The following is a 57671-nucleotide window of genomic DNA, read 5'->3' as shown; positions in this document are numbered from 1 at the left end:
ACGACAGCGATACCGCCAGAGAGCTCTAATGTGGTCTCGAATGACTCGGCTAAACGCTGTTGAAGATCAGGACGAACCTTGAATCTGTCTACCACAACTTCAATGGTGTGCTTCTTATGAAGTTCAAGTGCTGGTGGATCGGATAGATCACAGGTTTCACCATCAATTCGGGCTCGGATAAAGCCTTGCGCAGCTAAGTTTTCCAGTGTTTTAACATGCTCACCTTTGCGCTCTTTGACAATCGGTGCCATCAACATCATCTTTGAGCCTTGAGGCAGTTCTAAGACCTTATCGACCATTTGACTGATGGTTTGTGCTGCTAGAGGGATGTTGTGGTCTGGACAGCGAGGTTCGCCTACTCGCGCATACAATAATCTGAGGTAATCATAGACTTCGGTAATGGTACCGACGGTTGAGCGAGGGTTATGTGAAGTCGATTTTTGTTCTATTGAGATAGCTGGAGACAGACCTTCAATATGGTCGACATCAGGCTTTTCCATAAGAGATAGAAATTGACGAGCGTAAGCAGACAGAGATTCAACATAACGACGCTGACCTTCTGCGTAGAGTGTGTCAAACGCAAGTGACGACTTTCCTGAACCCGATAATCCGGTGATGACAGTCAGTTTGTCACGTGGAATGGTTAGGTTGACGTCTTTGAGGTTATGCGTACGAGCGCCTCTAATTTCTATTTTATCCATCTCAATAGACCATGTAATTTTAAGTGGCTAAAGTATTACATAGAGTGAGATTTGTGCAAAGTTTTACTGGATAAAAAAACAGTAAACAAAAAGGGCGACTCAAAGAGTCGCCCTTTCTAAAATCAGTAACGTTAGTGATTAACCAGTCGTTATGCTTCTTTCTTGGTCGAGTGTTTACCTAGCTCGATTTGCTGCTGGTCTTTCTTGTATAGGTTTTCGAAGCAGTAGTTTGTTGCTTCGATATAGCCTTCAACACTACCACAGTCAAAACGTTGGCCTTTAAATTTGTAAGCCAATACACAGCCTGCTTTTGCCTGTTTTAGCAATGCATCAGTGATCTGGATTTCGCCGCCTTTACCTGGTTCTGTCTGCTCGATTAATTCAAAGATATCTGGAGTCAGAATATAACGACCAATGATCGCTAGGTTGCTTGGTGCTGTACCTTGCTCTGGCTTCTCTACCATGTCATCAACTCGGAAAAGGTCATCTTTGATCATTTCGCCAGAGATAACACCGTACTTGTGAGTCTCTTCTTCTGGAACTTCTTGTACAGCAACAATAGAACAGCGGAACTGTTTGTATAGCGCAACCATCTGAGCTAGCACGCCTTGTTGCTCGTTCACACAAAGGTCATCAGCAAGTACTACTGCGAACGGTTCATCGCCTACAAGTTCGCGACCCGTTAAAATAGCATGGCCAAGGCCTTTCATCTCACGTTGACGAATGTAGGTGAAGTTTGCCGCTTCAATCGTTTCACGGATATTAACCAATAGGTCTTCTTTATTGGTGCCGCTAATCTGGTGCTCAAGCTCGTAGTTTTTATCAAAGTGATCCATGATCGAGTGCTTACCACGTCCAGTAACGATGCACATTCCATCCATACCAGCTTCGATAGCTTCCTCTACACCGTATTCAATCAGAGGCTTGTTTACTACAGGCATCATTTCTTTAGGCATTGACTTGGTTGCAGGTAAAAAACGTGTACCGTAGCCAGCTGCCGGGAAAAGGCACTTTTTGATCATGATAAGACCCTTTATCTATAATAATTATTGATTCAACCTGAGTGGTTGATATTTCTGAGGGCAACTCTAGCATAAGTTATGTCGAAAATTCAGCAACAATAGCCATGGTTTACTAGAGCTTCCCTCAAAATTATCGTCAGACTAAGAGGTGGGTCGATTATGCAAGCAGGTTCTGGTTTGCCCATGCTATCGCTTGAACTCTATTTTTTACCGCAAGCTTACGGAATATTTGATAGAGGTGAGATTTAACCGTGAACTCACTAATAAACAAGTCATCGGCGATTTGTGTGTTTGAAGACCCGGATTGAAGACAGCGAATCACCTGGATCTCACGAATGGTTAAATCAACATTGGTTGGTGTGGTGTTGGTATTGACCATATTGCGATAATAAAACAACAGTTGATTGGTTACCTTCCTTGGCAGCCAGTTATCGCCATCAATGACTTCTTGAAGACCACGAGCAATCTTGTCCTTTTGTTCAGTGTTGTAAAAGAGTCCTTTTAGTACCCCATAGGTAAGAAGCTCTGAGGTTGGAAGTTGCTGGGGGACATTGAATAAAATGATTTCGTGATTTTTCCACATAACAGTCAGGTTAGGACAAATAATCAGTAGTTGTGGTACCTCTCTGTAATCGACGAGCAAGATCCGGTTACTCCGCTTTCTATCAACTAGCATTAATTCGTCGGGTGTCATTTTGTAGAGAACAATAGATAAATGCTTTTCTATCTCTTTTACATGTAGATAGGTATCGTTTGGGTCGATGCACAGAAAGTGTAAAGTGCGAGCGTATCTTGATTTTCTCATTGAAACGTCCTGTTTGAGTGGGATTAGATTCCACGTTGTCATGCAGGCTTTAGCTTCTCTAGCGCCTTGATAGTGACTTGCGTTGAATATCAATTATCAAAGTAAATGAGTGGTTTGTAAGTGGAGAAAAAAGCAACATCGCTCTGAATATCATGATTTGTTACGTTTTTATTCTTTGTAGTGAGGAGAGAATAGGAATGCGATTTATCACTGCAGAAAAGCATGCTATTCTTGTGCGCTAAAATTTTCTGAGACTATGAATTTAGACGGAGCAAATCATGGCTAGCCGTGGAGTTAACAAAGTTATATTAGTGGGTAACCTAGGTAATGACCCTGAAATTCGTTACATGCCAAATGGCGGCGCAGTAGCGAACATTACCATTGCAACGTCAGAGTCATGGCGTGATAAAGCAACTGGCGAGCAGCGTGAAAAAACAGAATGGCACCGTGTTGCTCTGTTTGGCAAGCTTGCGGAAGTTGCTGGTGAGTACCTACGTAAAGGTTCTCAAGTTTACATTGAAGGTCAACTTCAAACACGTAAATGGCAAGATCAAAGCGGTCAAGATCGCTACACAACTGAAGTGGTTGTTCAAGGCTTCAATGGTGTAATGCAAATGCTTGGCGGCCGTGCTCAAGGTGGTGCTCCTGCTCAAGGTGGCATGGGTAACAACCAACAGCAAGGTGGTTGGGGTCAGCCACAGCAGCCACAACAACAGCAACAACAATACAGTGCTCCCGCTCAACAGCAGCCAAAAGCACCTCAACAAGCTCCTCAGCAGGCTCAACCTCAATATAATGAGCCGCCAATGGATTTTGATGATGACATCCCATTTTGATCCCTGTTTTTAATATATTATAAAGACAGTATTAAATTGGAAAAAGCCGCGTTCATCGCGGCTTTTTGTTACCTACAATTCTTAACGCTTTATTTACAACGTCAATTTATAGTATAAGTAGCAATACGGTATAATGTGAGTTGAAAAGGATTTCGTTATTCATGAGATATACCCCGACACTAAAATTGAGCACTCGATTGGTCGCATTTGTCACCGTGATAGTGATCAGCGCGATGTTCATTCTTTTTATTGGTGGCACACTTTCCTTTAAGCGTATTGGACAGGAATATTTAGACCATTATTTGGTTGGCATTGTCGACGTTGTAGATAAAGAGATGGAAGACCCTGACGCCGCGTATTCAATGCAGCGTTGGATGCCTAAGATGTTGCAGGCGAGCAATATTGTTGAGATGAAACTCTCGAACAAGACCGGCATCGTTTATCGTTTCAAAGATACCTCCCCACAAATTGATCCCAATCGTCTTTATGAGAAAAGCTTCATTTTAGAGCGTAATGAAGGCTACCGAATCGAATTTAAAGCACTTCCTCCTTATATTGGCTACAACTACTCAATGGAAGCGATGTGGTCAATTACTTTGGCTGTCGCATTGGTTCTGTTCTGTCTTGCTCGCGGTGTTCGTTGGTTGAAAGAACAACTCATGGGTTCTGAAATCTTGGAAGAGCGAGGAAGAATGATCTTGGCCGGTCAGGTTGAAGCTCATGCAAAGGGAGATGAGCGAGAGTGGCCTTATACCGCAAGCGAAGCCTTAGATGTATTGATTGAAGAGCTACAAGATGCTCGTCAAGAACGAAGTCGCTTTGATACCTTTATTCGTACCCATACTTTCCTAGATAAACTCACGGGAACGGCAAACCGAGTTTTATTCGATAATAAGCTGGAATCGGCACTGCATGAAAGTGGTGCTCGAGGCGGTGTGTTACTGATACGTATCGACGAATGGGAGCAAGTTAGTGATGCTAACGATAAGCAAACCACAGACGGCTTTATTATTGAAGTCGGTGAAGTACTGTCGAATATCGTTCAACGCTATCCCGATGTCATTTTTTCTCGCTATTACGAAGCGGACTTTGCTGTATTTATCCCTCATCAGGGCGCAAAAGATATTGCGACCTTGGCTGCTCAGTGTTTAAGGCAGTTAGATAAGCTAACTCCGCCAGAGCCTTTAGAGTCGGATAACTGGTGTCATATTGGTGTGACCATGTATACCGAAGGTGAGCGTCATAGCCAGATCATGGATGAAACGGAAACGGCACTAAAGAGTGCTCAGTTAGAGCGTATTAATAACTGGAGCCGTTACCCGAAAGAGAATAAGAATGAGCTTGATAGAGGCAGTGTTCGTTGGAGAACATTACTTGATAAAGCGCTGCTTCCTGAAAATTTAGTAATCTTTGCTCAGCGGTGTTATCTTATGCCGGAATCTGGTCAAGTTGATGAATTGCATAGAGAAATATTTACTAGAATTCAGGATCCTGACAAAGGTTTATTGAAATCGTCTCGATTTATGCCTGCGGTAGAGCAAGTGGGTTATCAAGCTCAAATGGACCAATCGGTTCTAAAGGTTGTGTTGAAATCGTTGAAAGAATCAACTCAACCTATCAACTATTCAGTGAATCTGAATGTTACCCCGTTTGCTAATAAACAGCACTTTAAGTGGTTTAGGAGTGAGTTGTTACAGCTCTCTGCTCAACACCGCTCTCAGCTTGCGTTTGAGTTTCCAGAAGGGCACTTGATTGCTCATCTTGATTATATGAGACCGGTGGCAAAGATGTTGCGAGGTTTAGGGTGTAAAGTTGTGGTTGGCCAAGCTGGGCGAACCATTGTTAGCACTCACTATATAAAGGATTTGAAGGTTAATTATATTAAGCTTCATCGAAGCCTAATAAAGAAAATCGACCAAAGGCATGAGAACCAACTGTTTGTTCGCAGCTTAATTGGGGCGTGTGGTGATTCTCCAACTCAAGTTATTGCCGTTGGAGTCGAGACAAAACAAGAAAAGAATACCTTGATAGAGTTAGGCATTAACGGCTATCAAGGGAGATATTTCGACGAAGAACAACAAATTATCCCTTTGCCTAATCAAGCAGAAAAAGCCGCGAAAGCGGAATCTGTTGTCAAAGTTGGACGAAGAAATCGATGGCGTAAGAGTAGTAGTTAAGAATGAATTTTAAAGCGATTTTAGACAAAATAAAGCCAACGAATAATAAAGGTAGCTCGCAAGTTGTCTTGCTGGGCAATGACGCCATTTATATTTCATCGACAGAACAAGATCCTCAAGTAGCCAGCATTCCCGTGGTTAATGGGGACTGGGAGAGTGCGCTAAAAAAATCGCTTAGCAGTGAGGCGTTTACCAGTAATAGCGTCCAACTGATTGTCTGTGCTAACTACTACCAAACCTACCAAATTGATAAACCGGACATTCCAGAGAGTGAATGGTCGGTAGCACTGCCTTTTTTACTCAAAGATCTTGTTTCAGAAAGAGTCACGGAAATTACTGCGAGTGCGGTCGCGTTACCAACGTCGAACAAGCTGCAAGTATATGTCCTGCCTAAAAAGCTGTTGGACAAGCTTTTGAATATCACTAATTCGGCTCAGGTTGAATTAATAGGTGTTGCTCCTGAAGATGAAATCTGGGGTTACAGTGCAGGCGAACTGTCTAATTTCATTCTTTTACAACGTAGCGTCAATTCACACTTTAAATTGGGTGCGTTTGTCGAAAATACCGTTTGTTTTCAAAGAACCATCCGCAGTGTTGTGCCACCTTTAACGGGTGTTGCGTCAAGTGCTCTGCAGTTAGATGGCCTCGCTTTAGAGCTTCAACGCTCGATTGATTACCTTTCTTCTCAAATTAAAGGCACCCAGCTTCACCAGCTTAAAATCTGTTGTGACGAAGAAGATGAAGCAGAGTTACAAAGTGCCTTAAACAGTACATTGAGCTCGACAGTTTCACTGTTGGTTGAAGGTGAGCGTGATAATTCAGAGAGTTTGTTGCTTAAACTTGCAGCTGAAAAAGAGACGTTTAAGGTCAATCTTTACCCTGAACACCTTAAGCCTAAAAAAGAATATTTTACGCTGACCAATGTTGTTGCGAGCTGGGGAGTAATTTGTGTTTTGATGCTTGGTGGTTACTTCGCAATGCAGTATCAAGTTTCTAATCTAGATAAAGAGCTAACAGCCCTGCAACAAGACTCGAATCAACTTAACAAGCAAGTTAACCAATTGAATAGTAAGTTAACTCAGCATAAACCGTCTCCAGAGAAAGTCGCGGCGGTTGCGCGTCTCAAACGTGAGACTGAGGCTAAAAAAGAGGCTTTGAAGGCTGTTGGACAATACGACGAATCCCAACAAGTCGGGTATTCTGGCGTCATGAATTCCTTAGCTAAATTAGGCCGAAATGACATTTCTCTTTCGCACATCTACATGACCCACGATACTTTAGATCTTAGTGGCTTGGCTCGTAACGCAAATGTCGTTCCGAACTGGATTGGTCAGTTTAAAAGTGAGCTTAATTTAGTCGGACGCACTTTTGAAAAACTAAAAATTGGCCGTAATGATCAGGATGTGGTGACGTTTGAGCTAAGTACTCGTCGGGAGAGTAAATAATGCAGCAGTGGAACCAGCTGAGCGATAAGTTTCTTGCATTAAGTCAAAGAGAAAAATGGCTACTTTTTGTGTGTGGTTTTGTTGGCCTATCGATGTTGTTGTTCACCTTATTGGTTGAGCCTGCGTATCTCGATCTACAAGCTAAAAATGCCAAGGCGAGCAGCCTGACTCAATCGAATCAAAGGCAGCAAGGTGAGTTACTTGTTCTGCAAGCTCAGTTAAACAAAGACCCAGACAAAGAAATTAATCGAGAGTACAAAAAGCTGCTGGTGGAGAGCCAAGATCTCTCTCTTCAGCTTTCTCAGATTGTTGATGGATTAATCACACCTTCTCAAATGTCGCAGTTACTGGAGAGCGTTCTTAACGCCGGTAATGGACTAAAGCTTGAATCGCTAGAGTCATTAAAACCAGAAGCGATTTCGAACAATAAAGAGACCAGCGAATATTCAGGCTACTTTCTTCACCCTGTAAGAATGGAGCTAACCGGCAGTTACTTTGATATCTCAGGTTACCTTCAAGCACTTGAGTCTCTACCTGTGAGTTACTACTGGCGCACATTTGAATACTCAGTAGAAGAATATCCTAAAGCTCGACTGGTGTTCGAGGTTTACACATTAGGTACTAGACAGGAGTTTATCGGTGGTTAGAACTCTTTTGTTGTCCTTGCTATTTAGTAGCTCTTTTGTGTGGGCTGAGCAAGATCCCACGGCGCCATTAGGCTGGCTTTCACCTCAACAGAAAACGGCGCCTGCTAAGAAAGCACCAACTCGTTATCGCTTGCCTTCTTTAGAAAGCATCGTGTGTAAGGGAGATACGCCTTGCTATGCGATTATGAATGGTCAGATTCTCGGACAAGGGGAAACGATCAGAGGGTACCGAGTTAAGAACATAGATCCAGAATACGTCACTCTGCAGAGAAGCTCTAAGCAGTGGAAATTAGAGATGTTCTCTTTAGATGTTAAGAATAATTAAGGTTAGAGTGAAGACATGCGTAAACTTGTAGTAGCAATCCTAGTGTCATCTTTAGTCGGCTGTTCGATGGGGCATAGAGATCCTGTTGAGATTAAAGAGTCTTTAAACGAATCAATTAATGAAGCCAATAGCAGAGCGCTTCATGAGCTGCCTTCGTCGGTTCAAGATGACCTTATGCCTCAGCTTAATTCTGACTCGATGTCTCCGGGGATGGAAACGGTTAAGCGTTTTCGTATTCAGGCAAAAGGCGTTGAAGCGAGAACTTTCTTTGCCAGCTTAGTGAAAGGTACGGAATATAGTGCGGCTATTCACCCAAGTGTGTCTGGAAACCTTACGCTTAATCTAACGGACGTGACGTTAGATGAGGTACTGGCTGTTGCTCAAGATATGTATGGCTACGATATTGAAAAGCGTGGCAAAGTGATTCAAGTTTATCCTGCCGGTCTTCGCACCGTAACGATCCCTGTCGATTACTTACAAGTTAAGCGTTCTGGTCGCTCACTAACGACGATCACCACCGGCACGATCTCTAACTCAGATTCGAATTCATCGAGCTCTTCAAACTCGAACTCAAACTCGTCAAATTCATCTAACTCTTCTAATTCATCAAACTCGACATCGAATGGTGGTACAGAGATTGAAACGACCTCTGAAAGTGATTTTTGGCCACAGCTTGAAGCGGCGGTTGCTCACTTAATTGGCTCGGGCGATGGGCAAAGCGTTGTCGTGACCCCGCAAGCGAGTGTGATTACAGTGCGTGCTTACCCTGACGAAATTCGTGAGGTTCGAGAGTTCTTAGGTATTTCTCAAAAACGCCTGCAGCGTCAAGTTATCCTAGAAGCCAAAATCATGGAAGTAACCTTGAGTGATGGTTACCAACAAGGTATTAGCTGGTCTAATTTATCTAAGTCGATTGGCAGCGGCGGTGTGGTAATTGATCGACCTGGTGGAACTTTGCCTCCATTAGATGCGATCAGCTCTTTGTTAGGCGGGCAAACCAACGTAACGATCTCAGATGGCAGTTTTGAAGCGGTATTGAGCTTTATGGATACTCAAGGTGACCTGAACGTTCTATCAAGCCCACGAGTCACAGCTGCAAACAACCAGAAAGCGGTTATCAAAGTGGGTACTGACGAATACTACGTGACGGATTTATCTAGCGCGGTAGGCAGTGGTGACAACGCGAACGTCGCACCTGAGGTTGAGTTAACTCCGTTCTTTTCGGGTATCTCCTTAGATGTGACCCCTCAGATAGATGATAAAGGTAGCGTATTCTTACATGTTCACCCAGCCGTTATTGAGGTCGAGGAAGAAGTGAAAGAGCTCAACCTTGGTTCTACAACGGGTGTGGTGCAGCTTCCTTTGGCGAAAAGCTCTATTCGTGAGTCTGACTCAGTGATTCGAGCTCGAGATGGCGATGTGGTTGTTATTGGTGGTTTGATGAAATCCAACACCAGTGATGTGACCTCTAAAGTTCCATTCCTCGGTGATATTCCAGCCTTAGGTCATTTGTTCCGTAATACCAATCAGTTAACGCAAAAAACTGAGCTCGTGATCTTACTTAAGCCAACGATCGTGGGTGTGAATACTTGGCAAAATGAGTTGGAGCGTTCACGTGATCTTCTTCAGCAGTGGTTCCCTGATGAAGAGTAATTGCTTACTTTCTCAATATAGAGTGGCAGTGTCTCACTAAGCTAGGTCGTCGTATGTATCAAGCTCACTTTGGTTTTGAACAACTGCCATTTACCTTAACGCCGAATACCGATTTCTTCTATGGTTTAGCGCCTCATTTCGAAGCGATTCAGACGGTAATCTCGGCGTTGGAAATGGGCGAGGGCGTGATTAAGGTGACCGGAGAGGTAGGCACTGGAAAAACCATGGTTTGCCGAATGTTGGTCAATCACCTACATGACTGTACAGCTCTGATCTACTTACCAAACCCTGTGTTATCAGGGGCAGACTTGCGCCAGGCGGTTGCAACAGAGCTTGGTTTAGCTGTCGATAATGAAGCAACCTTGGTTGATAACATTCAGCATAAGCTCATTGAATTGCACAATTCTGGTTTAAGAGTGGTGGCTATTCTTGATGAAGCTCAGGCTCTATCGGATGAAGCGCTCGAAACATTAAGGTTGTTTGGTAACCTTGAAACGGAAGATAAAAAACTGCTGCAGATTGTTCTATTAGGTCAGCCAGAATTGGATGCTCGATTAGAGGCGTACCACCTAAGGCAGTTTCGCCAAAGAATCACATTTAGTTCGACACTGAGACCGCTGAATCTCGATGAAACGGTGGCTTATATTGATAATCGAATCGCTAAATCTGGTGGTAGCCCTGAGTTATTCAGCTTGAATCAAAAAAAGGCGATCTGTCGTTCGTCGTTAGGTATCCCTAGATTGATAAACCAACTTTGCCATAAGGCTCTATTGCTTTCGTTCAGTGAAGATAAGAAAAGTATCGACAACCAACATCTTTTTTCAGCTATGCATGAAACGTACGATGTGTGTAAGCCTAAATTTAAAACGCCAATACTGTGGGGTTGGAATTAATTATGAGCGTCATTAACAACGCCTTGTCTAAATTGGCAAAGAAAAAATCAGCGACTTCGATTGAAGCGGCAGTCGTACCTAAAGTAAAAACGCGTTCCCCCCTAGTTTGGGTTGTTGCGGGTTTTACTTTGAGTTTAGCGATGGGCGGCTGGGCGATATCGCAAGGCCCTGTGATTGATCAGTCTATTGTTGAGCAGTCAATCTCAACTCGAGATTTACAGGTTCAAGTCTCTGTCGTTGATGATTCAAATGGCATTCAGGAAGTTGCTCAACCTATCTCATCGCCAACTAAGAAATTGGTGACACTAGACTCTGCGATCCTTTCAACAGAAAACACTGCGATGGCAAAAAGCGCTCAATCTAAGCCTAGTGTTTCCGAATCAGTTGTTATGTCTGCCCCAAAAGCGACAAAACAACAAACACCGGCTAAACCTCTAAGCACGCCTAAAACGATTAGGACTGACATCCCCCAACCAGTTTACGTTGCTAGTGTGGCCAAAAAAGATCCTGCGTCTATCTCTAATGAGCCTGTAGCCTCTGGTGATTCAGAAAATAGCGGAATGTTGATCGAACAGGTTGAGTTAACTCCGGAACAGCTATCTGTGAATGCACAAGGTCGAGCTCAGAAAGCGCTTGATGCGAACGATCTTACTGGTGCGTTGAAGGGCTACACTGAAGCTCTACGCTACACGCCACGAAATGAAGATGTCCGTCAGAAACTTGCGATTCTCTATTTTGGTAAAGGCGATACTCGCAAAGCCTATGAGCTTTATCAGTCTGGTATCAAGCTCAACATCAACAGTGAAAAACTGCGTTTAGGGTTATCAAAACTGCTGGTAAAAGCGAATCAATCAGAAGCGGCTTTAAGTCCGTTAATACATTTACCACCGAACCCTACCCAAAATTATTTGGCGATGCGTGCGGCCTTGAGTCAAAAGAGTCAGCAAGAAGAAGTGGCATTGGAAAGTTACCAAAAGTTGGTTGAGGTCGATTCAGATAATGCTCGCTGGTGGTTAGGCTTAGCGATTCAGCAAGAACGTCAACTCGATTTCACAGCTGCTAAAGCGTCATACCAAGGTGCGTTAACCAGAGTCGGTATCTCATCTCAATCACAAAGCTTTGTGCGTGACCGGTTAAAAATACTCAATGCTTTAGAGGAGAGCGGCGATGCAAATTAGATTAAGAAAAAGACTTGGTGATTTGCTTGTCGAAGAAGGCATTATCACTGAGGCTCAAGTTGAACAAGCACTGGCCGCTCAGAAAAGTACTGGGCGTAAGCTGGGTGATGCGCTAATTGAGCTTGGCTTCTTGTCAGAACAGCAAATGCTGAGCTTTTTGTCGCAGCAGTTAGCGATTCCTCTTATTGATTTAAGCCGAGCCGTTGTCGATGTTGAAGCAGTACAGCTTTTACCCGAAGTACATGCTCGTCGCCTTCGTGCATTGGTTATTGGACGCCAAGGTGACACTTTGCGTGTTGCAATGAGTGACCCTGCGGATCTGTTTGCCCAAGAGTCTTTGCTTGGTCAGCTCGGCGATTACGCGCTTGAATTCGTTGTTGCTCAAGAAAGGCAATTGGTTGATGGCTTCGATCGCTATTATCGAAGAACCAAAGAGATTGCCTCGTTTGCTGAGCAACTTCACGCTGAACACCAAGTTAATGATGCTTTTGATTTCGATATCGCTGAAGAAGACAGTGATGAAGTTACCGTCGTTAAGCTGATCAACTCACTATTTGAAGATGCTATTCAGGTTGGTGCTTCGGATATCCATATCGAGCCAGATTCAAACGTATTGCGTCTTCGTCAGCGTATTGATGGTGTGCTGCATGAAACATTGCTGAATGAAGTGAATATTGCTTCAGCACTTGTACTGCGCTTGAAGCTGATGGCAAACCTCGATATTTCAGAGAAACGTCTTCCTCAAGACGGCCGATTTAATATCCGAGCTAAAGGTCAGTCGGTTGATATTCGTATGTCGACCATGCCGGTACAGCACGGTGAATCAGTGGTTATGCGTCTTCTTAACCAGTCAGCAGGCCTACGTAAACTAGAAGAGTCGGGCATACCGAGTGATCTGTTGGTTCGTCTGCGTCAACAATTGCGCCGTCCACATGGCATGATTTTGGTTACCGGACCAACCGGCTCAGGTAAAACAACAACCTTATACGGCGCGTTAAGTGAATTAAACGAACCGGGTAAAAAGATCATTACTGCGGAAGACCCGGTGGAATACCGCCTACCTCGTGTGAATCAAGTTCAGGTAAACCCTAAGATCAATCTCGATTTCTCTACTATCTTGAGAACCTTTCTACGTCAGGATCCCGATATTATTCTTATCGGTGAGATGCGTGACCACGAAACCGTTGAGATAGGCTTGAGAGCTGCACTGACCGGCCACTTAGTATTAAGTACGTTACATACCAATGATGCGGTAGACAGCGCGTTGCGTATGATGGATATGGGTGCTCCGGGTTACTTGGTCGCGAGCGCTGTTCGAGCAGTAGTCGCACAGCGATTAGTTCGTAAAGTGTGTACAGATTGTAAGGTTGAGGATGAGTTAGATGAACCTCGCAAGCAATGGCTGAGCGTCCGTTTCCCTAACCAAGTAGGTGTGCCGTTTATGAAAGGCCGTGGTTGCCAGAACTGTAACTTAACCGGTTACCGCGGGCGAATTGGTGTATTTGAAATGTTGGAGCTAGAGCAAAACATGATGGATGCGCTGAGAGCTAATGATGCGGTAGGTTTTGCTCAAAAGGCGAGACAGTCTGAAAACTATAAACCGTTATTGGCTTCTGCGATGGAATTGGCTCTGCAAGGTGTCGTGAGTCTTGATGAGATAATGCATCTTGGCGAAGGTGATGCGTCCGGTGCCACTGACCCAATTTATCTGTAGGGGTAGAATGATATGCCAACGTATCGTTATGTAGGTCGCAGCTCTGATGGTAGTCAAGTAAGTGGGCAATTAGACGCGAATAACGAAGATCTTGCTGCTGAAAGCTTGATGAGTAAAGGGATCATTCCAACCTCTATCAAACTGGGCAAAAGTGGTGGTTCAGTCTTAGATATGGATGTATCGAGTCTGTTCTTTCCGAGTGTACCGTTAGAGGTGTTGGTTCTGTTTTGTCGACAGTTATACAGCCTAACCAAAGCGGGTGTACCACTATTAAGATCGATGAAAGGCCTCACTCAAAACTGCGAAAATAAGCAGCTGAAAGCCGCCTTGGAAGAGGTGGTTGCTGAGCTAACCAATGGTCGCGGCTTAGCGGCGTCAATGCAGATGCACCCAAAGGTATTCAGTCCGTTGTTTGTCTCGATGATTGGCGTTGGTGAAAACACAGGCCGTCTAGATCAGGCTTTACTGCAATTAGCTGGATATTACGAACAAGAAGTTGAGACTCGCAAACGAATTAAGACTGCGATGCGTTACCCAACATTCGTGATCAGTTTTATCTTGATTGCAATGTTCATTCTTAACATCAAGGTTATTCCACAGTTCTCAAGCATGTTTGCGCGCTTTGGTGTCGACTTGCCGCTGCCTACTCGTATCTTGATTGGTATGTCTGAGTTCTTTGTGAATTACTGGGGCTTAATGCTTGGAGTGATCTTTGGTCTTATCTTCGCTTTTAAAGCTTGGGTGAAGACAGACAAAGGCTTGGAAAAGTGGGATCGATTACGCTTAAAAATGCCGGTCATTGGCGGGGTAGTGAATCGAGCACTGTTGTCACGCTTCTCGCGTACTTTTGCTTTGATGCTTAAAGCGGGTGTTCCACTGAACCAGTCGCTAGCGCTTTCGGCGGAAGCTTTAGATAACCGTTTTCTAGAGTTGCGAGTTCAAGCCATGAAATCGGCCATTGAAGCCGGTAGTACGGTTTCGTCGACCGCGATTAACAGCGAAATTTTCACACCGCTCGTGATACAAATGATCTCCGTCGGTGAAGAGACGGGTCGTATTGATGAGCTATTACTTGAAGTGGCTGATTTTTATGACCGCGAAGTCGATTACGATCTGAAAACCTTAACCGCCAGAATTGAACCCATTTTGTTAACCATCGTTGCAGGCATGGTGCTGATTTTGGCGCTAGGTATCTTCTTGCCGATGTGGGGAATGTTGGATGCGATCAAAGGCTAGTGAATGCTAAATAACCTACAACGCTCACGTTTTGTTATTTGGACAGTGGTTATTCTTTTTCTTATTGTCGGTGTGCTTTCGGCATTCAAAACGGTAGAAGAAGAAGCGACTAACACGGCATTTATCGTCGCGAGCAAGCGGATTTTAGAGCAAGCCAATTTGTTCAAACAGCAATATTTGTTATCGGGTGCTGGGCAAGAAGAAGGCTCGGAACCCCCAAAGATCTACAGCAGAACTGGGTGGGTAATGCCTATCCAAGGTACGGAGCGAGACTGTAATTATTGGCTGGATCAATTATATCCTCAAGGGAGCATTTTAGGGCTAAGCTCTCCAAGTGTTGAAGATAAAAGTGATAACATACACTTTCACTGTAGTTATCATTATTCTGATAAATATCAGGTAGATATATTACTTGAAAGCGAAAGGTTTAGTGTAAAAGCCAATATTTTGGCTTTGTGAGAATATTGACACTGTTTTTATGGTTTTATACGTGTGCAAATGTATAATGCGCGTTAGTAATTAGATGAGTAGGTAGAAAATGCTTAAAAATCAAAAGGGTTTCTCCCTTGTCGAATTAGTCATAGTGATCGTGGTCGTTGGTTTATTGGCGGTGGCTGCTTTACCTCGCTTTCTCGATGTGACAGATGAAGCCAAGAAATCAAGTATTGAAGGTGTTGCTGGTGGCTTTGCAACCGCAGTACTATCGGCAAGAGCACAGTGGGAAGCAGAAGCTAGGCCATCAGAGAAGATAGGTGTTGAAACATACAATACTGTAAATTATGATGGTGTTGATTTTTGGTTAACAAGATCAAAGAACAGTAACAACGTCGATACCGATTTTCGAGACGGCTATCCGTGGACTCTGAACAACAATTCGAGCACTGCGCCACAAGATATTTCAGATGAAACATGTTCTGAGTTGATGGAAAACTTGCTGCAAAACCCACCTAAAGTTGGTGCGGTTTCAGATGTCGCTAATGACTCAAATTACAAATATTCAGCGCAAGCGAATTCAGCTGATGCAACCTGTACTTACGTTCAATTAGAAGGTAGTACCGAGCATGAATTTGTTTACGAAATTAAAACTGGTCGTGTGACCGTAACTTTGCAGTAAGTCTGCGTAAAATTAAACATAGAGAGAGCTTAACTATGAAAAGACAAGGCGGTTTCACCCTAATCGAACTAGTGGTTGTAATTGTTATTCTAGGTATTCTTGCTGTAACTGCGGCACCACGTTTCCTAAACCTGCAAGATGATGCAAAAAATGCCACGCTTGAAGGTCTAGCCGGTGCTATGCAAGGTGCTGCTGGTATTGTTTATGGTAAATCTGCAATTAATGGTACGGAGACAAGCGGTGCATCTTCTATTATTATCGATAACACTACAGTAGCTACAGTTTTTGGTTACCCAGCAGGAACGTCAGCTGCAATTGGTGCTATTGTTCAAGGTGTTGGCGAAGATGAAGATTTTGAATATCTTGGTCAATCCAGTAATGACGACGCGCTGTTTGGTATTGTTGGTTACGTTGATAGTTGTGTTGTATACGAAGAAGCGACCTCTGTTGCTGAAGCAACAGCGAATGCAGTTGTGAGTGCTGGTGTTTGTACTATTCAATAAGCTTGAATATTTAATATTAAGGCCAGCTCCTGCTGGCCTTTTTTCTATCCAATGCACATAAATATCAAAACTATTCATATACATAAGATCGTTAGTTTCGTTATCTTGTATAATCAGTATTCGCTAGGCAGTTAGAGACTTATTATGGATAACAGCCCCCCACCCAAAGGCTTTACTCTGGTAGAGCTGATCATCGTTATCATTATCCTCGGTATTGTTTCCACCTTTGCCGCAAGTCGCTTCGTCGGTACTTCTAGCTATTCCACTTTTACTGCGCAAGAGCAAATTATCTCGGTGATTCGTCAGGTTCAAGTGAATCGCATTCAAACCAATATCCCCAACTTATACAATTACTGTAACGATACGAGTAACCCTGATCTTCAAAAACTTTGTCTGCGCAGCCGCATAACTATCAATGCTAGTTGTATTGGTAGTTCAAGAGGTTGCAGTGCTAGTGACCCTAACTCTCGGAGCGATTTAGTTGTAGCTGATCAAGTCTCGTTTAGTACTACACCTTCAGTGTCACAAATTACGTTTGATCTTCTCGGTAACCCGCTTGATACCGCCAGTAGTGGTGTGAGCATCTTGATTACCTCAGCGCAAAACCAAGCCAGTGTGTGTATCAATTCTCAAGGTTATGTGAGTGAAGGGGCGTGTCTATGATTCGCTCACGTGGTTTTACTCTGATTGAAAGTATTGTTGTGATTATCGTACTGGGTATTGCGATGGTGACGATTAGTAGTTTTTTAGCACCACAAGTGGCAAGTTCAGCAGACCCACAATATCAAAACCGTTCCGTGGCCTTAGGCCAGAGTTTGATGAATCAAATTTTAGCTCGCGGCTTTGATGAACACAGTGATTTTGATGGTGGTCTGGTGCGTTGTGGGGATGTTGGTGCGACGGCTTGTTCTGCCCCTAATGAACTGGGAGTGGATGGGGCAGAGACTGCGCCTGCTGCTTTTAATGATGTCGATGATTATATTGGATGCTGGTACACCGATACCACTGAATCAGCATGTGTATCATCGACGAAGTATCCGCTTGCTAATATCCTAGATGAAAACATCGAAGACAGTTATGCCAATTTCCGTGTTGAGGTCTTGGTGTTTTATGACGAAGACATGGACGGGCTTAACGACAATGTAATTGGAACGATGAAGCGCGTTGAGTTACAGATATTTGGTGGTAACAACCGTTATAGCTTGGTTGCTTACAAGGGGAACTACTAATGAAACAACGTGGTTTTACTTTGATAGAAATGATCGTAACCATTGTTGTGGTTGCCGTCATTGGCCTAGCGATTGCAGGCTTTGTTGAATATGGCATGAAAGGTTATGTCGACACTATCGATAGACAAAAGGTGCAAGTAAAAGGGCAGTTTGTTGTTGAGAAAATGTCGCGAGAGATAAGCCACGCAGTTCCCAATAGCTTCACTGAAGTTCAGACTTTTTTACCTACACTTGCTTTTGATAGAAAGTGTCTTTCATTCTATTCGATCAAATATTCCGGTTTTTATCACTTCGATGAACCAGGCAATCAATTGGACTTCATTGTTGGTCAAGATGCCCCAAGTCTCTCTGTAGGAGATTATCTTATTATAAATCCAAGTAGTTTTAATGATTTGGCAGTGGAGTCCAATAAACGAATTGACGTCTCGGGTGCAGTTCAGAATACCAACTCTTTCAGTGTTACAGCTTTGAGTCTTGTGAGTGAGTCTATTGCAAAACGACACTATATTTATGAAAAAAACAATCATGTCAGCTTCTGTATAGTGAACAATACTATCGAAGGACAAGGTGTCATTGAGCGTAATGGCGTAAGGGTCACAGATAGCGTTAACTATACAAAAAGTAACTTCCGTTACGAAGAGCCAAGCTTACAGCGCGGTGGTGTGATTCATATCGAACTTGTGCTTGAGCAAAACAACGAAATCAGTGTTTATCAACAAGATGTGCAGGTACTCAATGCGCCATAGTAAATCATCTCAACAAGGGAGTGTTTTGGTCGTCGCGGTATTTGTTATCGTGGTGATGGGCTTCCTCGCGACTTCTCTAGTGCAAGTCCAATGGTCAAATCACGATACATTGACCCGTAAGCAACTTGGGACACAGGCTTGGTTGCTAGCACACTCTGCGAATGAGTGGGCACTTACTCAAGTGTACCCTTTGACTGTATCTCCCGCGGTTTCAACAAGTGTTAGTGCAGCGTGTGGTAACTTAAATTCAAATCAAGTGAGCAGTGGGATGTCGACTATCTGTACAGTTGAAGAGTTAACTTGTACTCCGATCGGAATTTTAGATGATGTTGGTTTTTTTAAGATTGAATCAACAGCCATTTGTGGCTCAGGTATCAACCAAGTACAGCGTATTCAAGAAGTTTGGGTGAAGGAGTCAATACGATGAAAGCATGTAGATATATTTTAGTTGCCTGTTTCTGCCTATTCCCTTTGATCGCGACAGCGTCGACTTGTAACGTAGATCCGAGCGGTGAATTTAAAATATCATTTAATATCAATTCCGCCCAGCTTGTTGAATCTGTGTTTGCAGAGCAAGAGCCCGGAAATAACCGCCCGGAATACACCATCTGGACCAATGATATTAATGAGCCTACGGTGGGAGATACGCCCTTTATTCGCGATCCTCGTTACATGGTTGGTGGGGGAGACTATAGTGTTCAACTGATTTATCAGCCGGGAGCGGGAAATGATGCCGGAACCGCAGACTACTACGTTGACGATGGGCAGGGTTTTACTTTTTTAGGCAATTACCCCGCAGACTTTAAAGGTATTCACCCGCAAAGCGTCGACATTAATAGTGGGGACAGTACTGAACTAGAATGTGACAGCTCGGATATCGAGCCACCGCCGGTTTATTCAAACGATGCTCAGTATGAATTTGGTATCGTTCAGTGCTCTGGTGGAGAATGTAAGATCCCACTGACTCAGTCTTATACCAACACGCCACTGGTGTTTGTGATGCCAACCATTGATTCAAGTGCCCCTGACGCGGATGCTCCTGCAACGTTAATGGTTACCGAGGTAAGCAAAACCGAAGCGACCATCAAGCAGATTAAGGCGCCAAAGAATGGCGGTGGTTCAGATTTAGATAGCCAACCGATAACAGAAGTCAGTTACCTTGCGATTGAGCCCGGTGTGGCCGATTTTAATGGCCATGAAGTCATAGCGGGTTATTTGAACACCGATGCAGCCAGTGCTAAATCAGGCTCAAATAGTAATGATAGAGTCCTTTATAGCGATTTTGGCGGAGCTGGCTTTTCTTCTAATCCGGTGGTATTGCATCAAATTCAAACTCGAAATAACAATGATAAATGGATGACCTCTGGCAAGGTTAGGCGAACCGATGAAACGTCATACATTGATTTGTTTTTGGAGCTAAGTGCTTCTCACCGCAGTAACGATGATTATGACGATGAGAAGATCGCGTTTTTAGCGACGTTAGCCACCAATACTAACCTTGATGTTGATGGTTTTAAGGTTCAATTTGCAAGAGGGTATGATACGCCAAGTCAAAGCGGTAATGACCCAATGTTGGATGGTTGTGAGGATAAGTATGCTACCACCTCTCTAACGAATATTGACGGGATCATAGCTAATAAACAAGAGAGGGCTGGTGGACACGGAGGCTGGCTACGTCGATGTAACATTAACACGAACCAAGTTAGCTTTGTTGTAGATGAGGACTTTAGAGACCGCACGCATATTCCGGAAGAAGTGGGTTACTTTGCGTTTGAGTTACCTGAGGTGGTTCCTGTTGCCAACGTGTGTAACTTGTTTCCCGAGCCCATTCAGAGTTGGACTGGTGTGAATAGCTCATTGACGGTTACCAGCCAGCAAACAAAATTTAGCGGCTGGTCTAATAACTATATTAATCAATCTTTAAAAAAGGTCTCTGAAGGCTATGAGCTCTTTAATGATAAATGGACAACAAAAGATGACTTTTTATTATTGGGTTTTGATGATGCGAGTGAGTTTTATCATATTTATAATTTTCCAGTGTGTGATGAACATCAATGTGATGTTGGTAATAATGATAGCCAACTTGAATTAAGAAAGATTAAAGGCAGTTACGTAACCTCTATTGCAGAAAAAAATCCATCAGAAAGTTTAACCATTACGGGCAAGGCTTCGGATATTTTGCAGAGCTGCGGAGCGGACTCAGAGATATGTTCTTACCAAATTAACGGTGAAACAATAGATGTTTTCATTGAGAGTAACTTGTCTAAGCTCGTTATCAACAAGCAGGGGAATGATTATAATCTAGTTCGAGTCGTCTTAGATGAAGACAGTTATATCTCAGATGTTAAAGTTAGTGGAGGGGCGGGTGTAGAACTGGTTTTTCCTGATAATTCCACGGTGACCTTTGATAATTATGAGCATGATGCAGGAGATTTGGTATATGCCTTTGAGGGCAACTCTCAAATAAATGTGATAACACGTATGAAGTTTAACTTGGCAGTTGATATACAATCTGACTTCGCTTATCCCATTATATACGCTCCTAAAGGTGAGGTCATATTTGACGTTGGGAACTCTACTTTCAAAGGATTTATTCTCGCAGATACTGTAGATTTAAATCAGACAGCTATTCATGGTGCCGTGACAGCGAGAGTAGCCGTGCTTGATAATGGTGTAACGATAATCAAACCTGATTATTCTTGTGAACCCCCAGTACAGCAAGGATTATTGGTTGTAGAACCTCAACAATTATATAGCCTAACCTGTGAGCGAATTCCGGTTGAGTTTCGCCTAGAAGAGAATGGCGAATTGGTCGACTCTAATGAGCAGTTTGAAGCGACGGTAACCCCAACGGGAACGCGATGGTGTACGGGTGAAGCTAACAATGCGTGTGAAACTCCGGATTATACGTTTGATGGTGGCATTCGAACCTTGTATTTAGACTCTGATACGGTTGGTAGTTTCAGTGTTGGGGGAGTCTACGATTCAGAGCCCGCAACATCGACACAAGTTTTTTATGTGCCCTATAAGTTTGATACAAGCCCAAGCCAAATACATATGAATGCAGCTCAAGACTCTCAAGAGTTAGTGGTAGAGGTGACGGCTCAAGCTTGTGATCAAGGCGTTGTTAGCCCAGTAAATGGCTATACTAAAAACTTATCATTTGATGCTTCTAAAGATTACTTTCTTGAAATGCCTACCCCTGAAGATGGATCACTTGATGACTTCTCAGTTACAGATCTAAATTTTGATAATGGTGGTGCTACAACTGAAGTAAATTGGAGCAATGTTGGGCAAGTTAATGTAGTTATCAATGATCCTAGCTTTGATTGTTCTGAAATTGAAGGGTGTCCTATTTATGAACAGCCTGATTCCGCAAGTTCGGGGTTGGTTGGTAGCTTTGTTGTCAAATCTAAACCTTATGAGTTTGCTGTATGTACTGATAGCGATTCAAGTGGAACGAGTACAGAATCCAGTAGTAGTGGCTTTGTTGCAGCGGGGGAGAGCTTTGATGTGGACGTGAAACCCATGATTACCGGAGCTAATGTAAATTCCGTATGTTCAAATAATGTAGGTGTTCCTTCGAATTATTTTGTGTCTCAAGCTTCGATCAGTGTTTCCCATTATTTAGACACACCAAGTGAGGGTGTACTTGGCTATTTGATGCCCGACACGATATCTCCGAGTATTTCAATTAGTGATCAGTCAAATGGTGGGTACCAACTTGATGGGTTAACCTACTCAGAGGTAGGAAGTTTTGAATTGGTTGCAATTGAAACGGGTAACTTTTATAGCACCATTGCCCCTCCAAATGGTGATTCAGGTGTCACTGGGTCTAAAACTATCGGCCGCTTTTACCCTAAATACTTTGTGCAAGGTACTCCGGAATGGAATGTCGCCAATCAAAAGGATATCGCATACCTAAGTCAACCTTATGATTCTACAGTTCACCAAGTATATCCAATGGCTTCTGGTGAAGGTGATACGGATAATGTTCTTAATAATTACCGGTTCTTTAATACAGAGTTACAAGCAAAGTTTGGTGTTTTAGATGATAGCAACACTGATAACGGCTTCTTGCTAGATACGGGCTCTGGAACATGGTCGGCTGATCGTAAACATTGGTTGCTTAATGACAATGCAGCTGAGCTTCAACGAGTTGTGGATTTAGATGGTGTTAGCCGCAGAGACACACCGTTTAATACGTCAGATGCTAACTCGACTACTACAAACTTTGGCTTAACAATCGAGGGAACAGATCCGGTGTCATTTACGGATTCTGACCCTGTTACCAGTTCGGTAGCTTTCCCAATTCAACCTCCAGCCCGCTATGGCCGAATAGCGCTAGATGATATTGGCGGTAATTCAGGTAGTACTTTGACGATTCCACTCCGTGCTGAGTTTTGGGATGGCAGTGACTTTGTTGTGAATGACTATGACGATCGCAGCACATTCAATGGCTCAAATATTTGTAAGCAAGTCATTTGGACCAGCAATGCAGTGAAAACTACATTAGCTTCACTTAATGGTAGTGGAAGTGTTGATGATGGAGAGGAAGGCGTCACAGCGAACCAAAACACGCCTTCTGGTACAGATGCACCTCGTGAACAAGTCCGCTTGTGGTTAAGAATGGATGACTCAGAACCAAACACTAGAACTGGTGAAAACCCTATTACCTGCTCAGGCAGCGATCAAGAGCAACCATGGCTGCGCTACAACTGGAGAGGCTTAGGCGATGAAGATCCCTCCACCGTCGTCACATTTGGTATCTACCGTGGTAACGATCGTGTGATCTACCGAGGTGAAAGTGGCTTAACAGGTCAGTAATAATATAATTTTTGCCCCTTAAGTTAGGAATCTGTAAGAAATTGCGGGTTTCAGTCCATGTTTGCACTTCAATGCCTTGCCGTAACAGCAAGGCATTGGTACATTTAGTGCAATTTTTGTCTTCTAATTCTTGCAGGATGAGCGAAGAATATGTTTAAAAAACTTCGTGGCATGTTTTCAAACGACCTATCGATTGATTTAGGTACAGCCAATACCCTTATTTATGTAAAAGGCCAAGGCATTGTTCTTGATGAGCCTTCAGTTGTAGCTATTCGCCAAGATCGTGCGGGTTCTGCAAAGAGTGTCGCTGCTGTTGGCCACGCTGCTAAGCAAATGCTTGGTCGTACGCCTGGTAACATCTCAGCGATCCGTCCAATGAAAGACGGTGTAATTGCCGACTTTTACGTAACGGAAAAAATGCTTCAGCACTTCATCAAACAAGTGCATGACAACAGTGTGCTTAAACCAAGTCCTCGTGTTTTGGTTTGTGTACCTTGTGGTTCAACACAGGTTGAGCGTCGTGCTATCCGTGAATCAGCGTTAGGTGCTGGTGCTCGTGAGGTTTACCTAATCGATGAGCCTATGGCTGCTGCGATTGGTGCTGGCCTACGTGTCTCTGAGCCAACAGGTTCAATGGTTGTTGATATCGGTGGTGGTACTACTGAAGTTGCGGTTATCTCACTGAACGGTGTGGTTTACTCGTCTTCTGTTCGCATTGGTGGTGACCGTTTTGATGAAGCGATCATCAACTACGTTCGTCGTAACTACGGCAGCTTGATCGGTGAAGCGACAGCAGAGAAGATCAAACACGAAATCGGTTCAGCTTACCCTGGCGATGAAGTCGAAGAGATCGAAGTACGTGGTCGTAACCTTGCTGAAGGTGTGCCTCGTAGCTTTAGCCTAAACTCAAACGAAATCCTTGAAGCACTTCAAGAGCCTCTATCTGGCATCGTATCTGCAGTGATGGTTGCACTTGAACAGTGTCCACCAGAGCTGGCTTCTGATATCTCAGAAAACGGTATGGTACTAACAGGTGGTGGTGCACTGCTTAAAGACCTTGATCGCCTGTTAACAGAAGAAACAGGTATCCCTGTTGTTGTTGCAGAAGAGCCATTAACGTGTGTTGCTCTAGGTGGCGGTAAAGCTCTAGAGATGATCGACATGCACGGCGGCGATCTGTTCAGCGAAGAATAATATCTAGTGTTAGGCTCTTTTCTTATCTAGTTTTATGTAAAGAGCCTAGGACCTTGTCTATAGGATCAAATGTAGCTCTAGGACCAAATATAGAATGAAGCCAATTTTTGGTAGAGGTCCCTCTCTACAATTGCGCCTGTTTTTTGCTGTAATTTTATCAGCCAGCCTTATGCTGGCTGATAGTCGTTTAGATGCTTTCTCAAATGTTCGCTATCTATTAAACAGCATGGTTGCGCCTATTCAATATGCAGCCAACTTGCCTCGCACTATGTTCGATGGTGTTTACGACCGTTTTAGCACTCGCAAAGGGTTAATTGAATCTAACCATAATATTAAACGAGAAGTCTTGCGTCTGAAGAGCGAGCTGATTCTGCTTGAGCAATATCAAGAAGAAAACAAGCGCCTTCGTAAGCTGTTAGGCTCGCCGTTTATCCGTGATGAGAAGAAAGTCGTCACAGAAGTTATGGCGGTAGACACTTCACCATATCGCCATCAAGTCGTGATCGACAAAGGTCAGATTGATGGGGTGTATGAAGGTCAGCCGGTGATCAACGAAAAAGGCATTGTCGGCCAAGTCACTTTCGTTGCTGCTCATAATAGTCGTGTATTACTACTCACTGATGCAAACAATGCGATTCCTGTTCAGGTTATTCGTAATGACATCCGTGTGATTGCTTCGGGCAATGGCATGATTGATGAGATCCAGCTAGAGCACATTCCAACCAGTACCGATATACAAGAAGAAGATCTGTTGGTGACATCAGGTCTTGGTGGGGTATATCCAGAAGGTTATCCAGTCGCCTATGTTACGGCCGTTGATTACGACCCGAAACGTGAGTTCGCTGTGATTAAAGCAGAGCCTGTGGTTGAGTTCGATAAGCTCAGATACCTGCTGCTTGTATGGCCTGATGAAAACAAACAGATGCAAGCGGATCAATCGAGCATAGAACAAGCATTGTTAGAGGGCGAAGATGGCCAATAGCGTTTTGAGAAGCAAGGTAGTAATTTTCTGCTCATTTTTAATAGCACTGATTCTGCAGACGATCCCTTGGCCTGGTAGCTTAGATTTATTTAGACCATCTTGGTTACTGCTGGTTACGTGTTACTGGGTTTTGGCTCTACCGCATCGTGTTAACGTGGGTAGTGCTTTGATTTTAGGCTTATTGTGGGACCTTTTGATCGGCTCTACTCTGGGTATTCGAGGCATGATGATGGCAATAGTGATGTACATTATTGCGATGAACTTCCTCGTCATTCGTAACATGGCGTTATGGCAGCAAGCGATGATCATTGCCGCGTTAACGGTCTTGTTTGAGGTGTTGATCTTCTTTGGTGAATATTTGATCCAAGATGTTATTTTCAATCCGTTATCGTTATGGAGCGCATTGATAAACTGTATACTTTGGCCTTGGATGTTTTTATTAATGAGACGCGTGCGTCGCCATTGGCATGTGAGGTAGCGTGACGATGGAAAAGAAACATTTAGTTTTGGCATCCGGCTCTCCACGCCGCAAAGAATTGCTATCTCAACTCGGTTATGAGTTTTCTGTCCTCGTAACCGATGTTGAAGAGTGTAAACACGCTCAAGAAACCGCCGAAGAATATGTTAAGCGACTATCTTTAGATAAAGCTTTAGCTGCGTTGTCTTTATTGAAAGATAACCCTTCTGAAAGGCAGCATGTCGTTCCTAGTTCTGATACTGTAGATCATGGCTCTGATATAGTCGTTCTTGGTTCTGACACAGTCGTCGTAAGCCAAGGGCAAGTGCTTGAGAAACCCACCGATTTTGCTGACTCTAAGCGCATGCTTACTCAGTTAGCGAATGAACGTCACCAAGTGATGACGGCGGTTTCTGTGGTTTCAGAAGAAAAACAAAGAACAGAAGTCATTATTACCGACGTATGGTTTAAACCCCTCAGTGAAAAAGAAATAGAACAATACTGGCAAACAGGGGAGCCATGCGATAAAGCCGGTAGCTATGGGATCCAAGGTTTGGGCGGACGCTTTGTCACCCGAATCGAAGGTAGTTATTACGCCGTTGTCGGCTTACCTTTATTTGAAACGGACCAGCTACTGCAAGAATTCTTATAATTACTAACCTGAGGTGCACCATGAGTGCTGAATTGTTGCTGAACGTGACCCCGAGTGAAACTCGTGTGGCCATGATTGAAGGGGGGGCTCTTCAAGAGATCCATGTCGAACGAGATGCTCGACGCGGTATCGTAGGAAATATCTATAAAGGACGTGTAAGCCGTGTTCTTCCGGGAATGCAGGCGGCTTTTGTGGATATAGGCCTTGAGAAAGCAGCTTTTTTACACGCCTCTGATATTGTCCCACACACTGAATGTGTCGCTGAAAACGAAAAGAAACAATTTCAGGTTCGTGATATTTCAGAGCTTGTCCGTCAAGGGCAAGACATTGTGGTGCAAGTGGTCAAAGACCCTCTTGGTACTAAAGGTGCTCGCTTAACCACTGATATCACTCTACCGTCTCGTTATCTGGTATTTATGCCGGGCGCAAGTCATGTTGGTGTATCTCAACGTATCGACAGCGAGTCTGAACGTAACCGTCTTAAAAAAGTCGTGTCTCGTTACTGTGACGAACACGGTGGCTTCATCATCCGCACAGCAGCAGAAGGTGCAGATTCAAATGAGTTGGCACAAGATGCCGCATTCTTGAAGCGATTATGGCTAAAAGTATTAGAGCGTCGTGGTAAGCACAAGGCGCGTACTCGTTTGTATGGTGAGCTTTGCTTAAGCCAACGTATCTTACGTGACTTCGTCGGTACTGAGCTGAGCAAGATTCAGGTCGATTCTCGTCTAGAATATGAAAACCTAAAAGAGTTTACCTCTGAATACGTGCCTGAGCTGACAGACAAGCTTGAGCTGTATGAAGGTGATAAGCCTATCTTTGATATGTACGATACCGAGAACGAAATTCAGCGTTCATTGGATCGTAAAGTCGAATTAAAGTCTGGTGGATATCTGATTATCGACCAAACTGAAGCGATGACCACGGTTGATATCAACACTGGCGCGTTTGTTGGTCGTCGTAATCTAGAAGAGACGATTTTCAACACCAATGTAGAAGCGACTCAAGCGATTGCTCGTCAGCTGCGTCTACGTAACTTAGGTGGCATCATCATTATCGACTTTATTGATATGTTGTCTGAGGAACATCGTAAGCGAGTACTAACTTCTTTAGAGGCTGCGCTCGACAAAGACCGTGTGAAAACCAATATTAATGGCTTCACGCAGCTTGGGTTGGTTGAGATGACTCGTAAACGTACTCGTGAAAGTATTGAGCATATCCTATGTTCGAGCTGTCCTGCTTGTGAAGGCCGCGGCAGTGTGAAGACAGTTGAAACCGTTTGTTATGAAATTCTTCGAGAGATCACGCGAGTGAATCGTGCGTACGACGCCGATAAATTTGTGGTCTATGCGGCAGCTGCCGTAGCTGAGGCGTTAGAGGGCGATGAATCTCATGCGCTTGCGGAGCTTGAAGTCTTTATTGGTAAGCAAGTTAAAATCCAGGCTGAGCCTCTGTACATACAAGAGCAGTTTGATGTTGTTATGATGTAATGGAAATTTTGTGAGCTCAAGCGTTACTCTGATTCTACGTGCATGTTTATGGTTAGTGGTTACTCTCTTAGTAACGCTAGCCATTGCCGTTACTACACTGCGTGTAGCCTTGCCCAATTTAAACAAGTATCAATCTGAAATTGAGCTTTGGGTAAACCAACACTCCGGTTTTGATTTTTCGATTCAAGATGTGGGCGGTTTTTGGCGTAACACTCACCCCTCTATTGCTCTGCAAGGCGTTAAAGCTAGCCTCCCCAATGCAGAAGATGTGACCTTCTCTGTTGAGCGTGTTGAAGTCGAGTTTGACTTGATTCAATCGCTCGTGCAGATGCGCCCGGTTGTGGCCGATCTAGTCATGAATCAAATGTATCTTGATATCCGCTCAATTGATCTGTTTGCCGGACAAAATGGCAAAGACGAACCTACAGATCCCGAGTCTTCCAAGCGAGTGATACAAGAGCTCGATAATTTACTGCTAAAAACACTCGTCGATGTAACTGCAAAAGATTCTTCTATTCTTTATCACTCTGTTTCGGGTGAAGAACGTCAGCTCGATATAGAAACCTTAAAATGGCAAAATTCAGACAAACATCACCTTGCTGAAGGTGTGGTGAGTATCAAAGATGCCAATCTAAACTCTCTGTCAGTGAGTGCTAACTTTATTGATGGTGGGTCACTGACTGATGTGACTGGTGAGTTTTATGTCAGTGCCGACAGCATTTCTGTTAAGCCATGGCTTACGCATTATATGCAGGTGGAATCCGGCATTGAAACGGGTACTGTGAGCTTGAATAGCTGGCTTACGCTGCGAAATAGCAAGCCAGTGAGCGCTTATGTTGAGGTTTTACCCTCAGAACTGGCGTGGAACGAAGATGGCGAGCATGACCTCATGCTTGAGTCCGGTGTCTTTAAGTTGTCGCCGACGGATGATGGTTGGCAAGTAAATGGTCACTCACTAAACCTTAGAACGGATGACACACCTTGGCCGGAACTCGACGTAGCGTTCAAGTGGAATCAAGGTCCATGGCAACTCAACATTTCTGATCTGGATATTGCGACTATTACTCCGTTGATTAAGCTGCTGCCTGACTCTGAACAATCAACCAAAATGATTAACGTATTGGCGCCGGGCGGCTCTGTTTCTGATATCCGTGTTTCCATGGGTTCGGGAATTGACAGTTTACGTTATTCAGCCAGTTTTTCTGATCTTGCTATCGAGCAGTGGGAACTAGTCCCAGGCTTTAGCCAAGTGTCTGGTAGTGTGTTTGGTTCGGCCTCGGAAGCGAAAGCTAGCCTGCATGTTATTGACGATGTGTTCCCTTATGGTGACGTATTCCAAGCTCCTTTGAATATCAAACAAGGTCAGGTTGATATTGTTTGGCAGCAAGATGAAAACGGCTGGAAGCTGTGGTCAGACAAAATCACAGCTGCCACCCCCGATTTACAAGTACTAGGCGCATTCCGCTTAGACTTCCCAAAAGATGCGAGCCCGTTTTTATCCTTCTACGGCGAAGCGGACGCTTACAATGTCGGTGAAACATGGCGCTACTTACCTACACTGGCTCTTGGGCAAGATCTAACAGACTACCTTTCAACTGCGATTCAAGCCGGTAAAGCGGATACCGTAAAACTGTTGTGGCATGGTGATTTGTCTCAATATCCATACACTAACCACGATGGTATTTTCCAGGTTTGGGTTGGCTTAGAAGATGCGAAATTCAGCTTTGATACCGCGTGGCCACTGATTACTGATCTTCAGCTTGATCTGTTGTTTGAAAATGATGCGATGCATCTGGATTCTCGCTCAGCTCAACTGATGGATGTGACGGCAGATCGAATCACAGGACGCATTCCTTATTTAGGGGAAGGCGGCCATATTGAAATTGAAGCTAAAGCGACGGCGTCTGGCAACGCAGTACGCGATTACATGACGTCTTCGCCACTGGTGGGCTCGGTAGGCGCAGCCTTAACCGCACTTCAAGTGAGTGGTGATGTCTCTTCTGAGTTCCAGCTGAATATTCCGTTTGATTCTGAAAAAGAAGCAAGAGCATGGGGTTACGCCGACTTAAGTGGCAACCATGTTGAGATTGAAGCGCCGCCAATGGTGCTCGAGAACACCACGGGTCGAATTGAATTTGATAATGACGTAGTGACGGCAAATGGCCTCGCTGCGGATCTGCTTAACCAAGGTATCTCGCTTGATTTTAAGGGCCTTAATGATGGTCCTGGCTATGCAGTTGATATTGATGTGTTAGGTGATTGGGACGTCAAGCCTCTAGAACCTTACATCGGTGAGCAATGGTTAAGCCGCTTATCAGGTCATGCGCAATGGCAAAGCCAGATTGATATCCAGCTGAATGATATCGGCTTTACCTACCAACTAGACTTACAGTCAGACCTAAAATACTTGGCGAGTGATTACCCATATCCATTGGCGAAAAAATCACTAGAAAGTGGCTCTGCAAGGCTACAGGCATCGGGTAACCAAGAGACGATTACCGCGCGCCTGCAATTGCCAAACACCAAGTACCAAGCTGAGATTGATATCACAGGCGACGTGCCTGAGTTAACGGCGACCAACTTAGTGCTTGGTCGCGGTGGCTACAAAATTAGCCCGGTGGTGGGCCATCACGCACTGATTCGTACAGACAAATTCAATGCCGATGATTGGTTATCGGTTGTAATGGAACCGGTAAAGCCTTCAACGGCTGTACTTAGTCAAATGAACACGCCAACCATACCTGCGCCAAGCCGTATTACCTTTGAGAGTAAAGAGCTGATCTTGGGTGGTATCTCTTGGAATGACGTCGATTTTAGTGCTAGTAAGAACAAACAGGCGTGGCAAATGGAAGTGTCTAGCCAAGAGCTAGAAGGGGATATTAACTACCTGCCTCCTTATGATTTGACAGTTTCACTGGATCGTCTGCATCTGTTTGTTCCTGAGTGGAGTGATAAGAACAACCAAGATCAGCAACTGCTGCAACGTAAAGAACAAGCTGCGCCATTGATATCCAAATTGGATAGAGAGATCCACGATGCGATGCCAAACCTGACCCTGACGCTGAACGACTTTTGGCTGCAAGGCTACAAGGTGGGTAAGGTCGATGTTGAAATGACGAGGAACGAAGATCGTATCGAGTGGAACAAAATCCAGGTGCGAAGCGGCGGTAACAAAGCGGATGTGAGTGGCTGGTGGGAACTGCAAGGTGACAAGAGTCATTCATCGTTAACCGTTGATGTTGAAGGTGAAAACAACAGCGAGCTCATGGAGCGCTTTGGTATTACTTCCGGGATTCAAAAAGCGCCATTCGCGTTGGAAGGTCAACTAAATTGGGATGGTTCGCCTTGGGGAATCAAAATGGATACCCTTGATGGCAACGTTAAAACCAAGTTTGGTAAAGGCATTATCTCGGATGTGAGCGGCGCAGCTCGATTACTTGGCCTGTTTAGCCTAGATTCGATCATCCGTAAGATGCAGCTCGATTTCTCAGATGTGTTTGATAAAGGTATGGCCTTCAACAGCATCACCGGAACGGGCGAGATTCAAAATGGTATCTTCCTGACCAATGATCTGAACATGGATGCGGTCGCAGGTGAGATGAAAATCAAAGGTATCGCTAACCTCAACACGCGTCAGGTTGATGCTGAGGTGAACTTTACCCCAGATATTACCTCGGGTATTCCCGTATTAACGGCCTTTGCGGTAACCCCTCAAACGGCGCTGTACGTATTGGCGGTGACCACGGTTATCTCGCCAGTTGTGGAAGTCTTTACCCAAGTAAATTATTCGGTGAAAGGACCATTGGATTCACCAACGGTGAGCGAACTTTCTCGTAGCTCTGGCGAGTTTCAGCTGCCAGAGAAGCTGAGAAAATTAGCCGAATAGGCCTTAAATTAGCCGAAAAGACCTTATGCCCGAGTCAGCGAATATACGGTGAAATGCTGATTTCTGAATCATAATGAATGGAGGAGCGATACACATGGATTGTGTTGGGTTGATTCAAATGACATCTGGCCCCAGCCCTGAATTGAACTTTGAGTACCTTGCTCAAGAAGTTGCAAAGTGCAAAGAGTTGGGGGCTAAGTGGGTTGTTTGCCCTGAAAACGCGTTAGTCTTTGGCAGTAAAGCCGACTATCACCAGTATGCTGAGCCTTTAAATGATGGTCCACTGCAAAAGAAAATCTCTGAGCTAGCAAAGCTTCACAGAATTTGGATCGTCATTGGCAGTATGCCGATAAGCACAACTAACGGAGTGACGACCACCACCTTGGTGATTGATGATTTTGGTTGCCTCGTTGCTCATTACGACAAGCTACACATGTTTGATGTGGATGTCGCTGACGCCCATAAGTGCTATCGAGAGTCGGATATTTTCACTCCGGGCAACCAAGTTGTGACAGCGGAAACGCCTTTTGGTCGCTTAGGTTTGAGTATTTGTTATGATGTGCGCTTTCCACACTTGTATTCAGAGTTACGTAAGCAAGGGGCACAAATCATTGTGGTGCCTGCAGCGTTTACAGCGGTAACGGGTCAAGCGCACTGGGAAGTACTATTAAGATGCCGCGCGGTTGAAACACAGTCGTGGATTGTCGCGGTAGGTCAAGGCGGAAAACACCCTTGCCAAAGAGAAACATGGGGACACTCAATGGTGGTTGATCCATGGGGACGAGTGGTCGCACAGTTAGACCAAGATCCTAAAAGTATGGTGGTTGAGATAGACACATCCAGTTGCGAGTCCATTAGGCAAAATATGCCCATCGCGCAACACTCTCGATTTACCAATCAATTTTAATTACAAACAAGAGCCATCTATGAGCATTAATCAAATTGAAGAAGCGCTACTGAACCCGACAGGGCTTACGGAGCAAAATATCGCAGATACATTGGCGAGTATTGCTACCCGCCAAATTGATTATGCTGATATCTACTTTCAGTCAAGCTGGCACGAATCTTTAGTGCTAGAAGACAGCATTATTAAAGACGGCTCTTTCAATATCGATTGCGGTGTTGGCGTTCGTGCAGTATCTGGTGAAAAGACTGGTTTTGCTTACTCTGACCAAATCCAATTGGATGGTCTTAAGCAGAGCGCAATTGCGGCTCGTGGTATTGCTAAACAAGGTCAAAACGGCAAGGTTCAAGCGTTCAAACGCAACTCTAATCAAGCTTACTATGATGCAGTTAACCCGCTTGCGAGTTGGGAAAAACAGCAGAAAACAGAATTACTAAAATCATTAGATGCTTACATTCGCACTAAAGAGCCGATGGTGACTGAAGTATCGGTGAGTTTAAGTGGTGTGCATGAGCAGATGCTGGTTGCTGCGACTGATGGCACTTACGCTGGTGATATTCGTCCGCTGGTTCGCTTGTCTATTAGCGTACTTGCACAGAAGGGTGATCGTCGTGAGCGTGGTAGCGCTGGTGGTGGTGGCCGTTTTGGTTACGACTTCTTCTTAAGTGATGACAAAGGCACTCAAGTTGCTTACCAATTTGCGGATGAAGCGATTCGCCAAGCATTAGTTAACCTTGAAGCGGTTGCAGCGCCTGCTGGTGCCATGCCTGTGGTTCTTGGTTCTGGTTGGCCGGGCGTTCTGCTGCATGAAGCGGTAGGCCACGGTTTAGAAGGCGACTTCAACCGTAAAGAGTCGTCAGTATTCTCTGGAAAAGTTGGTGAGCAAGTAACTTCAAGCCTATGTACGATTGTCGATGACGGTACATTAACGGATCTACGCGGTTCATTGAACGTCGATGATGAAGGTGTTAACGGTCAGTACAATACGTTAATCGAAAACGGCATCCTAAAAGGTTACATGCAAGATAAGCTGAACGCTCGTCTAATGGGTGTAGCACCGACAGGTAATGGTCGTCGTGAGTCATACGCGCATCTTCCAATGCCACGTATGACGAATACATACATGCTACCGGGCGAACACACACCGGAAGAGATCATCGCGACGGTTGAGAAAGGTATCTACGCACCGAACTTCGGTGGCGGTCAGGTCGATATCACATCAGGTAAGTTCGTATTCTCAGCGTCTGAAGCGTACATGATTGAAAACGGTAAGATCACTCACCCAGTGAAAGGCGCGACGCTAATCGGTTCTGGTATCGAAGCGATGCAGCAGGTGTCTATGGTGGGTAACGACCTAAGCATCGACCGTGGTGTGGGTGTGTGTGGTAAGGCTGGTCAAAGTGTGCCAGTGGGTGTTGGTCAACCAACATTGAAACTAGACTCGCTAACCGTTGGTGGTACTGAGTAATTCAGACTAACCTCTGCCGACTTACTTCAAAATATTAAATTGAAAAGCGCCTCCAATGTGAGGCGCTTTTTGTTTTTAGATTACTGATTCAGTGAGCGTATAGAGTCACTACATGTTCTCTTCCGCAAACTCAGCTAGTCGGCTACGCACCACACCATTGAGGTGGATGTTGGCACTGCCTTCGAAGTTTTTAAAACGCTCAACCATGTAGGTTAAGCCTGAAGTCACAGGGGTTAGGTAAGAAGAATCTATCTGCGCTAAGTTACCTGAGCAGACGATCTTAGTACCTTCACCACAACGGGTGATGATGGTTTTTATCTGTGAAGCGGTGAGGTTCTGACACTCATCCAAAAGCACAAAGGCATTTTGAATCGAGCGGCCACGCATGAAGTTGATTGATTTGAACTGGATATTGGCTTTGTCACAGATGTACTTCATCGAGCCTTCTGTGCAGTGGTCGTTCTTGTGCAGCGCTTCCAGTGTATCGGTCACTGCGGCTAACCAAGGTAACATTTTCTCTTCCTCTGTACCCGGAAGGAAACCTATCGATTCACCAATATCAGGGGTGTTGCGGGTTACGATGATCTTATCGAACTGTTTGCGCTCAATGGTTTGTTCAAGTGCAGCAGCCATAGCAAGCAGTGTCTTACCACTACCTGCGGCGCCAGTGAGAATCACAAGATCAATATCAGGGTCGAGCAGCGCATCTATCGCCATGCCTTGATAAACGTTCTTTGGTGTGATGTCCCATGCTCTGCGATTCATCAATCTTTCGCGGCTGAGGTCTCTCAGGGTAATGCTTTCCGGCTCAATCTCCTCGACTCGAGCGGCAAAGTCACTTTCTTCGTCAATCACATATTGGTTGAGGAAGGTTGGCTCGAACGGCGCTCTTGCTAAGGTGTGCAGCGTCTTGCCGCCTAAACTTCTGCTCTCGACATTATCGATACCATCCCAAAATGAGCCTTCCAGTTGTTGGAAGCCTTTGGTGAGGTATTGGATATCATCAATCAGTTGGTCAGTTTGATAGTCTTCAACAAAACGTACACCGGCGCCTTTTGCTCGTAAACGCATATTGATGTCTTTGGTGATGAGAACCACTTCGCGTGGTGCGCGTTTATTTTGAAGATAGAGGACAGCGTTGAGGATTCGGTTATCGCCCGCCTTGTCATCGGCAAAGGCTTTGATGCTTTCTTGAAGTTCGTAGTCAGCGAGTATTGAAATACTGCCAGATGCATTTATGTCTTTAGAAAAAGGGATGCCTTCCGATATTTGGTCTGGTGTGGCTTCCCTGAACAGGTCTTCGAGCGTTCGAATCGCAATTCTCGCATCTCGAGCAACGTCTCTTTTACTGTCTTTGATTCTGTCGAGTTCTTCTAGCACTGTCATGGGGATAACGACATCGTGCTCTTGGAAAGAAAATATAGCGAAGGGTTCGTGAAGTAGGATATTGGTGTCTAAAACAAATAGCTTCCGGTTGGTCTCGCCCATAGCATCTCCTTGCCGACGTGCGGCTTGCCTTGCATTCATTGAACGTAGATAAAGCTCATATAAAGATTAGTATCTGATTCTGGTGATAGTCAACTACTCACCTAAACTTCATCTAGAGGAACAGCACCATATCGTTACGAGTGAATATGGTGTATTCGTTTGAGAGCAGCAATCTGCTACCTATAGATTAACCATGAATTTTTGACAGTTTGATTGCACTGGCGAAAACAGAAAAAAAGCATGAAATCATCTCCTTTAGGCGTGACCTAAATCACAGCATCGAGTAAGATTAGCGACCTTTTTCTGCACCATTTTCTCGAGATATTTATTATTGAGAGCGCACTTAAAAAGTGGCTGCAAACTAGACATTTTTGGCTATATTTTTAGTTCAGGAGCGATAATGTTCTTGTTTAAAACTGCAGTTAAGAAGACCAAATTCCAACTATAAGATTGAGGTAGTCGATTCATGACATTTGCTTTGGGGCAACGCTGGATAAGCGATACGGAGAGCGATTTAGGTTTAGGTACCGTTGTAGCAATGGATGCTCGCACAGTGACACTAATGTTTGCAGCGTCAGAAGAAAACCGTGTTTATGCACGTACTGATGCTCCCGTAACCCGAGTAACGTTTAATGTAGGCGATGTCATCGAATGCCAAGAAGGTTGGTCTCTGTCTGTCGAAGAAGTTATCGAAGACAAAGGGCTGCTAACCTACTTAGGTACTCGCGAAGATACCCAAGAAACAGAAGTCACTCTGCGTGAAATCTTCTTAAGCAACCAGATCCGCTTTAACAAGCCACAAGATAAGCTATACGCAGGTCAAATCGACCGTATGGATAACTTTGTGTTGCGTTACCGTGCGCTAAGCAACCAGTACCAACAACACAAGAGCCCGATGCGTGGCTTGTGTGGTATGCGTGCTGGCTTGATCCCTCATCAGCTATACATCGCTCATGAAGTGGGTCGTCGTCACGCTCCGCGCGTTTTACTGGCTGATGAAGTGGGCCTAGGTAAAACCATCGAAGCGGGCATGATCATTCACCAACAGGTGCTGTCTGGCCGTGCTGAACGCATTCTGATTGTGGTTCCTGAAACTCTACAACACCAATGGTTAGTAGAGATGATGCGCCGTTTCAACCTGCATTTTTCTATCTTCGATGAAGAGCGTTGTATTGAAGCGTTTGCTGAATCAGACAACCCGTTTGATACCCAGCAGTACGTTCTGTGTTCTTTGGACTTCCTACGTAAGAGCCGTAAGCGCTACGAGCAAGCACTTGAAGGCGAGTGGGACTTGTTGGTTGTCGATGAAGCGCACCACCTTGAGTGGAGCCAAGACAAACCAAGCCGTGAATACCAAGTGGTTGAAGGCTTAGCGGAAAATACGTCTGGTGTGCTACTACTAACAGCAACGCCTGAACAGCTTGGTCGTGAGAGCCACTTTGCACGTCTGCGTCTGCTTGATCCTGATCGCTTCTACGATTACGAAGCATTCGTTGAAGAAGAAGACCAATACGCACCGGTTGCTGATGCAGTAACGGCTCTGTTCTCTGGCGTGAAGCTTGAAAACAGCGCGAAGAACCAGATTACGGAACTGCTTTCTGAGCAAGATGTTGAGCCTCTGTTCCGCGTTATCGAAGGTGATAGCAGCGAAGAAGAGCAAGCGTTAGCTCGCCAAGAACTGATTGATAACCTTATGGATCGCCATGGTACCGGCCGTGTTCTTTTCAGAAACACACGTGCTGCAATCAAAGGCTTCCCTAAGCGTAATGTAAACCTACTGCCGATGGAGATTCCAACGCAGTACACAACCTCAATGCGTGTATCTGGCATGATCGGTGGCAAAATGGCTCCCGAAGCTCGTGCAATGAAGATGCTGTATCCAGAAGAGATCTTCCAAGAGTTTGAAGGTGAAGATTCAAGCTGGTGGCAGTTCGACTCACGCGTTAACTGGTTGATTGAAAAGATCCAAGACAAGCGCAGCGAGAAAATCCTAGTGATCGCCTCTCGTGCAAGTACGGCTCTTCAATTAGAGCAAGCACTGCGTGAGCGTGAAGGTGTGCGTGCAACCGTATTTCACGAAGGCATGTCGATTCTAGAGCGTGATAAAGCTGCGGCTTACTTTGCTCAAGAAGAGGGCGGCGCTCAGGTTCTTATCTGTAGTGAAATCGGCTCTGAAGGTCGTAACTTCCAGTTCGCTAACCAACTTGTGATGTTCGATCTTCCATTCAACCCAGACTTGCTTGAGCAACGTATTGGCCGTTTGGACCGTATCGGTCAGCTGCGTGATATCGACATTCATGTTCCTTACCTAAAAGGCACATCACAGGCGATCCTTGCGCGTTGGTTCGATGAAGGTCTGAATGCATTTGCGGAAACTTGTCCAACGGGTCGCACGGTTTACGATAAGTACTCAGATGTTCTTATCGAGATGCTGGCTTCTGGTAACACTGAGCAACTTGATGAAGTGATTGAAGAGTCTGCCAAGCTAAATCAAAGCCTGAAATCAGATCTAGAAAAAGGCCGTGATCGCCTATTAGAAATGCACTCAAACGGCGGCGACAAAGCGCATGAAATTGCAGAGAAGATTGCCTCGACTGACGGCGACACTAACCTAGTAACGTTTGCACTAAGCCTGTTCGATACGATTGGCTTGAACCAAGACGACAAGGGTGAGAATGCTCTGGTTGTAACGCCGTCTGAGCACATGATGGTGCCAAGCTACCCAGGCTTACCATACGAAGGCGCAACCATCACGTTTGATCGTGATACTGCGCTTTCTCGTGAAGACATGAACTTCATTAGCTGGGAACACCCAATGATTCAGGGCGGTATCGATCTGCTACTGAGTGAAGGTGTTGGTGCATCAGCGGTATCACTACTGAAAAACAAAGCGCTGCCAGTGGGTACTATCCTGCTTGAGCTGGTTTACCTTGTGGATGCGCAAGCGCCGAAACGCAGCGGTATCAGCCAGTTCTTGCCTAAGACGCCAATTCGTTTGATGATGGATGGCCGTGGTAATGACTTATCAGCTCAGGTTGAGTTCGACAGCTTTAACCGTCAATTAAGCCCTGTAAACCGTCACCTAGCGAGCAAGCTAGTTAACTCGGTACAAGGTGAAATTCACAAGCTAATCGAAGCGGGTGAGACGCACGTACTTCCTAAAGTGGAAGAAGTGCGTGAACAAGCTCAACGAGATATGCAGACTAACCTGAACGGTGAATTAGAGCGTCTACAAGCGCTTAAAGCCGTGAATCCTAATATTCGTGATGAAGAGCTAGAGGTAATCGAAGCTCAAATCAATGAACTGACCGGTTACATCAGCAAAGCTCAGGTTCAGCTAGATTCATTACGCTTGATTGTGGTTTCTCACAACTAGTTTTGAATTAGCGAAATGCTTCAACGAAATAAGGCCTTCATTATGAAGGCCTTATTTGTATCTGTAGCTTAATTAACAATTCAAGTAGCTGGTTACATTAACCACTTCCACCAAACAAATACCGCTAGGAAACCAAATAGGTAAACAAGACCTGCTACAGACAACCATTTTAGTTTGCTGCCAATGGCTAGCGCTTCTGGAAGCTTAGCTTTGTTGACCAAGATGAAATTAAGCAGAGCGAAGAATGGCGTTGTTGCAAACGCGAGTACCATTGCGAAATCGAGCATAGGCATCAGTGCTGCGCTAAAGAACATCACAATCGCGAGTGCCGCGATAGAGACAATGATTATCCAGCCTTGCAGCATTCTTGGGCTTGAATCTTTTTTGAATAATAGACGTTGTGATTCAGCAAGCACGCGTGAGTAGCCATCGATAACGGTAATGGTGCTACCAAAGATACAGAAGAAAGCGATAAGAGCGATTAACGGGCGAGACCATTCACCAATTGTCGAAGCGTAGATGCCGACCAATTGATGAGTAAAGCCAACACCGGAGCGAGACAGTTCAACTCCCGAACCGTGAAGTACTAGCGCGCCTAACGCAACGAATACTAAAGCAAGCAGCGCCGTACCAATGTAGCCAACGTTAAAGTCGAACAGCGCTGATTGTGCGGTCACTTCCTGCTTCTCTTTTTGGCTTTTTAGCCACATAGAGGTGATGCTTGATATTTCGATAGGCGCAGGCATCCAACCCATGGTCACCACGATAAAACCAATAGCAGCCAATGACCAAGGCGACGGTGGAACAAAAGCAGCATCAGGTTCGACTGGAGAGCCGATAGCAATGGCGACTGCAGCTAAGGTTGTGATGGTTAAGACCGCCATGATCGCTTTAGATAGTGTATCTAGAGCACGATAATGGCCAGCAAACAGAATGATCAAACAGGTCGCTAAAACGATCATGCACAAGGTGCTAGTGGCTAAATCGAAAGGAACAAAGTAACTGAGTAGGCTTGCACTGAATAATAGCAGGGCAGCGGTATTCACGACCGCAGATATGGCACTCAAGATCGAAAAGATCACAAGGTATGGGCGGCCTAGGTTAGAGTAACCTTCCACCAAGCTTTGACCCGTTCCTAGCGTGTATTGGATGCCGGCTCTGAAGAATGGATATTTAAATACGTTAACGAGGATAATGAGAGCGGCAAGCTGCCAACCATAAATCGCACCCGCCTTGGTTGAGGCGACTAAGTGAGAACCACCTACAGCCGCTGCGGCCATCATAACGCCTGGGCCAAGAGACTTAATTAAACTTGATAGGGGAGCTGAGGTTGGTGTTTTTGTGTTGGTGGTTTTAACCGTACTGTCCATCGTTTTTCCTTTGATGCTGACTTCTTATTATCCGTTACCCTATCAATACCATGTTTTGTAAAGTCGTCAACTTTTATGTACGGAAATGTTGAAAATTGTATTTAATAATAAACAAATCAACCGTAAATTATTTATTCACTAGCAATTAAGAGGCTTCAATGGCGTTAGAACAGTACACACCACCGCGTGAACCGTGGATTGATATTGTTTATCAAGATGACGATATTCTTGTGGTGAACAAGCCTGCAGGCCTGCTTTCTGTTCCGGGTAGGTTACCTGAGCATTACGACAGCATGTGGAGTCGGTTAGTTGTCGAATTTCCAGAGATTCAAGTCGTTCATCGATTGGACATGTCGACCTCAGGCTTGATGCTGCTCGCTAAACACAAACAAGCTGAGCGTCATTTGAAGAAGCAATTTCAATATCGACTGACACACAAACTCTATTACGCCCGAGTATGGGGTTCAGTAGAAGAAGCAGAAGGTTTGATTGACCTCCCTCTTATTTGCGATTGGCCAAACCGGCCGAAGCAAAAAGTGTGTTTCGAGGATGGTAAATCATCACAGACTCGTTATGTGGTAGAACAGCAAGAACTCCAAACGACTTTACTTAAGTTACTGCCAATTACCGGGCGTTCTCACCAATTGAGAGTGCATTGCATGGAAATAGGCGCACCGATTGTGGGCGATGAGTTTTACGCAACATCAGAAGCATTTGAATACAGTGATAGGTTGGCTTTGCATGCGTGTGAGCTGAGCTTTTATCATCCAGCGAATAATCAATTGTTTAAAGCCTTTGTTCCCTGTGACTTTTATCCTCAAGCATCCCCACAAATCGAACAGCACTTTGAAATTGCGCTTGAGCTTCCAGACTACAGTAAGCTAAAAGCTTAGAATGGACTGATTCATAGATCTAACCAAGGAAGAAGAATGCCAACGCTGAATGTTGTGTTTCTCGATAGAGCGACTATCCCATCTCAAATTCATTTAAAGCCTCTGAGCTTTGAGCATGAATGGGTAGAGTATGATTTCACAGCTCCTGAGCAAGTATCAGAGCGAGTTGAAGAAGCTGATGTGGTGATCACTAACAAGGTAGTGCTCAATGAGTCGAATCTCGCTGGTGCGAAAAAACTCAAGTTGATCGCGGTTTCAGCGACCGGTGTCAATAATGTCGATGTGGAATACTGCAAATCTAAAAACATTGCAGTGACAAACGTGCAAGGCTATGCGATTCAATCGGTTCCTGAACATGTCATCGCAATGCTGTTTGCACTTAAACGAAACCTTGTTGGTTATCATAAAGACATTGAGGCGGGCGAGTGGCAAAAGGACAAGCAGTTCTGCTTCTTTACTCATCCGATTCAAGATGTGGCTGGCAGCACACTGGGGTTGATGGGGAGTGGCAGCTTAGGTCAAGCCACCGCAATGTTAGCCAAAGCGATTGGTATGAAGGTGATGTTTGCCGAGCGAAAAGGAGCAGAGTCTTGTCGAGAAGGGTATCTACCTTTTGATACGGTATTGAAGCAAGCGGATGCGATCAGTCTACATTGCCCATTGACTGATGCGACCCAAAATCTGATTTCAGAGCGAGAGCTCACAATGATGAAATCGAGCGCGGTATTAATTAATGCCGGGCGCGGAGGTCTAGTAGATGAACAAGCCCTAGTTGAGGCTTTGAAAAAACATGAGATTGCAGGCGCAGGTATGGATGTGTTTACACAAGAGCCAGCCGACAACTCAAATCCACTATTGGCTAATAGCCACTTACCGAACTTATTACTCACTCCACATGTGGCGTGGGGCAGCGACAGCTCGATTCAAAAACTGTCTGATATCTTAATCGATAATATTGATGGGTTTGTTGAGGGTAATCCGCAGAACTTAGTGAGTTGATTAAAGAATTAAATGGTGCGAACGCAAAACAAAAAAGGTTGGCCTGTAGGCCAACCTTTTTAGATTGTGTGTCGATTAAATGACTTAACCTTGCGGTTTAACCACCAATACATTGATTGGTGAGTTCTGTACTACTTTGCTTGCAACCGAGCCAAGTACCACTTTGTCGATTTTTGAACGCTTATGGCTAGGCATCACGATAAGGTCGGCGCCAAGCTTTTCTGCGTAATCAAGAATCGTCGCGTAGGTTTTACCCTCAGCAACATGAACTTTGTAAACCACTTCATCGTCGATGTGTTTGTCGGCAAACTCTTTGAGCTGATTTTTAACATCAAGCTTCATTTGGTTCGCTGCATCTTTCGGGAAGTAAGACGCCACCATCGACATGTGAATGCCTGGTAGTACGTTCAGAATGTGGATTTCAGCATTGCTGTGTTTTGCGTGCCATACCGCCAGTTCGACTGCCTTATCAGAAAAGCCTTTGTCATTAAGATCAACAGGAACAAGGATTTGTTTATACATGTATTCGTCTCTTTTTAATCAGCGCTAAGCTTTCACTTAGCACTGTAATTATCCTTTCCATGTAATAAAGCCAAATAGCGCTAAGCACTACTCAGCCTTATCCATTACGCGCTAATCTCATCCTTACGAGCACGTCTTCTTTGGTTCATCGCTAAACCAATCAAAATGATCAGAGCTGGTAAGAATACCCACTCTTTCATTGGTCGATCTGCATCTTGGATAACGGATTTGATTTCCCAATCGAAATCAATACCAGCCGCTTCTGCTGGGCTACCGAACTCAACCATATCAACAATCATCTTGCCTTCTGATTCAGTCAGCATTAGACCCATAGAGGCAATACGATCTTCACTTGAGGTCGCAGAATCTTCAAACGGCAGGCGAACTGTCTTTTCAGAATAGTCACCTTCTAAGTTTTCGCCACCCACTCTAAGTTCAAGTGATTGTCCCACATCCAGCTTTTCCGTGATTTGAGCAATCTCAACTCCAGGTGAAAGAACTTTCTCTGGGTAAATCATGTCCCACCAAAAGCCAGGGCGGAAGAAAGTGAAGGTTAATGCAATAAGCAGCACCGTTTCCCACCACTTGTTCTTGGTGAACCACCAACCTTGTGTTGCAGCTGCGAAGATAAGTACCGCAGTCACAGATGAGAAAATCGTTAGTGCTAAGTGCCACCAAGAATCAATGCCCATCAGTAGTAGTTGAGTATTGAAGATGAACATGAAAGGTAGAATTGCGGTACGGATATCATAGGTGAAGCCTTGGATACCAGTACGAATCGGATCTGATTTCGCAATTGCCGCTGCTGCAAACGCCGCGAGACCTACCGGAGGTGTATCATCCGCAAGAATACCGAAGTAGAACACGAATAAGTGAACCGCAATCAATGGAATGATCAAGCCGTGCGCAGCGCCTAGGGTCACGATTACCGGAGCCATCAGCGTTGATACAACGATGTAGTTCGCCGTTGTTGGCAAGCCCATACCTAAGATCAAGCTGATTACTGCAGTGAATAGCAACATAAGAATGATGCTGCCGCCTGAGATAAACTCAACGAAGTCCGTCATTACTAGACCGATACCCGTTAGAGTCACCACGCCTACAACCGTACCTGCAGCCGCTGTCGCGACACCGATACCAATCATGTTACGTGCGCCTGAAACCAAGCTCTCTGCGAGATCAACGAAGCCAGCTTTAGTTTGCTCTGCAAGATCGTCTGATTTGTTCATTAGAGTCATTAACGGACGCTGAGTGATCAGAATGAAGATCATGAACACGGTCGCCCAGAATGCCGACAGACCTGGAGAGAAACGTTCAACTGTTAAACACCAAACAAGCACCACGATAGGCAATAGGAAGTGCAGGCCAGACTTAATTGTTGGACCTGGATCCGGAACTTCTTTGAGATCCGCATCGATTTCCATGCCGCCTTCAGATGCGTATTTTGCTGATACACGAACCAGAGCGACATAAGCGACTAATAGAGCCACCGTTACGATTGGTGTTGCAGCATCGCCAAAGACATCTTTCGTCCAACCGACACCGTAGTAAACTGCGGCACTGATAACACACAGACCTAAAATGGTACCCGTGAAAGACAGTAAGCTTTGTACGATAGTTGGTGTGTGGCGACGAGGTAGGCCAGTCATACCTGCTTTACATGCTTCTAGATGAACAATGTAAATCAGAGCGATGTAAGAGATCAGAGCGGGCAGTAGCGCGGCTTTGATTACTTCTACATACGAAATGCCCACATACTCAACCATCAAGAAGGCTGCTGCACCCATGATAGGTGGTGTTAATTGACCATTGGTTGAAGCCGCGACTTCTACTGCGCCTGCTTTAGTGCCCGGGAAACCAACACGCTTCATTAGCGGGATAGTAAAGGTACCCGTGGTTACCACGTTCGCGATAGATGAACCTGATACCAAACCAGACAGACCTGATGCGACAACGGCTGCTTTCGCTGGGCCGCCTTTCATGTGACCAAGCAGTGAGAATGCAACTTTAATAAAGTAAGCACCGGCGCCAGCACGTTCTAGCATTGCACCAAACAGTACAAACAAGAATACGAATGACGTTGATACGCCAAGTGCCACACCGAATACACCTTCAGTTGTTAGCCACAGATGCGACATTGCCTTGTTCAGGCTCGCACCTTTGTGGGCAATAACGTCCGGCATGTGAGGGCCGCCAAAGGTATAAAGTAGGAATACTGCTGCCACAACCATAAGAGGTGGACCCAAAGCGCGTCGTGTTGCTTCAAGCAGTAAAACCATACCGAATACAGCCGCAACAATATCGAATGTTGTTGGTGCGCCCGATCGCTCAGCGAGTTCAGTATAGAAAATATAGATATAAGAAGCTGAAAAGCTACCTACAAGCGCTAATATCCAATCGACTGCGGGGATGCGATCCCTAGGCGAATTCTTCATGGCTGGATAAGCGGTAAAGGCTAGGAAAATAGCAAACGTAAGGTGAATTGCTCGAGCTTCAGTGTCGTTTAAAATTGCGAAGTTAAAAATGAACGGCAGCGGAGATGCATACCAAAGTTGGAACAGTGACCAACATAGAGGCACAAACCATAAAATACGGCCTTGGATACCACGAGGGCTACGCGCACCAGTATCTGATTGTGCCACCATTTCTTGCACATCTGGAGACGGTGATGTTGTCTGCGTCATGTACTTTATCCTTATTATTGATGGTCTGCCTTTTCTTACGAACAACCAAACGTTATTTATTTCCTATCTAGTGTAGTGAATGGATAGGGAAATGCGTTTTTTGTTCGTCTTTGTCTTAGGCTTGATACGAAGGTAAGTCCTCCAAATTGGAGAAACTTAAAGGGCTGTTCTTTTCACTTAAATTATTTTTATAAAACGTGAAAAGCCAATAAGGAGGGCTAGCCTCCTTATTGGTGTAGTAGGCTTAAAGTAGAGTTACTTTAGAAGGCCCACTTCTTTGTAGTATTTTGCTGCGCCTGGGTGAAGAGGGATAGAGATACCCGCTTTAACCATGTCTTCTTTTTTCAGGTTAGCAAATGCTGGGTGTAGGCGTTTGAAAGTGTCAAAGTTTTCAAATACTGCCTTAGCAACGTTGTATGCAACTTCTTCAGAAACGTCTGAAGTTGTTACCATAGTAGCTGCAACACCGAAGCTGTTTACGTCAGCGTCAGTACCACGGTACATACCAGCAGGAACTGTGCTGTAAGCGTAGTATGGGTTTTCAGCTACGATCTTGTCGATCTGTGGACCTGTTGCTGAAACCAGTTTTGCATCACAAGACGTTGTTGCTTCTTTGATTGATCCGTTCGGGTGACCAACCATGTAGATGAATGCATCAATCTTGTTATCACAAAGTGCTTGTGAACGCTCAGAACCTTTAAGTTCAGAAGCAAGCTTGAAGCTGTCGTTAGTCCAGCCCATAGCGTCCATTACAACACCCATCGTTGCACGGTCACCAGAACCTGGGTTACCAATGTTTACACGCTTACCTGCTAGGTCAGACACATTGTTGATGCCAGCATCAGTACGAGCGATGATGTTGAACGGTTCTGTATGTAGAGAGAACATCGCGCGAAGTTTCTTGTATTCGCCCTGATCTTTGAACTTACTTGTACCGTTGTAGCCGTGGTATTGCCAGTCCGATTGAACAACACCGAAATCTAGTTCACCAGCACGGATGGTGTTAACGTTGTAGATTGAACCACCAGTAGACTCTACAGAACAACGAATGTTGTGGTCTTTGCGGCCCTTGTTCACTAGCTTACAAATCGCACCACCAGTTGGGTAGTAAACACCCGTAACTGAACCAGTACCAATCGTGATGAACTCTTGAGCGTTAACAGCGCCAGCGCCCATTACAGCAGCTGCAATAGCACCAACTTTAATAAGTTTGGTAAATGCCATGAATTTCCCTTCCTTTATTCATTATTAACCCTGAAACAAGTGTAGTTGCTTCAGGAGTTTCCTATTTGGAAACGGCACCTTTTTCAATCCATGTGATGAAAAAGTGGCTGAATAATATCAAAAATTGGCAGAAAATTACTCGAATGTTAAAAGATATAGCTAAAAAATCTAACAAATGATGTCTTGATCTCGTGTTTGATTTGCTACTGAGTTTTTTAAAATCAATGGTTTAGTGTGATTTTGGAAGGGAGGTATGGATATTCTAGGATGTGATTTGGATCACGAAGCAAATAGATACTCGTGATCCATTAATAAGGCTGATAGTTATGAAACAGCGATCAATTATCCAGCGTATTCAAACAGTTCGCACACTGAATCAAACAGTTGCTTAGTGGTAACCGATAACGTTGGAGTAATGAAGATAGTGTCATCACCTGCGACTACGCCCAGTATACCTTCCGACTTACCTAGTGAGTCTAATAAACGAGCAATCAGCTGCGCCGCACCAGGACCTGTGTGTATCACCACCAATGCATTGTTGTGGTCAATATCTAGTACTAATTCTCGTAAAGAGCTAGAAACGGTCGGAACACCTAGCTCAGCAGGAAGACAGTAAACCATCTCCATTTTTGCGTTACGAGTTCGAACGGCACCAAACTTGGTTAACATACGCGAGACTTTAGACTGGTTGATGCTTTCAAAACCTTCGTGTTTTAGGGCATCCACAATTTCGCCTTGTGAGCCAAAACGTTCTTCTTTTAGTAAGGCTTTAAATGCACGAACTAAGTTGTCTTGCTTTTCTGTATTGCGCATATGTCATTCTTATTCATTAACAAAGATGTTTGCATATTTTCGCATACATATTCAATTTTAGCCAAAACATCCCTGTAATTTGTTAGTCATATCACTGTAAATATTTAATAGAATAATGTGTTATTTGCGACGACTTATTTTGTTATTTCAGTCGATTATCGCCATAATGCGAACTTGCTGTGTAGCACGGTTTTATTGACTTGCGCGAAGTCGCAAAGCTAGCGTTAATTGATTGTAATCACTTTGTGATTAATATAGTTTTTTAACTTAGATTTAGCTCAAGAATTACCCTACAAAGAATCTATAAGAGAAAGCTCTCAAGGAGAATAACAATGAAAGTAGCTGTTATTGGTGCCGCTGGTGGCATCGGTCAAGCCCTAGCCCTACTACTTAAGAACCGCCTACCTGCTGGTTCAGATCTTGCACTTTACGACATCGCTCCGGTAACACCGGGTGTTGCTGCCGATCTTAGCCATATCCCAACGCCTGTTTCGATCAAAGGTTACGCGGGTGAAGATCCAACACCAGCACTAGAAGGTGCGGATGTTGTACTTATTTCAGCGGGTGTTGCTCGTAAGCCTGGTATGGATCGTGCGGATCTTTTCAATGTGAACGCTGGCATTGTTAAGTCTCTTGCAGAGAAAATCGCAGTTACTTGTCCGACTGCTTGTGTTGGTATCATTACTAACCCAGTAAACACAACAGTGCCAATCGCGGCTGAAGTACTGAAGAAAGCGGGCGTTTACGACAAGCGTCGTCTATTCGGTATTACGACTCTTGATGTGATTCGTTCTGAAACGTTCGTTGCTGAACTAAAAGACAAAGATCCAGGCGACATCCGTGTTCCTGTTATCGGTGGTCACTCAGGCGTAACGATTCTTCCTCTACTTTCTCAAGTTGAAGGCGTAGAGTTCACTGATGAAGAAATTGCAGCGCTAACGACTCGCATCCAAAATGCAGGTACTGAAGTAGTAGAAGCTAAAGCTGGCGGCGGCAGTGCGACACTGTCTATGGGTCAAGCGGCTTGTCGTTTCGGTCTTGCACTAGTTAAAGCACTTCAAGGTGAAGAAAACGTGATTGAATGTGCATACGTTGAAGGTGAAGGCGAGCACGCTCCATTCTTCGCACAGCCAGTTAAACTAGGCAAAGAGGGCGCTGAAGCGATCCTTAGCTACGGTGAGCTAAGTGACTTCGAACGTAACGCTTTAGATAGCATGCTTGAAACGCTAAATGGTGACATCGAGATTGGTGTTGAATTCGCTAAATAAGCGAAACGCTATTTAACTCAGACTTAAGCTAATTAATAAGGGCCGGTCATTATGATCGGCTTTTTTGATCCTGAAGTTCAAGCTACTCGTATTTAGCTTTACAATTAATGTGAAGGTAAATGTTATGGCTACTGTTCAGAAGGGTATGAATGTCGAATATTTGGGGCACTTAGGAAAAGTATTGGTAATTGATGAGCAAGAGCAGTACGCGCTAGTAGAGACTTACAACGGGCATGAGCAGTACGCGGTGCCAATGGAAGAGCTTGAAGAGATTGAAGCACAACTGCCGTTATCATTAGAAGCCAGTCGATATTGAATTTGGCTCACCTACAAATATTTGTTGAAAACCAAAAAAAAGAGCCCTGAGGCTCTTTTTGTTATTTATATAGAAGCTAGAAGCGAGTTGTCTATTAACCTGCTTACTTACTGCGTTTAACAGCTAAGTGTGCGAGCGTGGTTAGCGCTTGCTTATATTCTGAGTCAGGAAGTACAGAAAGCTCAGCGATGGCTTTATCGGCCTCTTCGTAGGCTTTATTTGTTGTGTACTCTAAAGAGCCTGTCTCTTTCATTACAGCCATAATATCGTCAAGACGTTCCATGCCGTTCGCTTTCTCAATCGCTTCACGAATCATGCTTGCTTGTTCAGGAGAGCCATTATGCATTGCGTAAAGTAGAGGCAGTGTTGGTTTGCCTTCGGCTAGATCGTCACCAACGTTTTTACCCATCTCTTTACCATCTGCAGTGTAATCCATCACATCGTCAATCAGTTGGAAAGCGGTGCCTAGGTATTTACCATAGTTCTGCATTGCTGTTTCGATCTCTGGTGATGACTCAGTAAGAATCGCACCGATTTGGGTCGCAGCTTCGAACAAACGAGCAGTCTTAGAGTAGATCACCTGCATGTAGCTTTCTTCTGTGGTGTCTGGGTTATTGCAGTTCATTAATTGTTGAACTTCACCCTCGGCAATCACGTTTACCGCTTCACTCATTAGCTCAAGGATCTTTAAAGATCCTAGCGTTGTCATCATTTGGAATGAGCGTGTGTAGATAAAGTCACCCACCAAAACGCTAGCGGCATTACCAAAAGCGGCATTGGCCGTCGCTTTACCGCGTCTCATGTCTGATTCATCGACAACATCGTCGTGAAGCAGGGTTGCGGTGTGAATAAACTCGATAAAGGCTGCAGAGGTGATATGAGCTTCACCTTGATAACCAAGTGCGCGAGCAGATAAAAGAGCAAGCAAAGGGCGTAGGCGTTTGCCACCACCGCTAACGATATAAAAACCAAGCTGGTTGATTAAACTTACGTCAGAATTAAGTTGGGCTTGAATTGTTTCATTCACTTTTGCCATATCATTGGCAGTAAGCGTTTGGATAGCTTTAAAATCCATTGTTCATCCGGCTGAAGTTAGACCCTGTAAGGCTTATACGTTGTATTTAATTGTTGAATAATACACTAAAAAACGTTGATTAATACATCGCTAAAGGGCATGATTGCCGCACTTTTCTTTGGCGAACAGGTTTTCGCCAATTTTTTAAAAATATGGCTTGTCATAGCGCCATGATTCCCGTAGAATCTGCGCCCTATTGATTAGTTTAGCGCACACCCGAGTTGTACAATTAACAACCATAGGCTGTGCGGAAAAAGCGGAGTAAAATATGTACGCTGTTTTCCAATCTGGTGGCAAACAACACCGAGTAAGCGAAGGTCAAACACTTCGTTTAGAGAAATTAGACGTTGAAACTGGTGCAACTGTTGAATTTGATAAAGTTCTTCTTGTTGCTAACGGCGAAGAAATCGCTGTTGGTGCACCTCTTGTTGAAGGTGGCAAGGTTACTGCAGAAGTAGTACAACACGGTCGTGGCGATAAAGTAAAAATCGTTAAGTTCCGTCGTCGTAAGCACTCGCGTAAGCAAGCTGGTCACCGTCAGTGGTTCACTGAAGTGAAAATCACTGGCATTAACGCTTAAGTATTAGGAGAGTTTAACAATGGCACATAAAAAAGCTGGCGGTTCTACTAATAACGGCCGCGATTCAGAAAGCAAACGTCTTGGTGTTAAGCGTTTTGGTGGTGAATCTGTTCTTGCAGGTAACATCATCGTTCGTCAACGTGGTACTAAGTTCCACGCTGGCACAAACGTTGGCATCGGTAAAGACCACACTCTTTTCGCTCTTACTGAAGGTAAAGTGAAATTTGCTGTTAAAGGTCCTAAAAACCGTAAGTTTGTAAGCATCGAAGCTGAGTAATTTAATCTTTAACTAGATTATTTTATTAGCTTTCAAGCTGAATTCAAAAGCCCTGCCGATTCGGCAGGGTTTTTTATTTATAGCAAGAATAAAAAAGCAGACGCTCTTGTTTTGGTTTTGAGAAGCCGTTTTATTTTTTGATAAACAGATTAGTTTTTAAGAAATAAGAAGCAAAGAACCTCTCCTTATTTGTTCCTTGGTTGCAGGTCGGCCTAGATCTTAGGTGATCGATCTAAACACGGATCTGCTAGAATTTATATCACTCCTTGATGAGTGGTAACGCAACGTAAGTGCGGAGTTAAAAAATGAAATTCGTTGATGAAGCGGTAGTAAAAATAGAAGCCGGTGATGGCGGTAATGGTACAGTTAGCTTTTGGCGCGAAAAATTCGTCGCTAAAGGTGGTCCTGATGGCGGCGACGGTGGTGACGGCGGTGATGTTTACATCCAAGCGGATGAGAACTTAAACACACTGATCGATTACCGTTTCCAACGTTTTTACAATGCAGAGCGTGGCGAGAATGGTCGCGGCGGTAACTGTACTGGTAAACGTGGTAAAGACATTACGCTGAAAGTACCAGTTGGTACGCGTGCAGTTGATATCCACACCAACGAAATCGTTGCTGAAGTTGCTGAACACGGCAAGAAAGTAATGGTTGGTAAAGGTGGTTGGCACGGTCTTGGTAACACGCGTTTTAAATCGTCTGTTAACCGCGCTCCTCGTCAAAAGACAATGGGTACTAAAGGCGAAGTTCGTGAACTGCGTTTAGAGCTTCTTCTATTAGCTGACGTTGGTATGCTTGGCCTACCAAACGCAGGTAAATCTACTTTTATTCGTTCAGTATCTGCTGCGAAACCAAAAGTGGCTGATTACCCGTTCACTACTTTGATCCCAAGCTTGGGTGTGGTAAGTGTTGTCCCTGAAAAGAGCTTCGTTGTTGCCGATATCCCAGGACTAATCGAAGGCGCAGCTGATGGCGCTGGCCTTGGTATCCGATTCCTTAAGCACCTTGAGCGTTGTCGTGTTCTTCTGCATATGATCGACATTATGCCGATCGATCAATCTGATCCTATTCAGAATGCACTAACGATCATCGATGAGCTTGAGCAATACAGTGAAAAAGTTTCACAAAAACCTCGCTGGTTAGTGTTCAATAAAGTTGACCTAATGCCAGAAGACGAAGCAGACGAAAAGATTCAAGAAATCATCGATGCTTTGGGCTGGGAAGGCGAGTACTTCAAGATCTCTGCTGTGAATAAAATCGGCACCAAAGATCTTTGCTTCAAACTAGGTGAGTTTATGGAAAACCTACCTCGTGAAGTTGTAGAAGTTGAAGAAGAAGAAAAAGTAGACTTTATGTGGGATGACTACCATAAAGATGCGATGAGCGGTAAGAATGTCGTTACTGAAGATGACGACGATTGGGACGATTGGGATGACGAAGAGGATGACGGCCATGTTATCTATGTTCGTGACTAATCCTCTTAGTTTCTCATAACGCATCGGTCGCTTCTTACAAGTACACTGATAGTTTTATTAAACCGCAATGAAAATTGCGGTTTTTTTGTATCTAAATCATGACGTCTTACTGTTTTTTATGCAAAATTTATCTTTAGATAATTAACGCCTATGGGAAGGAAATCATGGCATCAAAGCAAAGAGCGATCTCAAGACTCGTCGCTCAATCAGGACAAATGTTATTGGCGCACGGGGCAGAGAGCACACTGGTCGGCGATATCATGCGTCGCATCGGTATTGCTTGTGGGGTGAATGAGGTTGAAGTCGCACTGTCAGCCAATGCGCTTGTTGTAACTACCGTAATGGATGATCACTGTATTACCACTACTCGAAGTTGTGCTGATCGTGGCATTAACATGCAGGTTATCACCGACATTCAACGCATTTGCATCATGATGGAGAAGGGAATTCTCGATTATGATTTGGCGTATAAAAAGATTCAAAACATCAGCCCCGAGCGCTACAACCGTTGGTTAGTGGTTGTGATGATAGGGTTGTCGTGCGCCTCTTTTAGCCACCTTGCGGGCGGAGACTGGCAAGTCTTCATGATGACTTTTATTGCTTCAGCTTGCGGTATGATCGTCAGGCAAGAGATTGGGCACCGCCATTTCAATCCGCTATTAAACTTTGCTATCACAGCATTCGTTACCACGACCATTTCAGCTCAAGCCGTACTTTACAATATTGGCGGCCAACCCACGATCGTGATGGCTTCATCTGTATTAATGTTAGTACCTGGTTTTCCTCTGATTAACTCCGTCGCTGATATGCTTAAAGGCCATATTAATATGGGGTTAGCGCGCTTTACCATGGCCAGCTTATTAACTCTGGCGACGAGCTTGGGCATTGTCGCGGCGATGAGTCTATCAGATGTTTGGGGGTGGGCAAGCTAATGAGTATTTTCGAACTGTTTTTAGGTCTGCTCAACGATATGTTTTTCGCCGCTATTCCTGCGGTTGGGTTTGCATTGGTGTTTAACGTTCCGCAACGTGCTTTAATTTATTGTGCACTCGGTGGTTCTATCGGTCATGGTAGCCGGTATCTGATGATGCACTTTGGTATTCCAATCGAATGGGCGACGTTCTTCGCCGCAACCGTGGTTGGTATGATAGGGGTTCATTGGTCACATAAACTGTTAGCACATCCGAAGGTGTTTACGGTTGCAGCTCTAATTCCTATGGTGCCAGGTGTGTTCGCCTTCAAGGCGATGATTGCGATGGTGGAGATTAACAGGGCAGGCTACACGCCTGAGTTGTTGGCAATGTTGATGGAGAACTTTTTAAAATCGATGTTCATTATCGCAGGGTTGGCGGTTGGCTTAGCTGTGCCAGGGCTGTTATTCTATCGCCGTAGACCTATCGTTTAGCGTTAATTTTCTTTTTAGGGACAGGACTTTCGATTTATGATCATCAGCATGATAGCGGCAATGGCAAACAACCGTATAATTGGTAAAGACAATCAGATGCCTTGGCATTTACCTGCGGATTTTGCATGGTTTAAACGCTCGACTATGGGTAAACCAGTCGTGATGGGACGTAAGACCTACGATTCTATTGGACGCCCTTTGCCGGGTCGGTTGAATGTCGTAATCAGCCGTGATGAGAGTTTAAAGATTGAAGGTGTAACGACGGTAACTTCTATTGAACAGGCTCTAGAGCTACTCAGTGATGTTGAAGAGGTGATGATCATTGGTGGCGGCTCTATTTATGAGAGCTGCTTACCTAAAGCGGACAAGTTGTATCTGACTTACATCGATTTCGCCGTCGATGGAGATACACAATTTCCTGACTGGGGTGAAGGTTGGAAGCAGAGCTTTAACGAGAGCTATCAAGCTGACGAGAAAAACAAACACAACATGGAGTTTGTGATTCTCGAGCGTTAACTGTGGTTATCAATAGCTAGTCTCTGAAAAATGCTTGCGTTACCCTACCAAGGTAGCGCAAGTTTCTCGTATCTTTATAGCGCTTTCTGAGTGAAAAACTGTTTATCTTCCCAGCGAAGAATTGTCAATTCACCTCCCCAGACGCATCCAGTATCAAGTCCAATTACGTCTTTTCCGTTATAGCCTTCAAGCGCAGCCCAGTGTCCAAAAACAACGGTTTTATCGAGCTTTATGCGTTGCGGAAGGTCAAACCATGGCACTAATGGTTCATCGGTAATCTCATTCGGTGGTAGCTTACATGCCATGTCGAGACGGCCATCTTCAAAACAGAAACGCATTCTTGTCAGGCTATTGATCGCATAGCGATAGCGCTCAATATCATGTAAATCCTGATGCCATAAATCAGGCGCGTTGCTGTACATGTTTTCGATTAGCCATTGCCATTTATCGGACTTTAACAAGGATACGATCTCTCGATTTTCAACACGTGCTCTTTCTAGATTCCACTGCGGTGAGATACCCGCATGGCACATCACGAACTCTGGGTGTTCTTGAAGCAAAGGCTGTTGTCTTAACCATTCGATTAGCAGTTCACGATCTTCAGCATCAAGAATCGCTTGAGTCTTATCTTTTGGTTTCGCTGGAAATAGTCCTAAGGACACCGCCAGAAGATGTAAGTCGTGGTTGCCTAATACAACCTTAGCTGCGTCACCAAGGTTACGAATAAAGCGTAACGTCTCCAATGATTTAGGGCCTCGAGCAACTAAGTCTCCGGCGACCCATAAAGTATCTTGGTGTTTATCAAAGTTAATTTTTTCAAGTAGTCCTTGAAGTTCGTCGAAGCACCCTTGGATGTCTCCGACAATGTAATTCGACACAATAATTTCCTGTAGATACGGATGTACGGCTAATTAAGAATATTAGGGATTGCGAGTCTGAATGGGTCAACTTCGGTAATAAAATCAATGCCCTTGTTATCGGTCATCACATAGTGACCTTGCATAACGCCAACAGGGGTTTCGATGACCGTACCACTTGTGTAGGTGTACTCGTCGTTGGCTTCAATCACGGGTTGTTGGCCAACTACACCATCACCCTCAATGGTGAGCTGCTTGCCGTTAGAGTCGGTAATTAACCAGCGGCGAGACATAAGTTGCACCGTTGTTTTACTTAGATTTTTGATGGTAATAATGTAGGCGAAGACATAACGATTCTTCGTTGGCTCAGATTGTTCTTCTATGTACTTAGAGTGAACCTGGCATTTGATACAAGGCGTAGATATATCCATATTCGCACCTTTTGTTGTTGATATACTTAATGTAATTAAAGTATTACATAAAAAAGGCTCCTAACCGAAGTGTAGGAGCCTTTTTTATTTATTTGTCAGCGTTATGACTGTCGTACAACCAGTTTGCCATGTCGACAAACTGCTCGAGCGTTAAGTTCTCAGGACGCATGCTTGGGTTGATACCTAGCTCTTCAAGCACTTCCTTATCGATTAAGCTCTTGTAGCAGTTACGAACTGTTTTACGACGTTGGTTAAAGCCTTCACGACATACGCGATCTAGCCATTTCAGATCTTTTGCCGGATAAGGCAGCACTTCGTATGGCTGTAGGCGCACGACTGCTGAGTCTACTTTCGGTGGCGGAACGAAGGCCGTTGGTGGAACTTCTAACACAGGCGTTACTTTACAGTAGTATTGAGCCATTACAGTAAGACGACCGTAAGCTTTACTGCCAGGGCCAGCAGCTAGACGGTTAACCACTTCTTTTTGAAGCATAAAGTGCATGTCTTGCACGTCTTTATGGAATTCAAAAAGGTGGAACATCAATGGTGTAGAGATGTTGTATGGCAAGTTACCGAAGATACGTAGCTTATTGTTTGGCTTAACCAGTTCTTGGAAGTCAAACTTCATCGCATCACCTTCACGGATCGTTAGCTTATCAGCCAGATCTGGATGGTTACGAAGACGTTCTGCAAGGTCTCTATCCAATTCGATAACAGTAAATTTATCGACAAGCTTACCCACAGGCTCAGTAATTGCGCCTAGACCAGGACCGATCTCTACCAAGTTTTGACCTGGTAGTGGGTTAATACTCGATACGATGCCATCAATAATGTATGGATCGTTAAGGAAGTTTTGACCAAAACGTTTACGCGCTTTGTGCCCTAAGTGGACATCATTTCTCATTGCTTTTTCTCTACTAATTCAATGGCGTGCGTGAGCGCTGTTCTAAAGCTCCCTGTATCGGCTTGGCCTTTCCCTGCCAAGTCTAAGGCGGTACCGTGGTCGACTGATGTGCGAATAAACGGTAAGCCAAGCGTGATGTTCACTGAGCGACCAAACCCTTTGTATTTCAATACCGGGAGTACTTGGTCGTGATACATACCTAAAACAGCATCTGCATCTTGCAAATATTTTTCATTAAAGATGGTGTCTGCTGGCAATGGGCCAACTAAATTGATGCCATCTTCTTGGCGAATTTTTTCTAGCGTCGGGGTGATGGTTTCAATCTCTTCACGCCCTAAACAACCATCTTCACCAGCATGTGGATTCAAGCCACACACATAGATAGTTGGTTTCTCAATAGCAAATTTTTCAACCAAGTCTTTATTTAGAATAGCAATAATTTGCTCTAATCTGTCTTCGGTCACAGCTTGAGATACATAAGCTAGTGGGATGTGCGTTGTTACTAGCGCAACACGCAGCCCTTCAGTTGCCAACATCATCACCACCAGTGGTGTATTGGACTTCTCTGCAAAGAACTCGGTATGGCCGCTAAAAGCAACGCCAGCTCGGTTAATTACACCCTTGTGAACGGGGCCGGTGACAATAGCATCAAATTCATCATTCATACAGCCAATTGCTGCGGTTTCTAAAGTATTTAATACGTAATGACCATTAGCCTCATTGAGTTGACCTGCAACTGCCGTTTCAGCAAGTGGAACGTGTTTCACTACCAGTGTGCCAGCGCGTTGCGGTTGCTTAGCTGCATTTGCATCGTAGTCCAGAAGATCGACTTCGATACCAAGAATTTTAGCTCGCTCGGATAGCAGTGTTTTATCAGCACAAACCACGAGTTGATGAGGCCAACTTTCTTGAGATAGAGCCAAAGTTAAATCTGGGCCTATCCCTGCTGGTTCACCTGCGGTTATGACAATACGTTTAGTTGTTGTCATCTTGGTCGTCCTCAACCATCTCAACAAAGGCACTTGCTCTTACTTCTTGTAGCCAAGCACCAGCTTCTTCGTTGAATTTACGGTTAAATAGAATTTGGTAAGCTTTGTTTTTCAAAGCTGAA

At 44.5% G+C, this 57671-nt stretch carries 52 protein-coding genes (2 of these 52 only partly in view); 37 read left to right on the top strand and 15 right to left on the bottom strand.

What is annotated here, in order from left to right; translation table 11 throughout:
• From uvrA to AB4138_RS00940, 3 genes are all read right to left on the bottom strand, one after another.
• A protein-coding gene (gene uvrA / locus AB4138_RS00950) for an excinuclease ABC subunit UvrA (protein WP_136973961.1) crosses the window boundary here: on the bottom strand, positions 1-701 show its beginning. It extends 2131 nt beyond the left edge of the window; only the first 701 of its 2832 coding nucleotides appear in the window; its start codon is at positions 699-701; the stop codon falls past the left edge of the window.
• A 149-nt stretch (positions 702-850) separates the two neighbouring features.
• The gene (galU, locus tag AB4138_RS00945) at positions 851-1723 is read right to left on the bottom strand and encodes a UTP--glucose-1-phosphate uridylyltransferase GalU (protein ID WP_017061340.1); all 873 of its coding nucleotides are present in this window, start codon (positions 1721-1723) and stop codon (positions 851-853) included.
• Between the two features lie 157 nt (positions 1724-1880).
• Positions 1881-2528, bottom strand: coding sequence for a LuxR C-terminal-related transcriptional regulator (locus AB4138_RS00940; RefSeq protein WP_029235092.1), 648 nt, complete (start codon positions 2526-2528; stop codon positions 1881-1883).
• 278 nt (positions 2529-2806) lie between these two features.
• On the opposite strand from AB4138_RS00940, the gene AB4138_RS00935 reads away from it, so the two are divergent.
• From AB4138_RS00935 to tldD, 26 genes are all read left to right on the top strand, one after another.
• On the top strand, positions 2807-3364 hold the full coding sequence (locus AB4138_RS00935) for a single-stranded DNA-binding protein (protein ID WP_017061342.1): 558 nt from the start codon (positions 2807-2809) through the stop codon (positions 3362-3364).
• A 161-nt stretch (positions 3365-3525) separates the two neighbouring features.
• Positions 3526-5541 carry an RNase E specificity factor CsrD gene (gene csrD, locus AB4138_RS00930; protein WP_372304674.1) on the top strand — a complete coding sequence of 672 codons (2016 nt, stop codon included), beginning with the start codon at positions 3526-3528 and terminating at the stop codon, positions 5539-5541.
• Between the two features lie 2 nt (positions 5542-5543).
• Positions 5544-6986, top strand: a complete 1443-nt coding sequence (locus AB4138_RS00925; protein ID WP_017061344.1) for an MSHA biogenesis protein MshI — start codon at positions 5544-5546, stop codon at positions 6984-6986.
• Positions 6986-7633 (top strand): type 4a pilus biogenesis protein PilO, encoded by a 648-nt coding sequence (gene pilO, locus AB4138_RS00920; protein WP_372304672.1) that lies wholly within the window; start codon positions 6986-6988, stop codon positions 7631-7633. The genes AB4138_RS00925 and pilO overlap by 1 nt, the downstream gene beginning before the upstream one ends.
• Positions 7626-7958: a hypothetical protein gene (locus tag AB4138_RS00915; protein WP_017061346.1), complete on the top strand. Its 333-nt coding sequence runs from the start codon at positions 7626-7628 to the stop codon at positions 7956-7958. Before pilO ends, AB4138_RS00915 begins: the two co-directional genes overlap by 8 nt.
• Positions 7959-7973: 15 nt before the next feature.
• On the top strand, positions 7974-9611 hold the full coding sequence (gene mshL / locus AB4138_RS00910) for a pilus (MSHA type) biogenesis protein MshL (protein ID WP_017065932.1): 1638 nt from the start codon (positions 7974-7976) through the stop codon (positions 9609-9611).
• A 53-nt stretch (positions 9612-9664) separates the two neighbouring features.
• Positions 9665-10504 (top strand): ExeA family protein, encoded by an 840-nt coding sequence (locus AB4138_RS00905; RefSeq protein ID WP_017061348.1) that lies wholly within the window; start codon positions 9665-9667, stop codon positions 10502-10504.
• A 2-nt stretch (positions 10505-10506) separates the two neighbouring features.
• The gene (locus tag AB4138_RS00900; protein WP_372304670.1) at positions 10507-11682 is read left to right on the top strand and encodes a tetratricopeptide repeat protein; all 1176 of its coding nucleotides are present in this window, start codon (positions 10507-10509) and stop codon (positions 11680-11682) included.
• Positions 11672-13396, top strand: a complete 1725-nt coding sequence (locus AB4138_RS00895) for a GspE/PulE family protein (protein ID WP_017061350.1) — start codon at positions 11672-11674, stop codon at positions 13394-13396. Before AB4138_RS00900 ends, AB4138_RS00895 begins: the two co-directional genes overlap by 11 nt.
• 12 nt (positions 13397-13408) lie before the next feature.
• The gene (locus tag AB4138_RS00890; RefSeq protein WP_017061351.1) at positions 13409-14632 is read left to right on the top strand and encodes a type II secretion system F family protein; all 1224 of its coding nucleotides are present in this window, start codon (positions 13409-13411) and stop codon (positions 14630-14632) included.
• A gap of 3 nt (positions 14633-14635) precedes the next feature.
• Positions 14636-15091: a hypothetical protein gene (locus AB4138_RS00885; RefSeq protein WP_017061352.1), complete on the top strand. Its 456-nt coding sequence runs from the start codon at positions 14636-14638 to the stop codon at positions 15089-15091.
• A gap of 79 nt (positions 15092-15170) precedes the next feature.
• Entirely contained in the window at positions 15171-15746 is a 576-nt protein-coding gene (locus AB4138_RS00880) for a prepilin-type N-terminal cleavage/methylation domain-containing protein (protein ID WP_065584677.1), read from the top strand.
• A gap of 35 nt (positions 15747-15781) precedes the next feature.
• Positions 15782-16249 (top strand): type II secretion system protein, encoded by a 468-nt coding sequence (locus AB4138_RS00875; RefSeq protein WP_050645581.1) that lies wholly within the window; start codon positions 15782-15784, stop codon positions 16247-16249.
• Between the two features lie 144 nt (positions 16250-16393).
• On the top strand, positions 16394-16912 hold the full coding sequence (locus tag AB4138_RS00870; RefSeq protein WP_372304668.1) for a prepilin-type N-terminal cleavage/methylation domain-containing protein: 519 nt from the start codon (positions 16394-16396) through the stop codon (positions 16910-16912).
• The gene (locus AB4138_RS00865; protein WP_102398235.1) at positions 16909-17478 is read left to right on the top strand and encodes a prepilin-type N-terminal cleavage/methylation domain-containing protein; all 570 of its coding nucleotides are present in this window, start codon (positions 16909-16911) and stop codon (positions 17476-17478) included. Before AB4138_RS00870 ends, AB4138_RS00865 begins: the two co-directional genes overlap by 4 nt.
• Positions 17478-18224 (top strand): prepilin-type N-terminal cleavage/methylation domain-containing protein, encoded by a 747-nt coding sequence (locus tag AB4138_RS00860; protein ID WP_102398236.1) that lies wholly within the window; start codon positions 17478-17480, stop codon positions 18222-18224. Before AB4138_RS00865 ends, AB4138_RS00860 begins: the two co-directional genes overlap by 1 nt.
• A complete protein-coding gene (locus tag AB4138_RS00855; RefSeq protein ID WP_102398237.1) occupies positions 18214-18651 on the top strand; it encodes an MSHA biogenesis protein MshP in 438 nt (145 codons plus the stop codon). Before AB4138_RS00860 ends, AB4138_RS00855 begins: the two co-directional genes overlap by 11 nt.
• Positions 18648-23051 (top strand): DUF6701 domain-containing protein, encoded by a 4404-nt coding sequence (locus tag AB4138_RS00850; RefSeq protein ID WP_372304666.1) that lies wholly within the window; start codon positions 18648-18650, stop codon positions 23049-23051. The genes AB4138_RS00855 and AB4138_RS00850 overlap by 4 nt, the downstream gene beginning before the upstream one ends.
• Before the next feature lie 150 nt (positions 23052-23201).
• The gene (locus AB4138_RS00845) at positions 23202-24245 is read left to right on the top strand and encodes a rod shape-determining protein (RefSeq protein WP_017062957.1); all 1044 of its coding nucleotides are present in this window, start codon (positions 23202-23204) and stop codon (positions 24243-24245) included.
• A gap of 94 nt (positions 24246-24339) precedes the next feature.
• Positions 24340-25227: a rod shape-determining protein MreC gene (gene mreC, locus AB4138_RS00840; RefSeq protein WP_004735927.1), complete on the top strand. Its 888-nt coding sequence runs from the start codon at positions 24340-24342 to the stop codon at positions 25225-25227.
• A complete protein-coding gene (gene mreD, locus AB4138_RS00835) occupies positions 25217-25705 on the top strand; it encodes a rod shape-determining protein MreD (protein WP_076657003.1) in 489 nt (162 codons plus the stop codon). The genes mreC and mreD overlap by 11 nt, the downstream gene beginning before the upstream one ends.
• A 7-nt stretch (positions 25706-25712) precedes the next feature.
• Positions 25713-26336, top strand: a complete 624-nt coding sequence (locus tag AB4138_RS00830; RefSeq protein ID WP_102393506.1) for a nucleoside triphosphate pyrophosphatase — start codon at positions 25713-25715, stop codon at positions 26334-26336.
• 20 nt (positions 26337-26356) lie between these two features.
• The gene (gene rng / locus AB4138_RS00825) at positions 26357-27826 is read left to right on the top strand and encodes a ribonuclease G (RefSeq protein WP_017061363.1); all 1470 of its coding nucleotides are present in this window, start codon (positions 26357-26359) and stop codon (positions 27824-27826) included.
• Positions 27827-27836: 10 nt separating this feature from the next.
• Positions 27837-31712, top strand: a complete 3876-nt coding sequence (locus tag AB4138_RS00820; RefSeq protein ID WP_372304664.1) for a YhdP family protein — start codon at positions 27837-27839, stop codon at positions 31710-31712.
• A gap of 94 nt (positions 31713-31806) precedes the next feature.
• Entirely contained in the window at positions 31807-32619 is an 813-nt protein-coding gene (locus tag AB4138_RS00815; protein ID WP_372304662.1) for a carbon-nitrogen hydrolase family protein, read from the top strand.
• 19 nt (positions 32620-32638) lie between these two features.
• Positions 32639-34084 carry a metalloprotease TldD gene (tldD, locus tag AB4138_RS00810; RefSeq protein WP_017061366.1) on the top strand — a complete coding sequence of 482 codons (1446 nt, stop codon included), beginning with the start codon at positions 32639-32641 and terminating at the stop codon, positions 34082-34084.
• 108 nt (positions 34085-34192) lie between these two features.
• Here the strand turns inward: tldD and AB4138_RS00805 are convergent, their stop codons facing one another.
• Complete coding sequence (locus AB4138_RS00805) at positions 34193-35572, bottom strand: PhoH family protein (RefSeq protein WP_017062953.1); 1380 nt, start codon at positions 35570-35572, stop codon at positions 34193-34195.
• A gap of 466 nt (positions 35573-36038) precedes the next feature.
• On the opposite strand from AB4138_RS00805, the gene rapA reads away from it, so the two are divergent.
• Positions 36039-38948 (top strand): RNA polymerase-associated protein RapA, encoded by a 2910-nt coding sequence (rapA, locus tag AB4138_RS00800; protein ID WP_017062952.1) that lies wholly within the window; start codon positions 36039-36041, stop codon positions 38946-38948.
• 92 nt (positions 38949-39040) lie between these two features.
• Here the strand turns inward: rapA and AB4138_RS00795 are convergent, their stop codons facing one another.
• A complete protein-coding gene (locus AB4138_RS00795; protein WP_372110149.1) occupies positions 39041-40318 on the bottom strand; it encodes an NRAMP family divalent metal transporter in 1278 nt (425 codons plus the stop codon).
• Positions 40319-40476: 158 nt separating this feature from the next.
• Between AB4138_RS00795 and rluA the strand changes: the two genes are divergently transcribed.
• The gene (gene rluA / locus AB4138_RS00790) at positions 40477-41211 is read left to right on the top strand and encodes a bifunctional tRNA pseudouridine(32) synthase/23S rRNA pseudouridine(746) synthase RluA (protein ID WP_136973949.1); all 735 of its coding nucleotides are present in this window, start codon (positions 40477-40479) and stop codon (positions 41209-41211) included.
• A gap of 36 nt (positions 41212-41247) precedes the next feature.
• Positions 41248-42210 (top strand): D-2-hydroxyacid dehydrogenase, encoded by a 963-nt coding sequence (locus tag AB4138_RS00785; RefSeq protein ID WP_229647483.1) that lies wholly within the window; start codon positions 41248-41250, stop codon positions 42208-42210.
• A gap of 84 nt (positions 42211-42294) precedes the next feature.
• Here the strand turns inward: AB4138_RS00785 and AB4138_RS00780 are convergent, their stop codons facing one another.
• From AB4138_RS00780 to argR, 4 genes are all read right to left on the bottom strand, one after another.
• Positions 42295-42732 carry a universal stress protein gene (locus tag AB4138_RS00780; RefSeq protein WP_004740830.1) on the bottom strand — a complete coding sequence of 146 codons (438 nt, stop codon included), beginning with the start codon at positions 42730-42732 and terminating at the stop codon, positions 42295-42297.
• A gap of 104 nt (positions 42733-42836) precedes the next feature.
• Positions 42837-45416: a TRAP transporter permease gene (locus AB4138_RS00775; protein WP_065584689.1), complete on the bottom strand. Its 2580-nt coding sequence runs from the start codon at positions 45414-45416 to the stop codon at positions 42837-42839.
• 255 nt (positions 45417-45671) lie between these two features.
• On the bottom strand, positions 45672-46640 hold the full coding sequence (locus AB4138_RS00770) for a TAXI family TRAP transporter solute-binding subunit (RefSeq protein ID WP_017061374.1): 969 nt from the start codon (positions 46638-46640) through the stop codon (positions 45672-45674).
• Between the two features lie 342 nt (positions 46641-46982).
• Positions 46983-47453: a transcriptional regulator ArgR gene (gene argR, locus AB4138_RS00765; RefSeq protein WP_004740827.1), complete on the bottom strand. Its 471-nt coding sequence runs from the start codon at positions 47451-47453 to the stop codon at positions 46983-46985.
• 332 nt (positions 47454-47785) lie between these two features.
• On the opposite strand from argR, the gene mdh reads away from it, so the two are divergent.
• Together mdh and AB4138_RS00755 are read left to right on the top strand one after the other, a co-directional pair.
• Positions 47786-48721, top strand: a complete 936-nt coding sequence (gene mdh, locus AB4138_RS00760) for a malate dehydrogenase (RefSeq protein ID WP_009847834.1) — start codon at positions 47786-47788, stop codon at positions 48719-48721.
• Between the two features lie 124 nt (positions 48722-48845).
• Positions 48846-49037, top strand: coding sequence for a hypothetical protein (locus AB4138_RS00755; RefSeq protein WP_017061375.1), 192 nt, complete (start codon positions 48846-48848; stop codon positions 49035-49037).
• 103 nt (positions 49038-49140) lie between these two features.
• On the opposite strand, the gene ispB is transcribed toward AB4138_RS00755, so the two are convergent.
• Positions 49141-50112: an octaprenyl diphosphate synthase gene (ispB, locus tag AB4138_RS00750; RefSeq protein WP_017061376.1), complete on the bottom strand. Its 972-nt coding sequence runs from the start codon at positions 50110-50112 to the stop codon at positions 49141-49143.
• Between the two features lie 268 nt (positions 50113-50380).
• Here ispB and rplU point away from each other — a divergent pair, with 268 nt between their 5' ends.
• The 6 genes from rplU to folA all read left to right on the top strand — a co-directional run bounded on the left by rplU (position 50381) and on the right by folA (position 54368).
• Entirely contained in the window at positions 50381-50692 is a 312-nt protein-coding gene (gene rplU / locus AB4138_RS00745) for a 50S ribosomal protein L21 (RefSeq protein WP_004740823.1), read from the top strand.
• 19 nt (positions 50693-50711) lie between these two features.
• Positions 50712-50969, top strand: a complete 258-nt coding sequence (rpmA, locus tag AB4138_RS00740; RefSeq protein WP_004735905.1) for a 50S ribosomal protein L27 — start codon at positions 50712-50714, stop codon at positions 50967-50969.
• 305 nt (positions 50970-51274) lie between these two features.
• Positions 51275-52447, top strand: coding sequence for an Obg family GTPase CgtA (cgtA, locus tag AB4138_RS00735; protein ID WP_017061377.1), 1173 nt, complete (start codon positions 51275-51277; stop codon positions 52445-52447).
• 164 nt (positions 52448-52611) lie between these two features.
• On the top strand, positions 52612-53379 hold the full coding sequence (locus AB4138_RS00730) for a threonine/serine exporter ThrE family protein (RefSeq protein ID WP_017061378.1): 768 nt from the start codon (positions 52612-52614) through the stop codon (positions 53377-53379).
• Positions 53379-53852, top strand: coding sequence for a threonine/serine exporter family protein (locus tag AB4138_RS00725; protein WP_017062945.1), 474 nt, complete (start codon positions 53379-53381; stop codon positions 53850-53852). Before AB4138_RS00730 ends, AB4138_RS00725 begins: the two co-directional genes overlap by 1 nt.
• 36 nt (positions 53853-53888) lie before the next feature.
• Positions 53889-54368 carry a type 3 dihydrofolate reductase gene (gene folA / locus AB4138_RS00720; RefSeq protein ID WP_017062944.1) on the top strand — a complete coding sequence of 160 codons (480 nt, stop codon included), beginning with the start codon at positions 53889-53891 and terminating at the stop codon, positions 54366-54368.
• Between the two features lie 74 nt (positions 54369-54442).
• On the opposite strand, the gene AB4138_RS00715 is transcribed toward folA, so the two are convergent.
• From AB4138_RS00715 to surA, 5 genes are all read right to left on the bottom strand, one after another.
• Positions 54443-55246, bottom strand: a complete 804-nt coding sequence (locus AB4138_RS00715) for a symmetrical bis(5'-nucleosyl)-tetraphosphatase (protein ID WP_017062943.1) — start codon at positions 55244-55246, stop codon at positions 54443-54445.
• Positions 55247-55275: 29 nt separating this feature from the next.
• A complete protein-coding gene (gene apaG, locus AB4138_RS00710) occupies positions 55276-55656 on the bottom strand; it encodes a Co2+/Mg2+ efflux protein ApaG (RefSeq protein ID WP_004735899.1) in 381 nt (126 codons plus the stop codon).
• 88 nt (positions 55657-55744) lie between these two features.
• Positions 55745-56560, bottom strand: coding sequence for a 16S rRNA (adenine(1518)-N(6)/adenine(1519)-N(6))-dimethyltransferase RsmA (gene rsmA, locus AB4138_RS00705; protein ID WP_017062942.1), 816 nt, complete (start codon positions 56558-56560; stop codon positions 55745-55747).
• Complete coding sequence (gene pdxA, locus AB4138_RS00700) at positions 56557-57549, bottom strand: 4-hydroxythreonine-4-phosphate dehydrogenase PdxA (RefSeq protein ID WP_102398245.1); 993 nt, start codon at positions 57547-57549, stop codon at positions 56557-56559. The genes rsmA and pdxA overlap by 4 nt, the downstream gene beginning before the upstream one ends.
• Positions 57536-57671: the final stretch of a peptidylprolyl isomerase SurA gene (surA, locus tag AB4138_RS00695; protein WP_065584690.1), read on the bottom strand. Its footprint extends 1163 nt past the window's final position; 136 of the gene's 1299 nt are visible here — the last part of the coding sequence; the start codon falls outside the window, past its right edge; it ends in the stop codon at positions 57536-57538. Before surA ends, pdxA begins: the two co-directional genes overlap by 14 nt.

The sequence above is a fragment of the Vibrio sp. 10N.286.52.C3 genome (assembly GCF_041468865.1).
GTDB lineage: Bacteria > Pseudomonadota > Gammaproteobacteria > Enterobacterales > Vibrionaceae > Vibrio > Vibrio crassostreae_C.
This window is presented reverse-complemented; position numbering and strand designations above follow the sequence as displayed.

Bases quoted from the DNA above. Each gene is read 5' to 3' on its own strand.
- galU (WP_017061340.1), bottom strand. From the start codon at position 1,723: ATGATCAAAAAGTGCCTTTTCCCGGCAGCTGGCTACGGTACACGTTTT.
- AB4138_RS00940 (WP_029235092.1), bottom strand. From the start codon at position 2,528: ATGAGAAAATCAAGATACGCTCGCACTTTACACTTTCTGTGCATCGAC.
- AB4138_RS00935 (WP_017061342.1), top strand. From the start codon at position 2,807: ATGGCTAGCCGTGGAGTTAACAAAGTTATATTAGTGGGTAACCTAGGT.
- csrD (WP_372304674.1), top strand. From the start codon at position 3,526: ATGAGATATACCCCGACACTAAAATTGAGCACTCGATTGGTCGCATTT.
- AB4138_RS00925 (WP_017061344.1), top strand. From the start codon at position 5,544: ATGAATTTTAAAGCGATTTTAGACAAAATAAAGCCAACGAATAATAAA.
- pilO (WP_372304672.1), top strand. From the start codon at position 6,986: ATGCAGCAGTGGAACCAGCTGAGCGATAAGTTTCTTGCATTAAGTCAA.
- mshL (WP_017065932.1), top strand. From the start codon at position 7,974: ATGCGTAAACTTGTAGTAGCAATCCTAGTGTCATCTTTAGTCGGCTGT.
- AB4138_RS00905 (WP_017061348.1), top strand. From the start codon at position 9,665: ATGTATCAAGCTCACTTTGGTTTTGAACAACTGCCATTTACCTTAACG.
- AB4138_RS00900 (WP_372304670.1), top strand. From the start codon at position 10,507: ATGAGCGTCATTAACAACGCCTTGTCTAAATTGGCAAAGAAAAAATCA.
- AB4138_RS00895 (WP_017061350.1), top strand. From the start codon at position 11,672: ATGCAAATTAGATTAAGAAAAAGACTTGGTGATTTGCTTGTCGAAGAA.
- AB4138_RS00890 (WP_017061351.1), top strand. From the start codon at position 13,409: ATGCCAACGTATCGTTATGTAGGTCGCAGCTCTGATGGTAGTCAAGTA.
- AB4138_RS00885 (WP_017061352.1), top strand. From the start codon at position 14,636: ATGCTAAATAACCTACAACGCTCACGTTTTGTTATTTGGACAGTGGTT.
- AB4138_RS00880 (WP_065584677.1), top strand. From the start codon at position 15,171: ATGCTTAAAAATCAAAAGGGTTTCTCCCTTGTCGAATTAGTCATAGTG.
- AB4138_RS00875 (WP_050645581.1), top strand. From the start codon at position 15,782: ATGAAAAGACAAGGCGGTTTCACCCTAATCGAACTAGTGGTTGTAATT.
- AB4138_RS00870 (WP_372304668.1), top strand. From the start codon at position 16,394: ATGGATAACAGCCCCCCACCCAAAGGCTTTACTCTGGTAGAGCTGATC.
- AB4138_RS00865 (WP_102398235.1), top strand. From the start codon at position 16,909: ATGATTCGCTCACGTGGTTTTACTCTGATTGAAAGTATTGTTGTGATT.
- AB4138_RS00860 (WP_102398236.1), top strand. From the start codon at position 17,478: ATGAAACAACGTGGTTTTACTTTGATAGAAATGATCGTAACCATTGTT.
- AB4138_RS00855 (WP_102398237.1), top strand. From the start codon at position 18,214: ATGCGCCATAGTAAATCATCTCAACAAGGGAGTGTTTTGGTCGTCGCG.
- AB4138_RS00850 (WP_372304666.1), top strand. From the start codon at position 18,648: ATGAAAGCATGTAGATATATTTTAGTTGCCTGTTTCTGCCTATTCCCT.
- AB4138_RS00845 (WP_017062957.1), top strand. From the start codon at position 23,202: ATGTTTAAAAAACTTCGTGGCATGTTTTCAAACGACCTATCGATTGAT.
- mreC (WP_004735927.1), top strand. From the start codon at position 24,340: ATGAAGCCAATTTTTGGTAGAGGTCCCTCTCTACAATTGCGCCTGTTT.
- mreD (WP_076657003.1), top strand. From the start codon at position 25,217: ATGGCCAATAGCGTTTTGAGAAGCAAGGTAGTAATTTTCTGCTCATTT.
- AB4138_RS00830 (WP_102393506.1), top strand. From the start codon at position 25,713: ATGGAAAAGAAACATTTAGTTTTGGCATCCGGCTCTCCACGCCGCAAA.
- rng (WP_017061363.1), top strand. From the start codon at position 26,357: ATGAGTGCTGAATTGTTGCTGAACGTGACCCCGAGTGAAACTCGTGTG.
- AB4138_RS00815 (WP_372304662.1), top strand. From the start codon at position 31,807: ATGGATTGTGTTGGGTTGATTCAAATGACATCTGGCCCCAGCCCTGAA.
- tldD (WP_017061366.1), top strand. From the start codon at position 32,639: ATGAGCATTAATCAAATTGAAGAAGCGCTACTGAACCCGACAGGGCTT.
- AB4138_RS00805 (WP_017062953.1), bottom strand. From the start codon at position 35,572: ATGGGCGAGACCAACCGGAAGCTATTTGTTTTAGACACCAATATCCTA.
- rapA (WP_017062952.1), top strand. From the start codon at position 36,039: ATGACATTTGCTTTGGGGCAACGCTGGATAAGCGATACGGAGAGCGAT.
- AB4138_RS00795 (WP_372110149.1), bottom strand. From the start codon at position 40,318: ATGGACAGTACGGTTAAAACCACCAACACAAAAACACCAACCTCAGCT.
- rluA (WP_136973949.1), top strand. From the start codon at position 40,477: ATGGCGTTAGAACAGTACACACCACCGCGTGAACCGTGGATTGATATT.
- AB4138_RS00785 (WP_229647483.1), top strand. From the start codon at position 41,248: ATGCCAACGCTGAATGTTGTGTTTCTCGATAGAGCGACTATCCCATCT.
- AB4138_RS00780 (WP_004740830.1), bottom strand. From the start codon at position 42,732: ATGTATAAACAAATCCTTGTTCCTGTTGATCTTAATGACAAAGGCTTT.
- AB4138_RS00775 (WP_065584689.1), bottom strand. From the start codon at position 45,416: ATGACGCAGACAACATCACCGTCTCCAGATGTGCAAGAAATGGTGGCA.
- AB4138_RS00770 (WP_017061374.1), bottom strand. From the start codon at position 46,640: ATGGCATTTACCAAACTTATTAAAGTTGGTGCTATTGCAGCTGCTGTA.
- argR (WP_004740827.1), bottom strand. From the start codon at position 47,453: ATGCGCAATACAGAAAAGCAAGACAACTTAGTTCGTGCATTTAAAGCC.
- mdh (WP_009847834.1), top strand. From the start codon at position 47,786: ATGAAAGTAGCTGTTATTGGTGCCGCTGGTGGCATCGGTCAAGCCCTA.
- AB4138_RS00755 (WP_017061375.1), top strand. From the start codon at position 48,846: ATGGCTACTGTTCAGAAGGGTATGAATGTCGAATATTTGGGGCACTTA.
- ispB (WP_017061376.1), bottom strand. From the start codon at position 50,112: ATGGATTTTAAAGCTATCCAAACGCTTACTGCCAATGATATGGCAAAA.
- rplU (WP_004740823.1), top strand. From the start codon at position 50,381: ATGTACGCTGTTTTCCAATCTGGTGGCAAACAACACCGAGTAAGCGAA.
- rpmA (WP_004735905.1), top strand. From the start codon at position 50,712: ATGGCACATAAAAAAGCTGGCGGTTCTACTAATAACGGCCGCGATTCA.
- cgtA (WP_017061377.1), top strand. From the start codon at position 51,275: ATGAAATTCGTTGATGAAGCGGTAGTAAAAATAGAAGCCGGTGATGGC.
- AB4138_RS00730 (WP_017061378.1), top strand. From the start codon at position 52,612: ATGGCATCAAAGCAAAGAGCGATCTCAAGACTCGTCGCTCAATCAGGA.
- AB4138_RS00725 (WP_017062945.1), top strand. From the start codon at position 53,379: ATGAGTATTTTCGAACTGTTTTTAGGTCTGCTCAACGATATGTTTTTC.
- folA (WP_017062944.1), top strand. From the start codon at position 53,889: ATGATCATCAGCATGATAGCGGCAATGGCAAACAACCGTATAATTGGT.
- apaG (WP_004735899.1), bottom strand. From the start codon at position 55,656: ATGGATATATCTACGCCTTGTATCAAATGCCAGGTTCACTCTAAGTAC.
- rsmA (WP_017062942.1), bottom strand. From the start codon at position 56,560: ATGAGAAATGATGTCCACTTAGGGCACAAAGCGCGTAAACGTTTTGGT.
- pdxA (WP_102398245.1), bottom strand. From the start codon at position 57,549: ATGACAACAACTAAACGTATTGTCATAACCGCAGGTGAACCAGCAGGG.